This is a genomic window from Streptomyces sp. NPDC001093 (assembly GCF_040298985.1).
GTDB lineage: Bacteria > Actinomycetota > Actinomycetes > Streptomycetales > Streptomycetaceae > Streptomyces.
Genome location: NZ_JBEPBF010000025.1, coordinates 21232 through 77998, shown reverse-complemented (window position 1 = coordinate 77998; position 56767 = coordinate 21232). Strand labels below are relative to the sequence as shown.

Below are 56767 nucleotides of genomic sequence, written 5' to 3'. Positions count from 1 at the left end.
TTGACGGCAGGTCGGATTGGCCGTAGGCCGTTGCGAGGAGTCAACAAGCTCAACTGCCTTGCTTGGGGCTGAAGATGACTGCTTGTCGTCCGTGTCGGCCCGCGCCGGGGCCGTTGGAGAACTACGTGATCCGGTTCGACGACATCTAGTTCAGCCTGGCCCAGCGGCGAGGGTTTCGCGAGCACTTGACCGGGCTGCTGGCGCCGCGGGAGCGGAACAAGACGATCACCTGCCCGGCAGGTGCGGAACCGGGGGCGGGTGCGGGGATGCCTGGGGTGCAGCGGCTGCAGTTCTTCCTGTCCGAGTCACCCTGGGAGGCTGAGCTGGTCAACGACCGGCGGCTTGAACTGCTGCGCGAGAAGCCGGGGACGGCTCCGCACGACGGCGGGATCATCGTGATCGACGATTCCGGAGACCGCAAGGACGGCACGGCCACCGCGCACGTGGGCAGGCAGTGGCTGGGCCAGTAAGGCCACCTGGTACCTGGCCACCAACCTGCCCCGCCCCGACGCACCCCACGCCACCACCAGCTCGCACCCGCCCGCACCCGCCCGCACCCGCCGACCGACCTCGCCGAGATCGTCCGCCTCTACGGCCTGCGGCCGTGGATCGAGAAGAGCGACAAACAGATCAAGGACGAACTCGGCTGGGCCGACTTCCAAGTCCGTTCCGACCGCGCCATCCGCCGCCACCAGACCCTGGTCAACTGCGCCTTCTCCTTCTGCTGGGACCAATGGAGCCAGAGAGGGGCCCAGCCTTGCCCCACCGGCCCCAACCGCCTTGCTGGCCCAGGGCCTTACGCGCCATCCGTTCCTGGCTCACCCCAGCCGTCGCCCTCAACCGATGGTGGCGAGCCTGGACGGACACCGACCCACCTTCCCAACTCCAGGCCGTGATCGACCCGGTCACCAACGGACACGGCATTGACCTCTACCTCCGGATTTAACGAACTACCGGTAACAACCACCCACCAGCACCCAGCGCCCCCGCGCCTCAATGGCCACGCGGGGGCGCTGTGCGTTGAACACGAAGCAAGTTCGAATCCTGCCGCCCCATGCAGAGCCGTGCTCACCGGGGGATCGCCCGGTGGGCGCGGGCCGGTGTAGAGGGCGGGTCAGTTGCTGCAGGTGTCGAGCATCGAGGGCAGGGCTGTCTACACCTTGTCGGTGGTGGTCAGCTTCCAGATCGACTTGATGTGGGTGTAGTCCTCGGCGTACGTGTACCAGAAGGCGTGGTTGGTGGGCTTCCGGTCGGCCGACCCGCTGTCGGACTTCGAGGAGTTCGCGGACTTCGAGGAGATGAGCAGCTGGGGGCCTGTCAGGTCGTTGCCGAAGGCCTTGCGCTGATCGGCGTTCCAGGCGTCGGCGCCGGAGCGCCAGGCTTCGGCCAGGGAGGTTCATGTGGTCGATGGTGGCTTTTAGCGACGTCGGTGACGGTGGTGTCGTCGTAGACGGAGTGCCAGGTGCCGGAGGCGGGCTGGCAGTGGTCGGCGTTCTCCTGGACGCTCCTGCCGTCGCGGGCCAGGACGTCCTGGCGGGTGGTGCAGCCGTCGGGCTGGGTGGCCCTGGTTTAATTCGCGGGTTTCGGTTCTGGCCCAACTTCTGCGATCGGTAACGCTGCGTCATCCAGTTGAATGGCGCCACTGGCAGCGCAAGGCGTTGACACGGTCCCTGACGGGGGTTGGATCGGTGGCGGGACGGCGATCGCCGGCTTCGGCATCCACCTCGCCCTCGGCAGCTGAACACCACCGCCTCCAGCACTCCAGTTGCAGATCGTGACCTCGCCGGCGGAAGGTCCTGTGCGCTGGCGGGGCACGTGCAAGGCCCTCCTGGGGCGCCTGGCGGGACGGTTCAGCCGGGTAGTCGGCGCCGGCCGGACTACGCCCCACGTTGGCCGTTGTTACGATCCTCCGCATGCACAGCGCAAAGACCGCGGTCGGCGGAGAGGACGTACGCTGGGTCGTCACTCTGGCCATCGACACCCTGCGGGATGCAGATCCCCAGGCGTGGGAGGCCAAGGCGGGAACGCTTGAGTGGACGTGTTGGGAGACGCTCGAGCATTTGGCCGATGACCTGTTCACCTACGCCGCGAGGTTCGGGCTCACCAAGCCGCCAATCTCCACGGTGTTGCCGTTCCGGACGAGCAGTGACCGCAGCGGTGGGCCGGCAAATGTCATCTTCATTGACCGCGCCTCGGGCCCCGAAGGCCTCCTGACCATCCTGGAAGCGTGTGGCGGTCTGCTCGCCTCCGTCCTGAGCACTGCCCCCTCGACTGCTGTTGCATACCATGTCTTCGGGCCTTCGGACCCGGAGGGCTTTGCCGCAATGGGCGTTGTTGAGACCCTCGTGCACACCCACGACATCGCTCAGGGACTGAATCTGGAGTGGTCGCCACCAAGGGAGCTGTGCGAACGGGTCCTGAAGAAGCTCTTTCCCCATGTCGTCATTGATTGTGACGTCTGGGAGATCCTGCTGTGGGCGACTGGACGCACCGCCCTCCCCGATCGCCCACGACTCACTGAGTGGCGCTGGTACGGCACCCAGGCGTGTGAGCGCCTGCCGCACAGCTCGACGAGCACGGCGAGCGCCCTGACCGGCTAGGGGCGGGCCCCCGGCGGGCCCCTGCTGCCGATATCTAACGGCAGCCGTTGCCGTCAAACATACCGAACGCCCGAAGGGCGGGTGCGGCATGCGGTACGGGGTCGCATCCCCGGCGTGCTCATTGCGCGGCAGGATCCAACAGGAGCCCAGGCATGAACTCCTGCGCCCGCCGCCGCGGTTCCACTCGAGCAGCACTGGCTGATCTCCTGGTTGGTCCCGTGGATCGCCTTTGAGCCCCAACGCCTGCACGCCGACAAAACGTACGGCCGGGCCGACCCGCGGAAACAGTTGCGCGGCAAGCGGATCGGAGTGCGGATCGCCCGCAACGGCATCGAGTCCAGCGATCGCTTAGGGCGTCGCAGGTAGGTGATCGAACGCACCCTCTTCTGGCTGACCGACTACCGCCGGCTCACTGGGCCGCCGCCCACGCCTTCCACGAACCCGGCACCACCGAGGCCGAGGACTGGTCGGGCCCCGTCTGACCGCGATCCTCTCGGGCCACGCCGTTCGCACCGCCGCCGAGATGACCGCCCACGCCAAACGGGAACACCTGTCAGCCGTCCGGCGCGAGACCCTCGACGCCTGCCATCGCTACCAGACCGGCCACCTCGATGAGCTCCACTACGACACCGCGCTCGACCGGCGGGGCCGATCGCCACCGGCGCGGTGGAGGGCGCCGTCGCCACCTGATCGCCGACCGCCTCGATATCACCGGCGCCCGCTGAGGCCTGCCCGGAGCCGAAACCGTCCTCCGGTTGCGCGCCATCGTTTCCAACGGCGACCTCGATCCCTACTGGCGCTTCCACGCCGCACGCGAACACCAACGCCTCTACCCCGCCCCGGACCAGCAGCGGTTTGGCCTCGCCGCTTGATCACGGGACTCCTTGCGGACAGACTGCGACCCATGAGGTCCACAGGCGTGCCCACCGACACGCAGACCACCCGCGTCGACGCGGCTCTCTCCTTGCACAGGCAGGCTCATCAGTGAGCGCCAACCTGCCCTCCTTCCGCTACCACCCCGAACCCGTCGCAAGCGGATCCATCCGCGAGAGCGCCGAGACCTGCGCCTGCTGCGAGCGCAGCACCGGGTGGATCTACACCGCGACCTTCTACACAGCCCAGGACGTCAACGGGCCGTTCTGCCCCTGGTGCATCGCCGACGGCAGCGCCGCTGAACGATTCGAAGGCGCATTCACCGACTCATACGGGCTCGACGGCGTCAGCGAGGAGACCCTGGAGCACGTCACCCGACGCACCCCCGGCTTCCACGCCTGGCAGGATCCGCACTGGCTCGTCCACTGCAACGACGCGGCCGCCTTCATCGGCGAGGTCGGATACACCGAACTCGCCGCCCACCCCGACGCACTCGACCAGCTTCGAACCGACCTACGGATCGGCGGTTGGCACGACGCATCCCAGCTCGAGAACTTCCTGACCCACCTCGGGCAGGGCGCAAGCGCCATGCTCTTCCGCTGCACCGTCTGCGGCACCCACCTCGCCTACGCCGACGCTTCATAGCCACGCCCACCCCAGACGCGCCTTTCCCTTCAGCGGATCTGACTCGCGCGCCCGCCACGCCTCCTTGAGCATGACGTTGATCCGCAGGCCGTCTGCCTGGATGACCACCTGTGGGCAGGTCGATGCCCACTGCTCCCCGACGCACAAATCCGAAATGGCTGGGTGTCCGTGAAGCCGAGCAGGCCGTGCGGTTACGGAAACTCAGGAAAGTACTGGTGGTCAAGGGGCGACGAACCGACGGGGAGAGACCTGCGTTCTCTCTTCTCATCATGCCCACTACAAAACCGGCTGCTCCCCCGGCCTCCCAGATCGGCCAGCTACTCGACTTCGCCTGGAACCAGACCCGGGCCTGCGCCTTCGCCATCGCCCTGCTGTCCGGAGAGACGGCATCGAAACTGCTGCCACGGCTGCCGGTGGCCCGCTACGACCTGCTCGTCGCTTACGGCGTGCTGCTCACGCTGCTGTTCTGGCGGCGCGGCTGGGAGAGCGGACGGGACGTCGCCGTCTTCAGCGCCTGCCACGTCATCGGCCTCGCGTCCGAGCTGGTGAAGGTCTCGCAGGGCTCGTGGAGCTACCCGGAACCAGCCGTGCTGAAGTTCGCGGGCGTCCCCCTGTACGGGGGCTTCCTCTACGCGGCCGTCGGCAGCTACGTCTGCCGGGCCTGGCACCTGTTCGACCTGGAGCTGTGCCGCTACCGGCCACGGGCCGCTGGGCTCCTCGCGGCCGTCACGGCGGGCACTTCCGTACGCTTCACGGTGTGCGGGGTACAGCGGAGCATGCCGCTGGCGCTGTCATTCGTCCTGATCGGCTTCTTCCTATGGGTGGCGGAGAACCTCGCCACTTCTGTGGGCGCCTGGCGTTACCCCTACCAGCTGCACGGCTGGCAGCCGGTCGGCGTCGGCAAGTTCGGCGCCTGGCCTTACTCATCAGCGTCACGTTCGTGCTCGCGGCACTCGGCCGGTCGAGGACACCATCGCCTACCAGGTCCCTCTCCACGTCGCGGCGACCCTCATCCGGGCACGATGCCGTCCAAAGAGACAGAACCAGGTGACGCAGCTGGCTGGTGTTCGGTCCCCGATGCCGGTGTGGGGTCGGTGGCTCCGCCGCACCTGCACCTGTACCTGCACCGAAAGCCCATCTGACGCAGGATGCTCCAGCTCTGTGCCTGGCCGAAGCGCTCGTGGAAGCGCCGGGCGATCACGGTGGCGACCCGAGCCAGCGTCCAGCCCCAGTCCTCCGTCCAGCCGTGCACGGACGGCCCCTTCTCCAGCTCCACCGCCAGCCAGGCCCGCCACTCCGGCTTCATCCGTGACGGAAGCCCGGACGGCCCCTTGGACCGCAGGGCCTCCACACCGCCGTCCCGCCAGCGGGCATGCCGAGAGACCGCAACTCCCACATGACCTGCGGCGGCGACAGCGCTTGCGCACATAACTCGGCGGCCTCGAACCGCACTTGCTCCCGCCGGGCCCGCTGCTCCGCGGTCAGACCACTCCCATCGGGATACCGCATCCCCCAGGCATACACCCACCGCCGAGATCACCGTCACCCCGAACCAAAAACCCTCAGTAGTGCCGACGACGTGGTGGCCGAGACGGTGGAGCGGGCTCTGCGTGACCGCTCGGCAGAGGGCGAGGCGGCGGAAGTCTTGGTTGGGACCGCATTGAACGACGACGACGGCGGAGTTCGTCGAGCGCTGGTCTGTGCAGGTCGGAACATGGGTTGTGGCGGGAGGAAGACGGAGCAATTGTCAATAGTTGTGGATGGAGTGAAGCGTGATCAGGCCTCTGGTTGTACGGATCTCGTCGCGCGCAGGGGACTGCCGTGGACTGGTCGGGAGACATGCGCCTTCAGGCGCGCCGGGCGTCAGGGGACGACCTGCTGTCCTTGGTGATGGCTACTGCCGACGAGCCGCCCGCTTGAGGACACGGAGGTACTCGATCAGATTCTGTCCGTGCCGGCCACGGGCGGGGGAGACCACCGCCTGCCTGCTCGCCCGAACCCTGCACGCCGTGCACGAGCGCCCGGACGTGCAGAGCCGGCTGCGGGCTGGGGGGACGCGAGCTCGCCGGGCGCGCCCCGCCTTCGCCGACATCCGGTGGTCGCCCGCGCGGGACCGGGCCGGGCGCTGCAGCTTTGTCTCAGCGGAAAGCGGCGATGTTGCGGGCGACCCAGTCGGTGAAGGGGCGCGGGGCGCGGCCGAGGGCGCGCTCCACGTCCGGGCTGATCCGCAGCTCGGACGGGTTCGGGGCGCCGAGGATGTCCAGGGTGTCGTCGGCGAGTTCCGCCGGCACGAACCGGGTCATCGCCACCTTGGCCTCGTGGCGGGTGAGTTCGTGGAACCGCACCGGCGAGCCGAGCGCGGTGGCGATGGTCTCCGCCTGCTGACGCGGCGTGATCACCTCCGGCCCGGTCAGCTCGTACACCCCGCCGGTGTGCCGGTCGTCCAGCAGGCAGTCCACCGCGACCTCGGCGATATCCGCCGGGTCGACGACCGGCACCCCGACGTCGCCGAAGGGCGCGGCGACCGTCGCTTGCATGCGGACGGACTCCGCCCAGGCCAAAGCGTTGGACGCGAAGCCCCCCGGCCGCAGGATGGCCCAGTCCAGGCCGGACTCCCGCAACGCGTCCTCCACCGCGCGCATCGAGACCCGCGACGGGCCGAGCGGCCTGGTCGCCACGCCCTGCGAGGACAGCAGGACGACCCGCCGGACCCCACTGGCCGCGGCCAAGCCGATGATGTCGGTCGGCCTGGCTCCGGGGGCGTGCAGGTCGCCGGACAGCAGGAGGAACAGCGCCTGCGCCTCTGCCAGCACGGGAGTGAGGCTCGCTGGCTCGGCCAGGTCTGCCGCCATGTGCCGGACGCCGTCCGGCACCGCCGCCGCGTGCCGCGACACCGCCGTCACCTGCTCGCCCGCCTCGGTCAGGGCACGCGTCAACGGCCGGCCCACATTTCCGGTAGCCCCGGTCACCACGATCACGATCAGCTCCTTGTCCGTTGTGTACTGCGGCAATGACGCTAGGAGAATGGCTTACTTTTCGAAAGGACCTACCTGAAGGTAAGCTCCGGACATGAGGGAAGGCACGCAGCTGACGCAGGCCGAGTCGGGGAAGCGGTATGAGGTGTTTCACACCCACTGCCCCGCGCGCGATGTACTCAGCCACGTGACCAGCAGGTGGGGCGTCTGGGTGCTGATCTCCCTGCGCGGCGGCGACCTGCGGTTCTACGAGCTGCGCGAGAGCATCCAAGGCATCAGCGAGAAGATGCTCGCCCAGACCCTGCGCGCTCTGGTGCAGGACGGCTTGGTCTGGCGGGAGGTCGAGCCGACGACGCCGCCCCAGGTCACCTATGGCCTTACCCGGTTCGGCCAGGACATCGGCGCGCCGCTCGAGGAGTTGTTCAACCGGCTCGACCGAGGCCGTCGTTAGCTTCCGCTGGCGTGGGTGCTGGTAGCGGCGCGCTGCCATGCCGTGCCGCTCGGCCGGCGGTCGGTGGGCCTTGCACCTCGTGCAAGCGCTGTGCAGTAGGCACACGGACGGGAGGCGTGCGCCGATGTCCGCGGGTCAGGGAACCAACCGGAGCGTCGTACGGGCCGCGCGCGAGCGGTCGAGACAGCCGCAGCCGAACCGGCGCGAGCCTATCCGGCCCACCCTTCAGGGCCGTTCCAGCGCGGGGTCGCCGCCGAGCTTGCCCGCGATCACCTCGTGAAGGCGGTCCATGCCCGTGTCCAACACCTGGTCGACCTTTTGATCGGCCCCGGCGCCGGCGGTCTCCCGGTCGCGCCCCCTGCCTAGTTCGAGACGGCTCCGTAGCAAGCCGAGGCTGCTGGAGGGCCGCTGACTTCACTCCAACGCACAGAATCGACGCAGCGACTGCAGCATGGCACGGAACACATCAGTGCGTGTTTTGATCCTCTTCTGCCTGCTGGTGGCGGACTGAAACCGACTACCCGAGAGGACCAACACCTGATGTCCATATGGCCTTCGATCGTTGCCGTGCTCGGTACCCTCGCCGGTGCCCTGACCGCCGGACTCCTCCAGCACCGATCGGCACGCACCGCACGGGCCGAGGAGCGCGCCGACAGCCACCGCCAGGACCAGCTCGATGCCGTCACCGACTTCGCGGCCGCCCTGGACGCGCACCGCTCGGCGATGTTCCACCGGGAGCGCCTGGCCCTGACCGAGGCAGGCACCGAGCACCAGCTGGAGGCCCAGACGAGATCCCACGACACCCGGGCGGCAATCACCGCGCCCCACATCCGCCTTCAGATCCTGGTCCCCGAGCTGGCCGGCCCCGCCCAGCAGGCCGCAGATGCCACGTACGCGCTGCGCAAGGCCTCCGACCGGACCGAGCTGGACGCCCGGCGGCACGCGGCCAAGGAAGCATCCGTCGCCTTCATCGCCGCGGCCGCCACGCTGCTGAGCCCCACCAACCGCTGACCGAGGGCAACCACTGCCGGCGTCCTGGCCGTCCGGCTGTGCCGGTCCCCCACGCCCTGCAACACTCGTACGCTCCCGTGGCGGGTGTTCCTGTATCCCGCCGACATTCCGGACGCCGGTGATCGTGAAGCGCTCCTGAAGGCCGTAAGCAACCGTTCTTGGAGATGACCTACGCAGCCAGCCATTCATGGCACCGGTGTGCTGGCCTCAACGGCTCACGGTGGTCTCCTGCTTCACATGCGAGAGCTTCTCAGGGTTGCGCACGGCGTAGAGGCCGGTGATGAGTCCGTCGTCGATGCGCACCGCCATGACGGTGTGGATCTCGTCGTTGACCCGTACCAGCAGTCCCGGGCCGCCGTTGACCTGTACCAGCTCGATCGCCCTTTCGACGCCGTGCCTGTCCCACCGGGCTGCCAGGCAGCGAGCCACCTGGTAGGCACCCGCGACGGGCCGCAGCAGGGCGCGCTTGACTCCGCCCCCGTCGCTGAGGGCGACCACGTCCGGCGCGAGGATGTCGAGCAGACGCTGCAGCTCGCCGGTTTCAACCGCCTGCTGGAAGGCCTGGATCACGGCCCGGGTTTCGGCCGCGGAGACGGTGCCGCGGAGACGGTGCCGCGGAGACGGTGCCGCGGGGGCGGCGCGCGGCGACGTGCGCCCGGGCCCGGTAGGCGAGCTGGCACACCGCAGCCGGGCTCTTGCCGACGGCTTCGGCGATCTCGTCGTAGTCCAGGCCGAACACCTCGCGCAGGACGAACACCGCCCGCTCGACCGGCGCGAGTGTCTCCAGCACCAGCAGCATCGCCATCGAGACGCTGTCGGCCATCGACGTCCTCGGCCAGCGGCGAGTTCCTGCCGAGCCCCACGCCAAGCTCGCTGGTCCCACCTTCCGGGAATGGCTCGACATCCAACTCTGACACGGCCGCACACCGGCAACCGGTCGGCGTACGACCACCCATGTCCTGTGCTGGTGAGGCTTCACCGAGTGCCGTTGAAGTCTGACCACCGTGCAGTTCGTGTCATCAAAGGTTGAGTGACGCGGCTTGCAGGACGGCCGGGGCGCGGGCATAGGCTACTTTGATCACCAGGGGGGAGATGTTCGTGTCGGGTCTGCACGTAGTCGAGGTGGCGCAGTGGCAGGGATCGGGGGCGGCTACAGCCCCTCGGCTGCGCGAGGGGGCAGTTCGGCTTGCCGAGCTGATTCCTGCAGGTCGGCGGCGCACGGTCCCGCTCGCCAACGGCGTCGGCAAGGCGCGGGGCGGCGTACAGAACGCCGATGTGCTGGAACGGCATCTGCAAGCGGTGCGCGCGGCACTGGCCGAGGTCCCGGCCGGCGACCTCACGGTGATCGTCGGGGGCGACTGCGCGGTCGACCTCGCCCCGGTCGAGGCTGCGCTCTCGGTATTCGAGGACCGGCTTGCGCTGGTGTGGTTCGACGCGCACGCAGACCTCAACTCCCCGGAGTCGTCGCCGTCCGGAGCCTTCCATGGCATGGTGTTGCGTGCGCTCATCGGCGACGGGCCAGAGGGCCTGCGGCCCGCGCGGAGTCTGTCGGCCGACCGCGTGGTGCTGGCGGGCGCGCGGTCACTGGACCCAGGTGAGCAGGACCTGGTCGGGCGCCGCGGCATCCGGCACCTCTGCGTCGAGCAGCTGGCTGGTCCAGGGCCGCTCCTGGACGCGGTGCGTGCCACCGGCGCCGAGGCGGTGTACGTCCACATCGACCTCGACGTCCTCGACCCGCAGATCTTCCCGGCAGTCGGCACCCCTGAGCCCGGCGGGCTCGGCGTCGAAGAGCTGCTAGGGGCAGTGCGGGCACTCACTGACGAGTTCACGCTCGCCGGCGTCGCCCTCACCGAGTACGAGCGGACGGAAGGCGCCGATCAGGAGGAGGCCGTACTTCGGCGGATCATCGACGGACTGTTCCGGCCCGATCAACGCTGAGCAGCCCTTCTGCACTCGCGCTGCCCCTCCGGTTCGAACGCCTCGTCCGGGCCGGACGCCCCCGCTCACACTCCGATGGCACATGTTCAACCTTCAGTGTGACGGGACAGCCCAAGGGCACGACGATTCCCCGCTGACCCGCCTCGACATGCTGCGGTTTGGCTGTACGCGAGTCGCGTCGTCGTTTCGCCGTGACTCCGGGCGTCGCACGGTCGTGCGCGGAGGCGATGTTCGCGACTTCGGGAGACGCCTCTGGCCCAGGGCGTGGTGGTCGGCAACGGCGCGGACATGGCCGACCGCCTACACCCGTGGCCAGCGCTTTTGTCCTCAGCCGGTGACCGGCCTCAGACGCTTGGACCAGGGTCGCCGCCTCCCGAGCGTCCGCGGCCCCTCCCGAAGCCGTGAGCATCCGAGAGGGGCCGGTGTCCTCGGTGCCGCCCGAACTGCTGTCGGAACGCTGCTCCTTGCCGCATACGAAGCCATGCGGTTCGTCCGCCGCGTCGTCGAGCAGCAGACCACGCGGCAGCTGACCCTGATCGACCGGTTGATCACCGACGAGCAATGCCCATGTAGGGCGTGTGGTGGCGCGGGAGCGGGCGGGCGCAATCGGCTTGCATCGTCGTGCACGAATTCCCCCTCGGGGGACCATGTGCCTGTGTCAGGCCGCGGCCTCTTGGTGGGCTTGGTGGCTCCGGGCGGTGGCCAGGTCCGCCGCCCGCCGGACCGAATCGGCGGAGGCGGCCAGCAGCGGCAGCCGGACGGCCGGGCTGGGGATGCGGCCCTGGGCGTGCAACACCCCCTTGATAACGGTCGGGTTCGGTTCGGCGAAGAGCGCGGCGGACAGCCGGGCCAGCTCGGCTCCCAGCCTGCGGGCCGGTCCGGCGGCGTCGCGCTGCCACAGCGAGATCAGCTCGGCGAAGTCAGCGGTGCGGACGTTGGCCGACGCCAGGATGCCTCCGCGCGCGCCCGCCGCGAGCAGCGGCGAGATGACGGCGTCATCGCCGCCGAGCACCGCGAAGCCCGGTGCCGACGAGCCGAGCAGTTCCATCGCGGCCGCGTCGATCGCACCGGTCGCGTACTTGACCCCGACGACCTGCGGCAGGTGCCCGAGCGCGTTCAGGGTGCTGGTGCTGAGGGGCTGAGCGGTGCGGTACGGGATGTCGTAGACGACCAGCGGCAGGCCCCCGTGTTCGGCGAGCGCCGTGAAGTGTGCCAGCGTTCCCGCCTCGCCGGGCCGGGTGTAGGGCGGCGCGGGAACCAGCGCCGCGGTCACGTCACCGCTCTGAGCGAGCTCCCGCAGTGTCGTGATGGCGGAGGCGGTGTCGTTGGTGCCGACGCCGACGATCAGCGGAGCGCCGTGTGCCCGGCAGGCGGCCGAGCAGATGCGGACCACGGCCTGCTTCTCCTCGGTGGTCAGCGTGGCCGCCTCCGCGGTAGTGCCCAGGGCAACGAGTCCGCGCGCCCCGCCGACTGACAGTGCCTCATTGGCGAGCCGGGCGAGCGCGTCCGGGGCAAGGCGCAGGTCGTCGGTGAACGGGGTCACCAAGGGGACAAACAGGCCGGTGAGGTTCGCTTCGGGCTTCATGCGCCCAGCCTGACCGACACAAACCCAATAGATCCAGTTCATGTTTCTTCGCTAATACGTAAGCTCACCTTATGCTCGATGTCCGACGTCTTCACCTGCTGCGCGAACTGGACCGACGCGGCACCATCGCGGCCGTCGCCGAGGCGCTGACCTTCACCGCCTCGGCCGTCTCCCAGCAGCTGAGCGTGCTCGAGCGCGAGGCGGGCGTACCCCTGCTGGAACGAAGTGGCAGACGGGTGGTGCTCACCCCCGCGGGCCGCGCCCTCGTCACCCACGCCGACGCCGTCCTCGAACGCCTCGAACTGGCGGTCTCCGAGCTGGCCGGGGCACGCGAGGGCATCGGCGGGCCGCTGCGGATCGGGACGTTTCCCTCTGGCGGCCCCGCGATCGTGCCCGCCACGCTGGCCGAACTGGCCCGGCGGCATCCCGCGCTGGAACCGATGGTGCAGGAGATCGACTCGGCGCGGGTCTCCGACGGCCTACGTGCCGGCGAACTCGACGTGGCCCTCGTCCACGACTACGACTTCGTGCCCGCGTCCCCGGACACCACGGTCGACCAGGTGCCCCTGTTGGAGGAGCCGATGTACCTGGCAACGGGCGACTCCACCGACACCGATCCCGCAAGAGGTCCCGCCGCCCGCGGCGACACGCTGGCGGAACTGCTCGGACCGTGGGCCGCGTCCCCATGGATCACGGCCCGGGACGGTACGACCGGTCACGCGATGGCCGTACGCGCCTGCCAGGCGGCCGGTTTCCAGCCGCGCATCCGCCACCAGGTCAACGATTTCCGTACGGTCCTGGCACTGGCCGCCATCGGGCAAGGCGCCGGGTTCGTACCGGAGATGGCCGCCGCACACGCCCCCGAGGGCGTGGTCCTGACCCGGCTGCCCCTCTTCCGCCGTTCGAAGGTCGCCTTCCGCGCGGGCGGCGGCACGCACCCGGCGATCGCAGCATTCGTGGCGGCGGCGCGAACAGCGGTGGGCGCCACGGGGCCTACCTCCTTACCGATCGCTTCAGTGAGTTGAGTCGCGGGTCCTGTGCTCGGCGATCTTGGTCGAGAGGGTGTGTCCGGAGTGCGTACTGGTCTTGTTCCTGACGACCTGTGGGAGCGGGTGGCCTCGCTGCTGCCGCCCGCTCCCGCACGGCGCCGCCGCTATCCCGGTCGGCTGCCTGTTCCCGGCAGGACAGCACTCGCCGGCGTCATGTACGTGCTGTTCGAACGACGCGCCGATCTCCACCAGGGCCTGCTCGAACTGGCCTGCAGCCTCATACGCCTCCGCCGCCTGCGAACCTCATTCTGAAACGATCAGTTACCCACCCGTCGCCTGGTCTCGGATGATTTCGCCGAGCCTATCCGGCAGATCCCGTCCGACTCGATGTGCCAGACCGGTTGGGACGCTTCCAACACACTCGCGCGGTGGTGCGCATCCAACCGGTGCGCATCGTGCATCTGGTGCGCAGCACGAAGCGCACCCCAGTCCGCCGGTTTGCGCATCCACTCGGTGGCCTATGCGCACGGGTGCTGCCAGCGGTGCGGGAGTGGCGCATCGGGTGGGCTCGATGGGGTGGAGCGGGCCAGTTGAGCGCGCAGCATTACCCCTTGCGGACCAGGTCGAGGTCACAGCAATCGGTCGACCAGCCCATCGACGTAGTCCGGGGTGAGCGGGCCCCTGCCGAGCAAGACGCGGATATACATCGGGGCCAGGATGTGGTCCAGCACGCCGAACGCGTCGGGTGCGTGCTCGCCGCGTTCGCGGGCGCGATCGAGCATGGACTGCAGTTGCCGGGTGCGTTCGGCGAGGAGGTCGTCAAGCGCCTGCAGGCCCTGCTGACCGTTGCTGGACAGGGCGACGGCCAGGCGCAGCAACGCCAGGCCGTCGGGTCCGGTGATCTCGCGGGCCACGTTGGCCGCGTAAGTGCGCAGGTCGCCGGCCAGGCTCCCGGTGTCGGGCATCGGCGACTGCGCGTTGAGGCGGGTGAGTGCCACGTCGGTGAGCAGGGTTTCCAGGCTGCCCCACCGGCGGTAGATGCTGCTGTCGGCCACGCCCGCGCGGGCTGCGACCTCGCCGACGGTGAAGTTGCCGTAGCCGCGCTCGCTGATCAGGTCGGTGACGGCCTGGTGCACCTTCATGCCGACGCGGGCGCTGCGCCCGCCGGGCCGCCGGGCTCGCTGTCGCTCGTTCATGCCCCCACCTTAACGCAGTCGTGACTTGCGTTTGCGAGGCAACCCTCCTTACAGTCGCCTAACGCAGCCACTGGCTGCTTTAGAGCGCCCGGAGGCTGACCGCGTCGGCCGTGGAGAGGCGCAACCAACGATGGAGAGGACTCCCCATGGCTGCATCGTCTGCGGCCGCAGGCAGTCGCCCAAACCGGGCCGTGCTGCTCACGGTGACCTGCTTAGGCCAATTCATGGTCCTGCTCGACAACACGATTGTGGGAGCAGCGCTGCCCGATATGCAGCACCGGCTGCACACTCAGCTGACCGGTCTGCAGTGGATCGTCGACGCGTACGTACTGCTGGTCGCCATGCTCCTGCTGTCCGGCGGTGTCTTCGCCGACCGGTTCGGCCGCAAGCGCGTGTACCTGACCGGCGTGGCGGTGTTCACCACCGCGTCGGTGCTGTGCAGCCTCGCGCCCTCGGTCGGCTGGCTGGTCGCCGGGCGGGCGCTGCAGGGGATCGGAGCCGCGGCGCTGAGCCCTGCCTCGCTGGCCCTGATCGCCGCCGCCCATCCCGTGCCGCAAGAACGAATCAAGGCGATCGGGCTGTGGGCCGGATTCAGCGGAATCGGCCTGGCCGCAGGCCCCGTGGCCGGCGGCATGCTGACAGATGCCTTCGGCTGGCCCGCCATCTTCCTGGTCAATCTGCCCATCGGCGTGGTCCTTGTGCTGGTCGGTCTGCGCAGCCTTGAAGAGGCCCGCAATCCGAGCGCCCCCGCGATCGATGGTCCGGGGACGGTGCTGTCCGTTCCGGGGGTGGGGGCGTTGACCTACGGGCTGATCGAGGGTGGTGCCCGCGGCTGGACGTCGCCGGTGATCCTGGGCAGCTTCACCGTCGCGGTGATCCTCCTCGCCGCCTTCGCCGCCGTCGAAGCGCGTCGTTCCGCTCCGATGCTGCCGCTGCGGCTGTTCCGGCAGCGGCTGTTCACCGTGTCCAACACCGCCATGGTCGTGGTGGGGTTCGCGCTCATGGGTTCGTCGTTCTTCTTCTCCCAGTTCTTCGTGTACGTCCAGGGCAGCTCGATCCTGCGTGCCGGACTGCAGACCCTGCCGGCATCCCTCGCCATGGTGATCGTCAGCCCGTACGCGGGCCGGCTCGCCGCCCGGTACGGCTTCCGAATCGTGGTGACCACCGGCCTGGCCCTGGCCGGCCTGGGACTGCTGGCGCTCGGCATGGTGCACGCCAACACCGGCTACGGGAACGTGTGGTGGCGGCTGGGAGTCGTCGGCATCGGCTTCGCCCTGACCATGTCCCCACTGACGGGAGCCGCCATCCAAGCAGTCGGCCCGCAGGAAGGCGGCCTCGCATCAGGCATCAGCAGCACCACCCGGCAGATCGGCGCGGTGCTCGGCGTGGCGGTGCTCGGAGCCATCGTCCGCACCCGGCAATCCGGCGGCGCCTCCTTCGAGACCGGCCTCAACAGCGCCTTCCTCGCTGCCGGCACGGTCACTTTGGCCACCGCCGTGTTCACCGGCCTGTGGCTGGCGAGGTCCGGGCCCGCGGAAGGCTCCGCGGCGCCGCGACGTTCCACCGGCCCAGGTACGGTCACCACCTCGAACGAGGCATCCGCGAACAGCCGTTGACGGCGACACCGACCATGGCCGGGAGACGTTCCGCCGCAGGCCGTCGCGGCCCTGTGGCAACGCGCCGTCGACCGCGATGACGCCTCGCCCGACACCGACGCGGACGACGTCATCGGCATCCTCTTCGGGCCACTCATCTCCCGCAGGCTCACCGGCCACTACGACCTCACGGACAAGCGCCGAGAAGCTCACGCGCACTGCCCTCGACGGGTTTATGCGCTCCACCGTCTGACACTTCCGATTCCCACGGAGAGACACATGTCCCGCACCTTTCTCATCACCGGCGTGAGCAGCGGCCTCGGCCGCGCCTTCGCCACCGCCGCCCTCGAGGCCGGCCACACCGTCATCGGCACCGTCCGGAACCCGGACCAGATCGCCGCCTTCGAGCACTTCGCTCCGGGCCGCGCTCACGCCCGCGTGCTGGACGTCACCGACACCGATGCCATCGCGCCGACCGTCGCAGCGATCGAGGACAAGGTGGGCCCCATCGACGTACTCGTCAACAACGCCGGCTACGGCGTCGAGGGCACCTTCGAGGAAACCCCGCCCGACACCTTCCGCCACCAGTTCGACGTCAACGTCTTCGGCGTCATCGCGGTCACCCAAGCCGTTCTGCCCCGCATGCGCGAGCGCCGTGCCGGGCACATCCTGTTCGTGACCTCTATGGGCGGTCTGCGCGCGTTCCCTGGCCTGGCCGCCTATCACGGCTCCAAGTTCGCCGTAGAGGGCATTGCGGCCACGCTCGCCCTGGAGGTCGCACCATTCGGCATCCACGTCACGGCGATCGAGCCCGGCTCCTTCCGCACCGACTGGGCCGGCCGCTCCATGCACCGCGTAGAGAGCACTGTCGCCGACTACGACCCGATCTTCGCCCCGATCCGCGAACGCCGCCTCGACATGCGCGGTCAGCAGCTCGGCGATCCCGCCCAAGCCGGCCGTGCCCTGCTCGCCATCGTGGAGGCCGAAAAGCCGCCGACCCACCTCATCCTCGGCAGCGACGCCCTCCGCCTCGTCGCCGAGGCCCGCTCCGCCTTCGATGCGGAGACAGCCGCCTGGAACGAGCTGTCGAAGTCCACCGACCACCCCGACGGGGAGCAGATCGCGTGAGAGCCGCCGAGCGTCTCTGACGCGTAAACAACTGCAGGTAGAGGCGGTTCCGAGCGAGACTGTTGGCCCGGTCGGGACCATGCCCGCCGAGCTTCGTTCGACCCGTTCATGCGGAAACGGCGTCCATAGGGTCGAGAGTGCCGCAGAAGCCGAGTTCGTTGAGCCGGGAGACTGCGGCTCGGCTCGGCGTGCGGCCCGTTCGGGATCCCGCCGGGTGAAGTAGTCGCCGCCCAGGCCGTGGTAGGGCACCGGTACCGTCCGTCCCAGGCCCGCCCCCCTGGGTACTACGCCCTCCCCCGGCCACTCCACTCCAGACGGGCCGCTGGCCGAGGCCATGCTCAAGTGGCTGGCCCTACCGCGTACCGGCAGCCGGCGGGAGATCGCCGCCCTGGTCTCGTACCTCACGGGGCCAGTGGCGGCCTTTGTCACCGGAGCCAGCCTCACGATCGACGGCGGCTTCACCGCGTAGCGGCCGGGCTGGTCTGGATGCTTGTGCCGCGACCGTGCAGTGATCGGGGGCAGACCGCGATACCCGGCGCCGAACCGAATCCACGCCGGTCACGGTCAAGTGCCCGCCGGGGCCGAGCGTTGGCCGCTCCTGTACCTGCGGTCCGCGGCATCACGAACTCGTGCCAGATACACCACTTTGCGAGGCACGACCGCTCGTACCGCCGTGGTGCCATGCTCGCGGCGAGGGCAGTGCTACGGTTCCGGTAGGCGAAGCGCGGCGTCGGAACGCTTCGCCAGTCACTGCGGTGGCCCTGAGGCGCGAGTACCGGAACGCATCCGGTCGAGGTTGAGCGCCCTGTAGCACCGCGTTGCACGTCAGCCGGGCTGTAACCGGCTCCTGGTCGTTTCGCGGGTCGCCTGACGTGCCTGTGCTCGCCCTCGCCGGAGCTGATTCTGCGAGAGGAGCACATCATGACCACTCTGGTCATCGGAGCCCGAGGTGGCGTCGGTCGCCATGTCGTGGACCAACTGCTCGCTGTCGGCGAACCCGTTCGTGCCTCTGTGCGCGACCCTCGGGCTGGAGCCGACCTGCCGGACGCGGCCGAAGTCGTGACCGCCGGCCTCACCCGGCTCGACACCCTGCGCTCCGCACTCGACGGCGTGCGCCGGGTGTTTCTCTACGCCCCGCCGGCCAGCGCCGAAGGCTTTGCCACACCACAGTGGCCGCCGAGGCAGGCCTTGAACGCGTCGTACTGCTCTCCTCCGGCAGTGTTCTGCTGCCGGGCATGGAGCACAACGCGATCGCCCAGGAGCACCGTGCGGTCGAGGACGCACTGTCAGCCGCCGGCCTGCCCTGGACGCCGGTGCGGCCCCTGGTCCTGGCAAGCAACAGCCTGCGCTGGGCGGGGTCGATCAGGTCGAGCGGCACGGTGCGGCTGGTCCACCCCGACGCCGTCACGGCGCCGGTCCACGAACGCGACGTCGCAGCCGTCGCGGTCACGGCGCTGCGTGTCGGTGCCGAGGATGCGGTGGCGACCGATCCATCGAGCGCGGCCGTGCTGACAGGACCCGAACTGATCTCGCAGCGCCGCCAGGTGGAACAGATCGGGCAGGCGATCGGCAGGACTCTGCGCATCGAGGAACTCTCCCCGGACCAGGCCCGCGAGCGCTACGGTCGCTCTTCCGACCCGGCAACTGTCGAAGCGATCTTGCAGTTCCTTTCCCTGGCCGCGACCGGCGGTAGCCGTGTACACCGACCGTGCGGCGTGTGCTGGGTCGGCCCGGCCACAGCTTCGCGCACTGGGCCCGCGACCACGCAAAGGACTTCGGCTGAGGGCCCACGGCCGCTGAACCCCCCGGGGCGCGGGCATGCCACAGCGATCAGCACCTGTCCTGGGCGGTGCCACGGCCCCGGGGTTTCGACTGATGGCGATCAGCGGGCGGTCATGCGGACCGCCATCAGTTCGCCAAGACTCATCGCGCGATGAGGACAGTTTCTGACCTCATTGACGTCTACTGTCGCGGCATCGGCCGGGATGCGGTATCCACGGCAGGAGGGAAGGGGACACCCATGCTGCGAGGGCTTACCACCGTCAGTTTCTGGGCCGCTGATCTGGCGGCGGCGAAGAGCTGGTACACGGAACTACTGGGGGTGGAGCCGTACTTCGAGCGGCCGGGGTACGCCGAGTTCCGGCTCGGCGACTACCAGCACGAGCTGGGGCTGATCGACAGTCGCTACGCGCCCGCAGAGGCGGGGACGCGGCCGGGCGGTGCTGTCGTGTACTGGCATGTCGACGATGTGAGCGCGGCTCTCGGAAGGCTGCTGTCCCTGGGGGCGAAGGAGTACGAGCCACTCACGGAGCGCGGTGCGGGGTTCGTCACCGCCTCCGTGACCGATCCCTTCGGGAACATCCTGGGCGTGATGTACAACCGGCACTACCTCGATGTGCTGGGCACACGCGGGTAACGACAGGGGTGCAGCGAGGGGAACGGCCGGGCCGTGTGCTCCGCCCCATTGGGACGTGGATGACGGGCACATGGGGTCCTCCCCGCCGACGCGGGCGCGCTCCGTCAGTCACGAGACCGATGTCCCACGAACCAGTTCAGACGCTGTGCCTGCCAACCGGCGAACCAGGCACATGGGCGTGGCTGGGTCCCGTCGGCGGGTCATGCCTGGGACGCGGTGGTCTGTCACGCCCATCTGCGGCGTCGTCGGCAGGTTCGGCAGGTGAGGGGAAGAATGAGCGGCATGGCCATGGTGAAAGACATCGACGTCCGCGGCATGCAGCACTGCGAGACGACGGCGCTGGGCGTGCTACTGCGGCATGTGGGACTCGACTTGTCCGAGCCCATGCTGTTCGGGCTAGGCTCCGGGTTGTCCTTCATCTACTGGGACAGCAGAGCCATGGGTTTTCCCTTCCTGGGAGGCCGGGTCAAGCCGTTCGAACTCACCAGGAACCTGGCCGCCGCCCTCGGGCTTGAGCTGCTGGTCGAAGAGACCACCTCCCCGCGCAAGGCATGGCACAACGTGGCGGCACCCATCGACGCCGGTCGGCCGGTCGGGCTGCAACTCGACAGCTACCACCTGGACTACTTCAGCACCAAGGTGCACTTCGGTGGTCACGTCGTGGCCATGTACGGCTACGACGAACAGGACGCCTACCTGGTGGACACCGACCCGCAGGGCGGAGCCGTCTCCACCAGTCTCGCCAGCCTGGCCAGAGCCAGGGCCGAACGCGGCCCCATGACCGCCAAGCACCGCTCCTTCACCATCACAGCGCCCAGCAGCCCGAAGCCACTGCAGGACCGGATCATCCCCGCGATCAAGATCTGCGCCGACGCCTTCCTGAACCCGCCCATCGCGAATCTGGGCCACCGGGGCATCGAGAAGACCGCCAAGCAAGTGCCGAAGTGGCTGGAACGCAGTGACAGTCCGCAGGAAGACCTGCCGCGGACCGCCGTCCTCATGGAGAGGGCCGGCACCGGCGGCGCCCTGTTCCGGAATCTCTACCGGGACTTCCTCGCCGAGTGCGCCCCGCTGATCAACAGCAGCCACCTGCGCACCGGCCACAGCCTGTATGCCGAGGCCGCCACCCTCTGGACACAAGTGGCCGTACTCATCGCGGCAACAGGCGAATCCGGCGACGCGAAGAACCTCATACAAGCCGGCTCCATCCTCCACGAGCTCTCGCGCATCGAACGCGATGCGATGCAGGCCCTCAGCCTGCTCTAGGGCCTGTCCGGCGGGTAATGCGCGGAGCCAGAGTCCCCGCAGCTCGTCCAGGTCGGGGAGGTGGGCTACGGGGAGGGAGTTGAGCAGATCGGGCTGGGCAGCGCGGAGGCTGGGTGGGGCCTGGGGCCGGCACCAAGAGTGCGGCGGGCTGACACAGGACCGTCGTACGGGCAGTGTTACAGCCGCAGAGGGCGTGCGAAAGCCGCTGCGGGCTGCCAGGAGAGGGGCGGCAGACCGGGCGCCTCAGCTTGAGCGGTTCGACCGCCCGCTGCCCACCTGCCGGCCGACGCGGAAGACGACGCCGTATTCGCGGCCGAAGCGGTTGTCCTCCGCAGCGGACGCGCCCACCGAGCGCAGGTGGAAGGCGTAGGCCACCGACTCGATCTGTTCCTCGTTCAGGTACAACCCAGAGGCTGCCGAACTGGCGCGCGGTGCGCACCTTCTCCTCCAGGCCGTCGGCCGGCGGCACCCGCAGCCGGGCACCGAGGCGGCACACGTACAGGCGCAGTGCGTCCAGCTCCGAGCGGCGCAGCTCGACCAGCCGCTCACCGTGAGGCGGCCCGACGGGCCGGCGGTCGGGGGCGGGGCCGGCCTCGGCGTGGACCACCACATCCCGGCCCTGCCCCATCAGCCGGGCCGCCCACACAACAAGCCCGCCCTCACACGCGGACAGCGGCGGTGAAGGTCGCCCCCTGGACGAATGGCAGCCGCGCTCCGATCCGTCAGAAACCCCAGGCTTGGATGATCGTGGCGATGCCCGCGGTGAACAGGTCCGCGTTGATCGGGTAGACGAGTTCCTCGGCCGAGAGATCGAGCGCGTTGCCCAGCACGATCGGTACCACCACCGCGCCGTCGTAACACGCCAGGACGTGCTGGAAGCCGTACAGCGAGAGTTTCGCGATCGGGAGTAGTTCGTCCACAGGGTGAAGTGGGCTCTGCGTTCTTCGGTGTGAAGCGAAGGTTGCCAGCTCTGCCTTGCCTTCAAGGTGGGTGAACGAGAGGTGCGTGGAGGAGGGGTGCGTGAGCGGTCACGGATGTCGGATGGGCCTGTCGGACGCAGTCAGAAGGGCCACACACTCCCGGGGCGGCTCGACAGAGCGCGGGCACGGTCGACCCGTCCTCGGTCCGGCGCAGGTGACAGACCGCCATTTCCTGCAGGAAGACCGGCCCGTGGCCCACGGTTCCATGGACCCCCCGGGGTGATCGGTTTGAGACTTCGCCGGTGGCAGGTCTCGCCGCATTCCGGTCATGCCACGGCGTGCAGATAGCGGGCCCGCCCGCCCCAACGGCCGGGGCAGCTCGGCGACAGTCGGCTGGGCGCGCTCGGCCTGGCTCCCGGAGAACTTCTGCCCGGGTGGCCGGCCGACGCCGGCGAAGGCCGGCCTGATCGAGCTGTTACGGCTGCTCGACCAGACCCGCGCCTCCGGTGTCGTGATGAGCCCGCGCGAGGAATCGGCCTGCTGACCGGGATCAGCTCACGTTCTTCACCTGCTCCGGGACCGCGATCTGCTCCGGGACCGCGATCTGCTCCTCCGGCCCGTGTGCGGGCGGGACCTCGTGACTTCGGCCCAGGTGATGGAAGAGCAGGTTCAGCGTGACGGCCATCAGGCAGCCTGCCGAGATGCCCGAGCTCAGCACGGTCGCGACCTGCTCGGGGAAGGCATGGTAGAAGTCAGGGAAGGCGATCGGGAAGATCCCGAAGGCCAGGCTGACCGCCACGATGACCGCGTTCGATCCGGCACTCAGGTCCGCCTTGCCGAGCGTGCGGATGCCCGCCACCGCCACCGAGCCGAAGAGCACCACGCCCGCCCCGCCGAGCACCGGCTGCGGCACCAGCGAGACCAGCGCGCCGACCGGTGGCAGCAGACCCATCACGATCAAAAAGACCCCGGCCAGCGCGACCACGTATCTGCTGCGGATCTTGGTCAGCGCCACCAGCCCGATGTTCTGTGCGAAGGCCGAGCAGATGAAGCCGTTGAACACCCCACCGAACGCCGTCGCCAGCCCGTCCGCGCGCAGGCCGCCCGCGATCGTGCGGTCGTCCGCGGGCCGCTCCACGACCTCACCGAGCGCGATCATGTCGGCGGTGGACTCGGTCATCGAGACCACCATCACCACCAGCATGGAGATGATCGAGGCCGCCTCGAAGCGAGGTGCACCGAAGGCGAACGGGTGCGGCAGTTCGAAGACCGGCAGGCTGCTGAGCGCGTGCATGTCGACCTTGCCGAGCGGGATCGCCGCGAGGGTGCCGACCAGCAGGCCGAGCAGGATCGAGATCCGTTGCAGGAAGCCGTGCAGGAAGCGGTTGAAGAGCAGCACGGCGACCAGCGTGAGCCCCGCGAGGCCCAGATTGACCAGCGAACCGTAGTCCGCCGCATGGGAGTTGCCGCCCTGCGCCCAGTTTCCGGCCACCGGGAGCAGTGAGATCCCGATCAGCGTGATCACCGTGCCGCTGACCACCGGCGGGAAGAACCTGACGAGCCGGCAGAAGACCGGGGCCAGCAGGAAGCAGCAGAGCCCCGCGATCAGGGTGGAGCCGAAGATCAGCGGCAGCGCGGCGCCCTTCTTCGCCCCGACCACGGCAAGGATCGGTGAGACGACGGCGAAGGAAACGCCGTTGACGAAGGGCAGCCGCGAGCCGATCCGCCAGACGCCCAGCGTCTGCAGGAGGGTGGCGACGCCTGCGATGACCAGGCTGGCGGCGAGCAGGGTGGTGAGCTGCGCGGCGGTCAGTCCGGCCGCTGCGCCGATGATCAGCGGTGGCGCGGCCACCCCGGCGTACATGCTGGCTACGTGCTGGAGCGCGACGGTCGCCATCCGGCCGGGTGGCAGTACCTCGTCGACGGGATGCCGTGACGCCTCAGTCTCAAGCGATGTCTGGCCTTCCACCTGCTGTTCCTCCACATCTGGCAGTGGCTTCGGGCCCGGGAACGACTACCGAGCTGCGGGACGAGCGCGGTGACGCTGGGACGACCCCGGCGGACGGCAGTGTCGTCATCCACCCGCCGGAGCTGCCAGAACAGATCCGACCCATAAGGAAATCCACAATGCGGAATCGCGATTCCGCGTTCAACGAAATGTAGAAAGCGTCCCCCGGGTCGTCAATGCCTCCTACTCGACCGACACACACTGGGCGCAAGTCTGGAGTTTCCTCCAACGGCCACTCGGCGCTGCTTCCAAGGGGGAGCCGGGACCTCCACCGACGGGGCGTTCGACACCTCCGGGCGGCGGGCTGGGGTCGCAGCAGAATGTCCTCCCCGCCGACGCGAGAGTGCTCCGATTCACGGTGAACGTCATCCCGGACCCCGACCATGCGGAGCCCGCCGACACCCTGAAGTGACGCGCAACGAGCACCTGGTGCTGGCCCACGCGGTGCACTCCGCCCTCTGAGCGCACCGGTAGCCGCACCGTCGTGCGGTCGGGGTGCGCACCTGATGCGGTGGCCGGGCCGGTTGAGGGCGACGCAGTTCTCTTTGACACGGACCGTGGTCAAGGAGAAGTGCGGCGGGTGCGCATCGGGGGGTGCGCGGCATAGCCCCCGGCGATGCTGTGCACTCCTGGCTGGTGGACTCCACTCGGTGGAGTGGATGCCGGGCATCGTCGGTGCGCACGACGACATCGGGTTCGCCCGGTGGCCGGCCGCCCGGCCTCGGTGCGGTCCGGGCTGCTGCAGGTGGTGCGCCTGCTGGTCGTCCTCACGCACCGGGGCGTGGGCGACGAGCTGCGTCGGCATCGCCCTGGTCGGCTTAGCGGTCCGCGCGGGCGCAGGAGTCGTCAGCCGCCTCGGCAAACGCGTCCTGGAGGTGACACAGCCGCTCGGCCGTGAGATCCAATGCTTCCACGTCCGTGCGGGACTCCCCCAAAGCCCGCAGCGCCGTCAGGTCGATCGCCTCCCCAGGCTCAGCCTCCGGCTCCTGGCCGCCGTGCTCGGGGCCGGCGACCAGGGGCCCGAGCAACTCCTCGGGCATCGCCGCCTGCTGATGCGCGACGACGTCGTACGCCTGGGAGTCTTGCACGCGGCCTTGCACGACCGTACGCGCCACAGTCACTCGTTCCCGAAGGTGTCCCAGACCGCCTTGGCGAGCGCGGAGACCGCACCACCGACTGCGGCCACGGCGGCCTTCCTCAGGAGTTGGCGGCGCAGATCCGCCTCTGGTTTTGGTCACGAGGCGTGGCAGCACTCGGGCACGACTCTGGGAGGCACCTTGCGGGTGGAGCGGCGCTGCGCGGTTGTGTCCGAGGTCCGCGTTGACCACTGACGATTCGGTCGTGGTGGCGCAAGGGCGGCTCCGGCCACAGGATCTCTCGAAGGGCCCACTCCCCTCAGCTGAGGCTGTGCCATGAAATCTAGGCTCTACAGGTGCCGTGACGAGATTTCAGCCTGCCTCTATTTCTCCTGGTAATGGTGGCGCAGGGCATAGCGGACGGCGTCGGCGCGGGAGTGCAGGTCCGCCTTGGCGAACAGGTTGTTGATGTGCGTCTTCACCGTGGCCTCGCTGATCACCAGTCGCGCCGCGATCTCCGGGTTGCGCAGGCCCTCGCCGATCAGCCCGAGTATCTCGCGTTCCCGCGCGGTCAGGTTGGCGGTCCGGTCGTCGGGCGGGGACGGGGCGGTGGCCGGTTGCGGAGTGGCCGGTGTGGGCGCGGGTCGGGAGGCGAGGGTCAGCAGGCGGCGCTGTACCTCGGGGGCGAGCACGGTCTGGCCCTGGGCCGCGGTGCGCACGGCGTTCAGGATCGTGTTGCGATCGGCCTCCTTGGTCAGGTAGCCGTTCGCACCGGCCTGCAGCGCGGCCAGGATGGACTCGTCGTCGTCGAAGGTGGTCAGCACGAGGATGTTGCTGTCCGGTCGGTCCCGGCGGATCCGCTGCGTCGCCTCCACGCCGTCCATGACCGGCATGTTGAGGTCCATCAGCAGCACGTCGGGATGGTGCCCCTCGGCGGCCGCGACCGCTTCCGCGCCGTTGGCCGCGGTGGCCACCACGGTCACGTCCTCGGCGAGGTCGAGCATGACCGCGAGGGCCTCGCGGATGGTCGCCTGGTCGTCGACGACCACCAGGGTGATGGCGGCGGTGCGGTTGCCGGTCATCGGGGCAGCTCCAGTTCCACGGTCCAGCCGCCCTCCCGGGTCGGCTCCGCCTGCAGGGTCCCGCCCAGCAGGGCGGCGCGTTCGCGCATGCCGACCAGGCCGACCCCGGTGCCGCCGGCCAGCTCGCCTCGGCGGGGCCCGGTTGCGGGCCCGTTGCGCACGGTCAGCGTGACGCGGTCGGCGGTGAGGGCCAGGCGCATGCTGCGCTCCGCGCCTGGAGCGTACTTGGCCGCATTGGTGAGCGCCTCCTGCGCGGCCCGGACGACCGTGTGCGTCGCCTCGGCACCGATGGCATCGCTTTTACCACCCGCACCGGTGATCGCGAAGTCGACCCCGTGCTGTTCGGCGAGTTGGCGCAGTGTGTCCGGCAGCGGCAGGGTGTCCTCGCGCAGGGCGTGCACCGCGCGGCGGGTCTCGCCGATACTGTCCACGGCGAGCGCGCGAGCCCGGCGCACGGCCGCTGTTGCCTCCTCCTCTCGGCCGCCCTCGTGCAGCGCGTCGGCCAGGTCCAGTTGCATCGCGATCCCGGACAGCGAGTGGCCGAGCACATCGTGGATCTCGCGGGCGATGCGTCCGCGTTCGATCAGCGCGGCCTCGCGTGCCTCGGACTCCCGGGCGCGCTGGGCCTCCTCAGCCGCGTGCTCGGCGCTGCGCAGCGCGTCGAGCCGGTACCGCGTGGACATTCCGATGTAGACGGGCAGACCGACGGACAATAAAGCCCACCACGGCCACTGCGGTGCGTCAGGCACCCGGAGTTGGACGAGCCAGGTTGCGCCGGTCGCGACGAGCGAACCGGTCACGGCGACACCGATGGCGGCCCGGGGGGAGTCGAGCTTCCGGCCCGCCGTTGACGCGGCGATGTACGGGAGGAGCGAGGCCGCGTCGGTCGCGTGTACGAGCGGCAGCAGCATCGAACCGGACAGCATCGAGGCGGTTGTCGCGGCGAGCTGCTGACGGTTGCTCAGTCGGGTCAACGGGAACAGCGATCCGACCGCGCCGATCGAGGCGAGGACGAACAGCGGCAGCGCGAGAGTGGGCAGCAGGATGCGGCGGGACGGCCACTGGGCGATGGTCAGGGTGATCGCGACGATGGTAAGGACCGGCCGGACCGCTTCGTCCCAGAAGGGCCCGGTCGGAGCCGTCGGCCGCTTTTCGGTGCTGGTCATCGTGGCGGGGTCCAGATCGTCAGTGGTGGTCGCGAGGCGCCTCGGATCGAGTGTTCCATCCGGACACCTGGTTCTGACCCCACATCACTTGATGGCCGCGGCGCATCGATCGGTAGAGGGCCGCCAGGCCCTCGGCCAGGATGCCCAGCCCGAGGGTGAGCAGCAGGCCGTCGCCGATCGTGCCCGCGTTCTTCGGGTCGAGCGAGTGGAGTGCGAACTTTCCGCCGAACCCGACCGCCAGGTTCAGTGCCCACAGCGCTGCCGTGATGCCCGTGTACTGGACGAAGGCGTAGCCGTCGTGCCGGGAGATGCGCATGCTGGCGCCGCGCAGTGCTCCGAAGGCGACGCTGATCGCCGTGGCGGCGGCCAGGTACAGCACGGACGACGGTGTGCGGACCACCCCGGACACTTCCGACAAGCCGATCAGGCCCAGCACGGCCGGCAGCACCAGCATCCGCTTGCCCTGTGCCGGCTCCCCCGCCATGCGGCGGACCAGCAGGTAGCCCACCGCCGCCACGACCAACACGATCTCCACCGGACCGCTCACCTCAATCGCCTCCGCTGATCCGCACGTTCGAAGTGCTCTGGCGGAGAAGCTAGAACCTCCCGGCACGGACGTCCTGCGGCGAGTGGTGTAGATCCGGGTGGAGACGACTCCACCCGGATCTACGGCGGACGCCGCATGTCCGGCACCGCGGACTGACATAGCGTCGGCATCGTTCGAAACGGGAAATTCCGCCGGCTGTCGCTGCCTTCATTTCCCGGCCCGGAAAAGAACGTCAACCCTCCTCCTGCCCATTCACGACTGGGAGTTCCCATGTCCTCGAACCCGTCCGGTCCGGCTGCCCGCACCGAAACCGGCACCAGCGCACGGCGGTCCGGCTCCGTGATGCGTGCGATGGTCTCCACGCTCTTCTACGATGTCGGCCTTTCGGTCATCGCCTACTTCGCCGCCGAACTGCTCGGTGCGAACACCTATCTCGCGCTGCTGGCAGGCACCGTCGTCGCCGGCTTACGCGTGCTCTGGGTGGCGATCCGGCAGCGCCGCATCGACCCGTTCGCGCTGTTCCTGGTCTTCCTGTTCGGCGCGAGTCTGCTGCTGAGTTTCACCACGGGTGACGCCCGGTTCGTCCTCGCCAAGGACTCGGCGCAGTCCGCCACAGCCGGCTTGGTGCTCGTCGGCAGCTGCCTCGTCAGGCGTCCTCTCGCCTACTACGCCGCCCTGCGATTCGCCCGCGAGGCCGGCTCGGAGCAGGCGGCACAGTTCCGGGCCACCGCGGATACGAGCGCCATGCGGGCCCGCTGGCGCCGCGTCACCCTGGTCTGGGGCACCACGCTGCTGATCGACGCCGCGCTGCGCATCGCAGCCGTCTACCTGCTGCCGATCCGAGTCGCATCCAACGTCTCGCAGCTGCTCATGGTCACCTTCATGGGCGGGCTGACGCTGTGGACCGTCTGGTCGATGAAGAGAGAGCAGGCCGAGCTCGGGAAGGCCGGGCCGCAGCGCGACACAGCCGGCTCCTGACGGATGCGACGGTCATCGCCACCGGGAAGGGAGCTTGTCATGCGGGTCGTTGTCGACCTGAACCGCTGCCAGAGCTACGGGCAGTGCGTGTACGCGGCGCCGAAGGTGTTCCGGTTCCGGGGCACGGAGTCGCTGGAGTACGACCACGTGCCGGACCCGGAGTCCGACCGGGCCGCGGAGCGGGCCGCTGTGGCCTGCCCGATGCGGGCGATCACCCTGGGTCGGGCGGCCGGCGTCGGGGCGGTGTGGGAATGACCGGCCCGAACCGAGGGAGCCTCCGGCGGATTGTCATCATCGGCGCGTCGCCGGCGGGCCTGCACACCGCGGAGTCGCTGCGGGCGAACGGGTTCACCGGCGAGCTCGTGCTGATCGGTGACGAGCCGCACGAACCCTACGACCGCCCGCCGCTGTCCAAGGCGGTGCTGTCCGGATGGATCGGCACCGACCGGGTGCAGCTGCCGCGGAGCCGGGACCTGAACGCCCGCTGGCTGCTCGGCGTGGCCGCGACCGGGCTCGAGCGGCCCGACCGCTCCGTGCACCTCGCCGACGACCACTCCGTCCGCTTCGACGCGCTCGTCATCGCCACCGGATGCCGGGTCCGGCCCTGGCCGGTCGCCGACGAGGCCGCGCTCGGCGGGGTGCATGTGCTGCGGGGCCGCGACGACGCCCACCGGTTGCGCGCCGACCTCGCCGCCGGGCCGTGCCGGGTGCTCGTCATCGGCGGCGGCTTCACCAGCTCGGAGGTGGCGTCGAGCTGCCGGGACCTCGGCATCCCAGTCACCGTTACCCACCGCGGCACCGCCCCGCCGGCGGGCGCGCTCGGCGGGACCGTCGGGGCGGTCATCGGGCGCGGCAGCGGGCGCACGGGGTGGACCTGCGCCTCGGCACCACCGTCAGCGCGCTGGAGAGCGGTACCAACGGCCGGCTGCGGCGGGCCCGGCTGTCCAACGGGGATGACGTCAAGGCCGATGTCGCCACGTCGAGACTGCGTTCCTCAAGCGGATCTACGTGCTGTTCTTCATCGAGCACGGCACCAGGCTCGTCCACATCGCAGGGGCCACGGCGAACCCGACGGTTTCGTGGGTCGCCCAGCAGGCCCGGAACCTGGTCATGGATCTGGGCGACAGAGCCGAACAGGTGCGGTTCCTCATCCGAGACGCGACGCGAAGTTCACCGGTGCCTTCCATGAGGTGTTCACCTCACTTGGTGCCCGGGTGATCCGGACACCGGTCCGTGCACCGTGGGCGAACGCAATCGCCGAACGCTGGGTCGGCACCGTCAGGCGCGAATGCACCGACCGGCACCTGATCTACAACGAGCAGCACCTGCGCGGGGTGCTCACCGCTTACGAGCACCACTACAACACCCATCGCCCGCACCGGGCACGAGACCGGCGACCGCCTCGACCGCTACCGGCGGCTCCGGCCGACCTGAATCACGTCTGGCTCACGCAGCCAAGCCGTTGACGGACCACCGGCCTCAACTGCAACGGCAACCCGCTCAACCCGTTCCCGGGCGTCGCGCCGAAGCACGCCGACGACCTGCGCCGCACCATCCGCCTCACCGGTCTGCTCGGGGTGAGACACGTCGTCACCATGTCCGGCACCCCGGGCTCCGACCCCGATGCCAAGTACCCCTCCTGGGTGCCGGCGAGTGCCCGACCCAGACGCCGTTTGGGGCCTGGTGAGTCATCGATTGCTGGGCACCAGAAGCGGCTGACGAGTTCCGTATATCGTGTCCCGTCCCGTCAGGCCAGCCGGGGGCCGCGGCCACCTTGCGTCCTGTGGGTAGGGGATCGGCAAACGCCCTCCGTGGCGTGTGTCCGGGTCGTGCTTCCGCACCATGACCTGTTCAACGTCAGCGTGCCCTCGCACGCTCCGTTCGGGGTGAGCGGCTTGGTGAAGATGAGGACATCCTCATGCTGGATCACCGCGAGCGGGATGCCCCGGCGGCGGGCGTCGCGCAAGCTCTTCATCTGGAACGACGGCCGGGTGATCATACGGCTGTCGCGGATACCCGCGCGGAGCGCCACGCAGCGTTCGGTGGGAGTCAGGCCGGCGGCTTTCCCGGCGGCCAGGACTGCCTACGGCAAGTCGATGAGTTCACGGCGTTCGCGCCACGGGCGGGTGGTGAACACGACAGTGCCGCCAGGCCTCAGCATCAAACGACACTGGGCGAGGATTTCGGTGAAGGCGTCCAGGAGCCGGTCGGTGGAGACGTGGGCGAGGTTGGAGCGGTCGTGACTGTAGCGGTAGTCCTTCTTGACAACGCCGCGTTCACCGGTCTCGCGGCTGGAGCGGACCTGCCCGTACACGGAGCTTCCGTACGGCGGTGAGGTCACCACGAGGTTTACCTCGCCGTGGAGGGCGGCGGGGATGAGCTGGGTGAGTTTTCGGGCGTCGCCGCAGTGCACGGCGCCGGCGCTGGTGCCGTCCAGAGCGGCCACAATCTCCGGCATCCATGTGATCCGCAGCCGTGGCGGCGATCACGTTCGGGGACCGCATTGGCCGCGGCGAACAGTCACATACCGCCTTCTTGCAGCGACCAACTTGGCGCCAAACGACCCGCTGAAGGGCCTCGCTGAGATATTCCACATAACGGACATTTAAGTGGATGGCATACCTCACACTTTCATAGTTCATTGTTCAACTAAATGAGGAGTAGTGTCACGAGTGCCTGATCCAAGGCGGCCACTGCCACTCGCTTCGGCGGGTTGCATGGTGTTCAAGGAGGAAAAAAATCATGGGTTACAGGATTGTGCGCCGCGTAGCTGTCGCAGCCGCCTCTGTGGCGGTCGCGGCAGCGGGACTCCTCGCCGCAGGGGGACCAGCCTCGGCAGCGACCGTCACGAGTAGCGAACCGGCGGCTGCCCTCGCGTCTCACTCGGCGCAGTACACCAACGCCCTTGAAAACCGGAACGGACACCGGAGCGAAGGCCGAGGTTGGCACGACGACCACGGCCGCGACTCCCGGGTCCGCCGGGTCGATGAGAATCGTAGCCCGGCCCGCCGCTATGACGGCGACGGCCAGCGCGCCGACCGCGAGATCCTCCGCTGGTACAACGACCAGATCTCATGGTTCCGTGACCACGACGGAAACCGCTACCAGGTGCGGCGGCATGAGGAGCATGCCTACCGTTGGGACCACCGCCGTTGGCTCCTGTGGACCACCGGGGACACCGGATTCCGTGACGTCCGCGAGCACCGCAACGAAGGCTACGCCCACCACGGGTAGGCAGCCGATGAACACAGGCCCGACGTCGGCACCGACGGCCGCCGCAGTCCGTCACTCCCGGGTTCCTGACGCCTCTCGGGATACCTGGCCCATGCGGGCAGCGGAAAGAAGGACCGTAACAAGAGCCGCCCTAACCAGTGCGGATCGATGACACCTGCGCCGGATCAGGGGAACCGGCACAGGAACCACCGGTTTTGGTGGAGCCGGTGACGCGCAGGGGACGTCGACGACGCCGTACCCTGCGGTGGGGGCGCCTCGCCAGTCGCCATGAGCGGCGGCGGCTGACATAGCGACAGCGCCCCCACACAGTCCAGCGGGTGCTGCGCAACAACGCACCGCACGCTGGTCACAAATCGGTAACCGACGGTTTGTCGCTGACGCAGTCCTGAGTAACTGGCCGATCTCCGCTGGGACCGGGCCGTCGGCATCGGCGGCCTCCTGGCGCCTGCCCAGCAGCTTCTATGAACGCCGTCGTCGGCTGGGTCGGCGTCGAGAAAACGGGACGCTCACACCCCATGAGCGGGTGGCACTCGCGCTCGCGGAAGCGGTCAACAGCCCAGCGGGCGCCTTCGCGCAAGTCAGCTCTCGCGCACTCGCCGCACGCGCTGAGCAAGGGCGAGATCTTGGCGTCGACCTCGCCCGTCGGCACCCTGTCGGTCTTCGACTTCCAGACGCCCATTCCGTACCGTTCGGGACGGAGCGCACCGGATGGCTGATGACGAACATGGACTCCGGGATCGAGCAACCTCGGGCCAGCGGAGCCAATGTCATCGTCTCGCCCTTCCCCGCCCCGGTGGGCCGAGACGCGGTCATCCCGTTTCCCGGTGGGGTCAACACTCAGTTGTACTGGCACACCACACCACCGGCCTACAAGCCGCTGCAGACCGTCCCGGAAAACCGCGTGTACCTGCCGCCGGATGCAGTCAGCGCCTTCTGCGCTCCTACCTGAAGTTCACCAGCGGCGTGGTCGAGTCCGATGCTCCAAAGGCGAATGCGAGCGAGATCGGTCAGCCCTCGCAGACGTTCCGCAGGATCCGCCTCACCTCTCCCTTCGGCAGGACCGTCATCTCGGTGACCAACGGACACCTGCCCTACCCGTAGAGGCATGAGACCACGGGGTACAAGGTCGCGAACCTCGCGACGACACTGAGCAAGGCCAAGGCCGCCGGCCGCCACGGTGCTGTCCGGTCCCCACCTCTCGGGCGGCCGCCACAGCGCCATCGCCGAGTTTCCCGGTCATTCAGCGGCACGGCCCTCATAAGATCAACCTGAAACCGTCAACCAGCCGACTGGCGTTCACCTCGGTCTGAACGCATGAACGGTGCCGAATGAGACGGAAACTGAGACGGTACGACGGATGGCTGCGCACTCCTCACCAGGTGGATGTCGCGAGCCTCGCGTCAGGGGGCAACGCTACTTACGACATGGCAGCGCTTGCGAAGGAGCGCAAGCTGGGAGGAGTGCAGGGAGATACCTGGCGATCCATCAGGCGAGGCGAGCTGTACCTATCACATCGAGGGCCGCCGGCGGTTGCGGCGACAGGAAGACCTCACCGGCTTCGCATCCGCGCCCACCGCGGGGGCGAGAGTCTCTTCCTCGAGCGCGGATACGAACAGGTCCGCATCCCGCGAGATCGAGCCAGCCGTGCCCTGAGGCCGGAGACAGCGAGCAGGGGGCGGGCGGCCGCTGATTCAGCGCTTCACAGTTCCAACCCTGAATGCGAGGCAGCCGTGATCAGGAGCCGCAGCGGCACTTTCTGCGGCAACCAGTTCGGCAACACTCATGGTGATGGGTGCCCTGCGATCACATTCGCAGGTCCGTGAGATCACGGGCTCCCGCTGACCGACCCTTTTCCCAGGCAGCGGAAGCGGGAGCCGGGCGCGCGGAACCATATCTGCCCTCGACGCAGCAATTAGTTTATAATTCAATTTCTGGCGAGACGCTGCAAGGAGGTCGTACCGTGGCAGAGCTCGGACTCGCCGACACGCTGGGTATCCTGCGGCAGCCCGGCGTAGAGCCGCAGCACAGCAGCGCAGGGCTCGGTTGGGATCACCTCTACCTCTCCTGCCAGAAGGAACAGCCCTACCGCGCTCGCTTCGAACCGGCCCCCACCCACCTGCTGATCCTGCATCTCAGCGGACCGGTGACCGTCCGCAGGGGCCAGGGGCCGAAGGCGCGGTCGCGGGCGGTCCCACGCGGTGGGCTGTTCGTGCAGTCAGCTGGCCAAACGCTGTCCGTGGAACTCGCCGGACGGCTCGACACCGTGCACGTCTATCTGAGCGACGAGGCGTTGCGCGAGGCCAACGACGGGCGGCCGGTCCAGCTGTCCGAGGACCTGGGTGCCGTCGATCCGTTGGCCGAACAGCTCGTCCTGGCCTTGGCGGGGGTTGCACGGGATTGGCAGCCGTCGGCGCGCACCTACGTCGACCACCTCGCCGGCATGCTCGCCGCGCAGCTCGTACGGCGGCACGCTGCCGGGCCCGCCGAGCCGCCTCCCGGCCCGTCCGGATTGAGCGACCGGCAGCTTGTGGCGGTCAGGGAGCTCATGGAGGATCGGCTCGCCGAGGCACTGCCGATCGCGGATCTGGCCGCCGCCGCCTCACTGAGCCGCAGCCAGTTCACCCGGCAGTTCAGGGCGAGCACCGGACAGTCGCCGCACCAGTACCTGCTCGCGCTGCGCCTGGAGCAGGCATGCCGAATGCTGCGCACGGGTTCCGCCCCCATCGGGCAGGTGGCGGTCGAATGTGGTTTCTCGCACCAGGAACACCTGACACGAGCGATGCGCGCCAGGCTGGGGACCACCCCGGCCGCCCTGCGCCGCGCGGGTTGAGAGGTGAAGGGGCACCCCCCGCGCCCGTCGCAGCGGCGTCAGCGTTCCAGGACCAGCGCCAGTGCCTGGCCCACCCCGATGCACAGGGCCGCCAGCCCAGTCCCGGATCCCGCCGCGGCCAGCTGATGCGCGACCGCGCCGGTGATGCGGGCGCCCGAGGCTCCCAGCGGATGGCCGATGGCGATGGCCCCACCGCGCGGGTTGACGACCTCCGGGTCGAGTTCGGGCAGCGCGACCAGGCAGGCCAGAGCCTGTGCGGCGTACGCCTCGTTGAGTTCGATCGTGTGCAGTTCGTCGGGAGCGACCGACGCCTTCCCGAGCACCTTGCGGATCGCGTCCACCGGGCCGAGTCCGAAGTACTGCGGCTCGATGCCCGTCACCGCCGCCGCCCGCACCCGCGCCAGTGGTTCGCGGCCGGTCGCCGCGAGCCCCTCCTCGTCGGCGAGCAGCAGCGCGGCCGCCCCGTCGTTGAGCGGCGAGGCGTTGCCGGCTGTGATCGTGCCGTCCTCGATGAAGGCCGGCCTGAGCCGGGCGAGGGCCTCCAGGGAGGTGTCGTCCCGGATGCCCTCGTCACGGGGCAGGTCCACCCCCTCGACGGGGACGACCTCTCCCGCATACCTGCCCTCACGCCAGGCACGGGCGGCGTTGCGGTGGCTGGCCAAGGCGAACGCGTCCTGTGCCTCTCGGGTGACGGCGTACTTGGCGCCGACGAGTTCCGCGCTCTCGCCGAGGGGGATGGTCCACTCCGCCGGCATCCGCGGGTTCACCATCCGCCAGCCGAGCGTCGTCGAGTACAGCTGCTGGTCCGTCGCCGGAAAAGCACGCTCCGGCTTCGGCAACACCCACGGCGCGCGGCTCATGGACTCGACGCCGCCGGCCACCGCAATGGACGCGTCACCGAGCGCGATCGCTCGGGCCGCCTGGACGACTGCCTCCATACCGGATCCGCACAGCCGGTTGACCGTGGCACCCGGCACGGTGACCGGGAGTCCTGCGAGCAGCGCGGCCATCCGGGCCACGTCGCGGTTCTCCTCGCCCGCTCCGTTGGCGTTTCCGAGAAGCACGTCGTCGATGCGCCCCGGGTCCAGGTCGGGACTGCGGTCCAGGAGGGCGCGCAGCACACCGGCGGCGAGATCATCGGGGCGTACGCCCGCCAGGGCGCCGCCGTAGCGGCCGAAGGGGGTGCGCACGGCGTCGACGACGTACACGTCACGCGGTCTCTCGATCATCAGTGGCTCCCTGCAGGACTGGGGTGGAAGTTCAGCGGTGTCAGGTCGGCGATCTCGTCGGCCGTCACACCTGGGGCGGTTTCGACGAGCCGGAGTCCGGTCGGCGTGATGTCGAGGACGCACAGGTCGGTGATGATCCGGTCCACGCAGGCCCGGCCCGTCAGCGGCAGGGTGCAGTTCTCGACGATCTTGGGGCTGCCGTCCCTGGCGGTGTGTTCCATCAGTACGACGACCCGGCGGGCGCCGTGGACGAGGTCCATCGCACCGCCCATGCCCTTGATCATCTTTCCGGGTACCGCCCAGTTGGCCAGGTCGCCGCGGACCGAGACCTGCAGCGCGCCCAGGACGGCGGTGTCGATGTGACCGCCGCGAATCATCCCGAAGGACAGCGAGGAGTCGAAGAAGGACGCCCCCGGCCGCACGGTCACCGTCTCCTTGCCCGCGTTGATGAGGTCGGCGTCGACCTCGTCGGGTGACGGATACGGTCCGACGCCGAGCAGGCCGTTCTCCGAGTGCAGGACGACGTCGATGTCTGTCGGCAGGTGGTCGGCCACGCGGGTGGGCAGGCCGATGCCGAGGTTGACGTAGTCGCCGTCCCGCAGCTCGCGCGCAGCGCGCGCTGCCATCTCGTCCCTGGTCCAGCTCATCGCTCGCGCACCGTCCTCTTCTCGATTCCCTTGTCGGCCGCCTGCTCGGGGGTCAGCGCCACGACACGCTGGACAAACACCCCGGGCAGATGGATCTCGTGGGGGTCGAGTGCTCCCGGCTCGACCAGTTCCTCCACCTCGGCCACGGTGATGCGCCCGGCCATCGCGGCCAGCGGGTTGAAGTTGCGTGCCGCACGGTGGAAGACGAGGTTGCCGTGCCGGTCTCCGCGCGCGGCTCTGACCAGCGCGAAGTCGGTGGTGATGGCGTGCTCCAAAATGTGGTCGACGCCATGAAAGGTCCGTACCTCCTTGGGTGGCGATGCCATGGCGACGGATCCGTCCGGCGCGTACCGCCACGGCAGCCCGCCCTCCGCGACCTGCGTGCCGACGCCGGCCGGGGTGTAGAAGGCCGGGATTCCGCAGCCACCCGCCCTGAGCCGCTCTGCGAGCGTGCCCTGCGGCGTCAGCTCGACCTCCAGCTCGCCCGCGAGGTACTGGCGGGCGAACTCCTTGTTCTCACCGATGTACGAGCCCGTGACCCGGGCAATGCGGCCCGCGGCCAGCAGGATGCCGAGGCCGCGGCCGTCCACGCCGCAGTTGTTCGACACCACGGTCAGACCGCTCGCCCCGCTCTCGTACAGGGCGCCGATGAGCACCTCGGGGACACCGCTCAGCCCGAAGCCGCCGACGGCGAACGACCGTCCGTCCGCCACGTCCGCCAGGGCCTCCGCGGCCGTGGCCATCACCTTGTCCATACCGCTCTCTCCTACCGGTCCAGCACCCGACGCAGCGCGCCGAGCAGTTCGTCCTGGGCCGACTGCGCGCTCTCGGGGGCGGTGGCGCGGCGCCAGGCGACGTAGCCATCGGGGCGCACCAGCAGCACGCCGTCCTCGGCGATCTCGTTGACTCGGCTCCATTCGCCATACGCGTCACGGCAGTTGTCGTGGCCGATGCGCACCACCCGCAGCGGAAGGCAGAGCTCTGTCCGGCAGGCGGTCGCGGCGGTGTCCCAGACGCCGCCCGACAGGCCGGTCAGCACGGTGAAGGTGCCGTCACCGATGACGTCCAACGTGGACAGACGCTCTCCGTGGGCGTCGACGAGCCACGCGTGCGGCAGCTTCGCGCCGGGCCGGGTGGTCGCCCGGGCCACCAACTCGGGGTCCTGCTCCCAGACTTCGGCCGGTCCGTCGTCGGAAAGCACCGCCGAGGAGGCGTAGCGCTGGTTCATCTCCACGCCGTGCGCGTTGAACTCGTAGTTCTTGAGCTGGATCGCTTCTTCAAGAAGGCGCCGCTTCTCGCCGGCCTCGGGCGTCTGCGCCCCGAGCGCCGCGAGCCCTTCGGCGATGGCCTGCTCGTCGCTGCCGCCTCCGACGCCCAGCACTTCGAAGATAGGGCCGAACTGGTCACGGCTGAGGTTGGCCCGCTCGACGATCTGCCGCCCGACGGGCGCGCGTTCGGCCGTGTAGCTGTCGAGCAGCGCTTCTCCGGCCTCCCCGCGGATCACCATGGCGAGCTTCCAGGCGAGGTTGTAGGAGTCCTGGACGGAGGTGTTGGAGCCGAGCCCGTTGGACGGCGGATGACGGTGCACGGCGTCGCCGGCGCAGAAGACACGCCCGGACGAATACACCGTGGCGTAGCTGTGGTTGACCGTCCACAGCGAGGTCGATGTGATCTCGACCGGCAGGTGGGGGTCACCGACGAGATCACGTACGATCTGCCGCGCCGCCTTCTCGTCCACCTCTGGCGGCGGTTGCTCGATGTCATAACCCCACACCAGCAGCCACTCGTTCCACGGACGGACCATACGGACCAGGCCCATGCCGATGCCGCCGGTCTCTGCCCCGGGCCGCAGCACCCAGTACAGAACACTGGGCCGGTGGGCGCAGTAGCGGGTGAGGTCTGCCTTGAAGACGATGTTCATGCTGCCGGCCTTGGCCATGCGCCCGTCGAAGGGCAGGCCGAGCTGCTCGGCGACCGTGCTGCGCCCTCCGTCCGCGCCGATCAGGTAGCGGGCCCGCACGGTGAACTCGTCGCCGCGGACCCGGTCACGCAGGACGGCGGTGACGCCATCGGCGTCCTGGGTGAAGCCGATGAACTCGGTGTCGAAGCGGACCTTGGCGCCGCGGGACGCCGCGTTGCTCACCAGGATCGGCTCCAGGTAGGTCTGCGGCAGGTCGATCATCTCGCAGGGGCTCTTCGAGGCGTATTCGGTGGCCGAGGCGGGCCCCGTGCCCCAGCTGCGGATGCGGCCGATCTCCTGCCCGGTCAGCGAGGTGCACAGCACCGTGTCACCCATGAGGTGGGACGGGCTGCCGAACGTCAGTGCCTCGGATTCGACGCCGAGGTCGCGCAGCACTTCCATGGTGCGCTGGTTGGTGATGTGGGCCCGCGGCGTGTTGGCAAGCCAGCCGTATTTCGTCACCAGCAGGGTGCGGACGCCGTAGGTGGCCAGCGCCAGGGCGGCCGAGCCGCCAGCGGGGCCGCTGCCGACGACGATGACGTCGGTGTCGTACGCGCGTCGCGCATCGGTGATGGTCATGAGTGGGCGCTCCTCGGTCATCCGGCCAGGGGGGCGATGCGGAAGGTGTAGTGGAGGCGACGCCACTCCCCCTCGACATGGCGGCCGTCGGGGGTGGGGCCGGTCTGCGGCGCGAAGTCGACGACGAGCTCGTCCTTGACGCCGAAGACGGTGTCGCTGTCCAGATAGGCGCCGCCTGACACGAACAGCTGTGTGACGAGCCGGCGGTGGCCGGGTGCGTCGATCATGAAGTGGAGATGTGGTGCCCGGTAGGGGTGACGCTCCACCGCGCCGAGCATGTGCCCGACCGGTCCGTCGTCGGGGATCGGGTACTCCGAGGGCAGGATGGACCAGAACGTGATCCGCCCGTCGGCGTGGGTGCGCAACCGGGCTCGCAGCACCGGTCCGTCCAGATCGGGGAGTTGGACGTCGTAGAAGCCCTCTTTGTTGGACTGCCACACGTCCACGACCGCGTCTTTGACTGGCTCGCCGTCGGTGCCGGTGATCCGCACGTCCGCCCAGAGCGGGACGCCGGGCAGCCCGGCGGAGATGTCGCTTCCGTGCGCGGCCTCGGGCGGCCCCTCCACGTAGAAGGGGCCAAGCACCGCGGACGGTGTGGTGGTGGGGGTACGGGAGTTGGTGAGCAGATCGACGGCGCTGGAGACACCGAGGGTGTCCGACAGCAGGACGAACTCCTGGCGGGTCGGGCTGCACAGCTGTCCGGTCCGGGTGAGGAAGTCGATGGCGTACTGCCATTCGGCATCGGTGACGTCGTTGGTGGCGACGAAGGTGTGCAGGTGCCGGACGAGGTCGCTGAGCAGGGTACGGACGCGGGGCTCGGGGGCCCTCGCGAAGCTGGCCACCACCTGTTCGGTGAGGCGGGCGAGCCCCGCTTCCGTGGACGGAGGGCCTTCGGGGCGGCGCCCGTACCAGGCGTCGGTCAGCAACTCCGCCATGTCCTCGGCGGTGAGCTCCCGCGGGTTCGGGTAGGGCGTCGAGACGGCCAGTTCGGCCGCGTGGGCGAGGCTCGACTCCGGCAGGCCGAGGTCGCGCAGCGAGGTGGGCCCGCCCAGGGAGGCGACCAGGTCGTACACGCCGCTCGGGGCGTCCGGCACACCTAGGGCGTCGGCGATGCGACGCATCACGCCGGGGACAGCGGGCGCGTTGTAGGCCATGGCGTGCGGCAGGACGACGGTGTGCGTCTCGGCGTGCGGCATATCGAAGCTGCCGCCGAGGGTATGGCACAGCTTGTGGTGCAGGCCCATACCGACGGTGGCGAGGCAGGTCCCGGCGAGCCAGGCCGCATGCAGGAGATCGGCGCGCGCTTCCGGGTCGGCGGGGTCGGCGGTCAGGAGGGGCAGCGCCCGCGCGATGCGGGAGATCGCGTCGAGGGCCTGCTGGTCGGTGACCGGGTTGGCGTCGGAGGAGTACAGGGCCTCGACGGCGTGCGCGAGTGCGTTGACACCGCTGGTGACCGTCATGGGCAGCGGCAGAGTGAGGGTGAAGTCCACGTCGTAGACGACGGTTTCGGGCAGGATCGACGGGGAGGACTGCGTGACCTTGCGCCCGTCCCGTGTCTCGCCGAGCACGGGGGTCACCTCGGAGCCCGCGTACGTGGTCGGCAGGACCACCTGCGGGAGGTCCGTGCGCAGGGCGAGCGCCTTTGACAGGCCTGTCGTCGAACCGCCCCCGATGGCCACGATGCCGTCGGCGGAGGCCTGCGTGAGCACGTCGAGCGCCTGCTCTGTCACCTCGACCGGGGTGTGCATGGCCGCGCCGTCGAATTCCGCCACCAGCATGTCACCGAGGGTCCGGCGGACTCGCGCAGAGGCCTCCGGCAGGGCTGGGCTGGACAGCAGCAGCACCCGGGAGCAGCCCAGCCGCTCGGCCTCGTCGCGGACCCGGCGCACCGTGCCGGCACCGAAGACGACCCGCGAGGGACGGGATGTGTACACGAATGTTCGCACTGAGCTCGGCCTCCGCGTCATCGGGGATTGTGTCGGTAGCTCGGGCACCGAGTATGCGAAGGGCATCCGGGTGAGTTCCTGCACGATCAGCGCGTTGCACTGCACAAAGCACGCGTGTGTCCCAGGGTCTCCGGCGGACCTGGGGCGTGCGTCGGAACGCTGATGAGTGCCGGGCGGAGATCGCCGGATCGACCGGGCAGCTGGAAGCTGCGCGGGAGGCGCTCTCCCGGCAGGTGATCACTCGTGAACGGTGGCCGAGGGCGTGGCCGAGCCCTCCCGCGAGACAGCCTGGATGAGATCGAGGATTGGCTCCTTCGTCCGATGGCCCGGAGTGCGGCTGCTGTTCGGCCACGGCCTCCTCACCGCATCCGCGGGCATTGCCAGGGCCGGGAACGGGTGCTGTCCTGCAGCGTGTGTGCCTCGCTGCTGCTGTCCGGCCGGGCGGCGCCTGGCCCGGCATGCCGGTGAAGCACCTCTGCGCAGCCTCACGTCACACAGGTAATCCGGACAGCGTCCGCTAAAGGCGTCTTGAGGGCCGTCCGGGCAGGAGCCCTCAAATCTGCGGCGCTGGTGCAGGTATCGCGGCGGGCGGCCGAGGCGGGTTCCCTCGTGTGGCGATCCCCCCACGCACCTGCTCGTTTGCGTGATCTTGCAACTAATGTGACGCCCCGATCGCTCGAAGTCACGTCAACCACATGCTGAGGTGGCCAGGTGGCCTTGCCGGCCCGGCAGAGGGTGTCCGCGTGGGTCAAGGCGCCGATGATGCCGTGGGATCGGGCGGCCTTGATGTCGTGAACTGCGCCGGGCTGGGCAGCTGAGGCCCGGGGCAACTCAGCAGGGGCTGCGTCGGCCTCATGCCTCTCAGGCAGGCACCCAGTGCGACAGTGAGAGCGGCAACGCCGTAGGCCCATGCCTGCAAAGGGAACCCGGGCAACAGCCGCCCGGCGAGGTAGAGAACTGTGCCGGCCACGGTGACGGCGAGCCACTCCCAGCGGCCGTCCAGGGCTGCGAGGGCGATGACGAGCAGGGAGTACCAGGGGTAGTTGGGTGAGAACAGCAGCAGCGCCGTGCCGGTCACCAGGAGGGCACCACTCCAGGGACGTGCCGGGTCTCCGCGCCACCATACGAACAGGGCCGTCAGCGCGAGCAGGACAACAGCGGCGATTCCGGCGGCCGAGTCCGGCAGGATCAGCCGAAGCAGGGCGAAGCGGCGTACGTCGCCGGGTTCGTAGCCCTCTTCGTTCAGGTAGCCGGGGAGATAGCCGAGGACGCTGGTGCCGGAGGCCAGGACGTAGGGCAGGTAGGCGAGCGCGACCGCGCCGAGGGCAGCCGCCGCCACGCTCCCGATGCGTCGCGCGCTGCGCTGTCCGGACAGGGCGCCGGGCAGCGCCAGCACGGGCAGCAGTTTGACCGCGACGGCCGCGCCGAGCAGGGCTCCACGACGCGCCCCGGAAGTGGCGGTGCCCAGTGCCAGCACGGTGAGCAGGACGCCGAGGGTGTCGACGTGGGCGTTGTTGACGGCTTCGAAGGGGACGGCCGGGCACCAGCCCCACAGTGCGGCCCGGGCAGGGGCTCGTTGCGGGTCGCCGCGTCGCCGCAGGACGGCGAGCAGGGCGATGGTGGTGCCGAACGCCAGTACCGCTCCGCCCACTTGGAGCGGCTTGTGACGAGTACCGGGTGGCGAGAGGGTATGGACGGCGAGGAACCAGCCCTCCGCGACGGGCGGGTAGATCGTCGGCACGCTGGGCCGGTTGATGCGGACGCACGCGCCGCTGTCGGTGCGCCTCAGTCCCCAGCCGTCGCAGGCTCCATGGGTGGGGAAGAGCCACTCGTCCCGGAGACGGGCGAGTTGGGGGGCGGCCGGCGGGTGTGCGTAGGGGGAGATACCGGCCGCCTGTACGCGGCCGTCCCAGGCGTAGCGGTACATGTCGTCGCTGGTGCGGGGCGGTGCCGCCAGGCCGGACAGTGCGACGGCGGCGGAGCCCGCGAGCACCAGGAAGGTCACGGCGCGCGCGGGGAGTTTGCGCACGGCCCAGACCCCGGCGGCGAACAGTGCCCAGGCAATGGCGTATCCCACGAGCAGGCGGCCCGGGTCGCTCTGGTTGTCGCCGGCGTGGAGGGTGCCGATGACAACGGCGCTGAGTGCGACGAGCACCGCCACGACCAGGGTGGTACGCGTACGGCCGACGCGGCGGTTCACCGGCTCGGCGGGGTGGTCGGGCAATGGCTCCGCGGGCCGGGGAGCCGACGTACGCGTGGGGACGCTGTCGGTCATGAGTGGTGCGGCCTTTCGGTGTTCGAGGGCTGCGCGTCGGGGTGATTCGCGCGCCTGCGGCGTAGTTCCGCGAACGGGCGTCCTTCGCAGGTCCACCTGCCGGTCGGGGTCCAGCCGGCGGAGTCTGCGGCGTTCAGGAGCGCGGTGGTGCCGAGCCTGGCCCAGGGGAAGGGCCGTCCGTGGTGGCCGTGGGCGTCCTCGACGCGCACGGTGAGGCGCTGGTCCACGTCCTGCGGGGCGGCTTCGGCCAGCAGGAGCCCGCCGGGGGCGACGAGTTCGCGCATGCGGCGCAGCAGGGCGACGGGATTGCCGCCGATGCCGATGTTGCCGTCCATCAGCAACACGGTGCCCCAGCGGCCTTCGCCCGGGAGGCGGTCGAAGGCCGAGCGCTGGATGGCGGCGCCACCACTGCGCCGGGTGCGCTTCACGGCGTCCCGGCTGAGGTCCACACCCAGCGCCGGTATGCCGCGGGCGGCCAGTGCGCCCACCATGCGTCCCGGTCCGCATCCCACGTCCAGGACGGAGCCCGTACATCGGCGCAGCACGCTCGTGTCCGCCGCGTCGGGACGTGCACACCAGCGCTCCACGTCCAGTGGCAGTACGTGGTCCTCGCCGAGGCTGTCGGGGTGATCGGGCTGTGACAGGCGCCGCAGGAACAGCGGGCCGCGTCCGCTGCGCAGAGCGTGGGCGTAGGGATCGTCGATCCACGGGGTGCCCGGTTCCACGGGCACGGCGGGGCGGACGGGTAGCGCCGGCATGCGCTTCCTGGCCCTGACCACCGTCAGGTTCTCCGCCCGGGGCTCCGCCTCCGCCACGGCCGGTTCCGGCCGCTCGGCCACGGCGGAGTCGATGCCGACCACCGTCCCGCTCATCGGACCACCTCTGCCATCGAGTTGAGGACGACCGCGGCAGCGTCGGCTGCTGTGTCCACGTCACGAAGCACCGGCAGGTCGGTCACGGCCAGTCCTGCCTCGGCCAGGCGGATGCGCTGGATCGCGCCCGTACGGTCCGTGGACATGGGCACCCCACGGACCAGGGCACCGACCCGGGCGGGATCGGCGAGGCCGAGCGCCCAGAAGCCGCCGTCCGCGGCCGGACCGAACCAGGCATCACGGCCGTCCCGGCCGACTCCGGCGATCATGTCGGCGGTCAGATGCGGGGTGTCCATGCCGACCAGGAGCGTCGGGCCGTCACAGTGGGCGAAGGCTGCGATGATCCGCTCGTCCAGGCCGCCGAGGCTCTGGGGTGCGACGTCGTAGCCGGGCGGCAGCCAGGGGCCAGGGGTGCCGTCGAGAGCGAGCACGCGACGGCGTGCGGGGGCTCGCAGCAGGGTGTGGAGCGTGTCGGTGAGGGCAGCCTCGGCCAGAGTGGCCGCTTCCTGGGGCGTGTAGGGCGGGGTGAGCCGGGTCTTGACGCGGCCGGGCACGGGTTCCTTGGCGATCACCAGCAGGGTCACCGGGGGCAGGGTGTTCATCGTCCGCCTCCCCGCACGCCGGCGACGGCGGTCGTAGTGACGGGCGTCTCGGCGAGCACGGCACGCATGTCGTGCACCGCCTGCCAGGTACCCCGCCAGGTACCGGTGACCTTGGAGCGGCCGGTGCGCGGGTGGTAGGGCACCTCCGTCTCGCGCACCCGCCAGCCGGCGTCGGCGCCGCGCACCACCATCTGCAGCGGGTAGCCGGAGCGCCGGTCGGTCAGGTCCAGGGCGAGCAGCGCCTCGCGGCGGACCGCGCGCATCGGGCCCAGGTCGTGCAGCCGCACCCCGGTGCGCCTGCGGATGAGCCGGGCCAGCTCCAGGTTGGCCAGGCGGGCGTGCAAGGGCCACGCGCCGGGGGACGTGGGGCGCCGCCGGCCCAGCACCAGATCGGCGGTGCCGCCGAGCACGGGTGCGGCGATGTCCGGCAGCAGGGCGGGGTCGAGGGAGGCGTCGCAGTCACAGAAGCACACGACGTCGGCGGTCGCGGCCATGACGCCGGCGTGGCATGCGGCGCCGAAGCCGCGCACCGGCTCTGTCACCACGTGGGCGCCGAGTGCGCGGGCGATGTCCGCCGAGCCGTCGGTGGAGCCGTTGTCGACCACGATGGCGCGCCAGCCGGGCGGGATCCGGTCGAGCACCCACGGCAGGGCCTCGGCCTCGTCCAGACAGGGCAGCACCACATCGACCCGGGCGGGAGAAGAGGGGGAAGTCTCGATCACCCCACTCACCCTACGAACACAAAAGGGGCGTAAGGGACTTGGTGTCCTTACGGATCTCTGACGTCGGCGACAGTCCTTACGGATCTCTGACATCCGCCACCGCTCCCCCTGACAGCCGCGGGGCGGTGTGAGACTCGATACCGTGAAACGCGTACTCGTCGTGGACGACGACCCGACCGTCTCCGAGGTCGTCGCCGGATATCTGACCCGGGCGGGCTTCGACGTCGATGTGGCCGCCGACGGCCCGTCCGCCGTGGCCAGGGCCATCGCACAGCCGCCGGAACTGGTGGTGCTGGACCTGATGCTGCCCGGCATGGACGGGCTGGAGGTCTGCCGCCGTATCCGCGAGACCGGTCCACTGCCCGTGATCATGCTGACCGCGCGGGGTGACGAGGAGGACCGCATCCTCGGCCTGGAGGTCGGGGCCGACGACTATGTCACCAAACCTTTCAGCCCGAGGGAGCTGGTCCTGCGGGTGGAGTCGGTACTGCGCCGTGCGGGGACGCTGGCGGCGGTGCGGAGCACACCGTCCGTACCACGCCTGACCGGACTGCGGGCCGGACCGCTCGCTGTGGACCCCACGGCTCGCCGGGCCACCCGCGATGGCCAGGAACTCGCCCTGACCATCAGGGAGTTCGACCTGCTGGAGTTCTTCCTGCGCCATCCCGGGCGGGCCACCAGCCGGGAGGAACTGATGCGTCGCGTGTGGGGCTGGGAGTTCGGCGACCTGTCCACCGTCACCGTCCATGTACGGCGGCTGCGCGAGAAGATCGAGGACGACCCGGCCCGCCCGCGGCTGATCAACACCGTGTGGGGCGTCGGCTACCGCTTCGATGTACCTGCGGCGACCGGGGCGGACGATGCTGCGTGACACCTTCCTGATCGCCCTGTACGCGGCGATCGGCGCGGGCGCCGCCGGACTGCTCGGTGTGGCCGCCCTGAGGCTGCTGCGCAACCGCTCGGTCGCGCTGTCGCTGACCGTGGTCGCCGCCGTCGCCGTGGCGGCGATGCTCGCCGGGACCATGCTCGTGTCGTGGGCGATGCTGCTGTCGGATCACGACCTGTGGGTCGTCACCATGGTGTGCTCCATAGCGGCGGTCGTCTCCCTCGCGGTGGCGCTCGTCCTGGGCCGCAGCGTCGTCAAGGGCAGCCAGGCACTCGCCGAGGCCACCCGCGCCCTCGGTGACGAGGGCCGCTTCACTCCGCCCAACACCGCCCCTACAGCCGAACTGGCCCAACTGGTCCGGGAGTTGGATGCAACCAGCGGGAAGCTGGCCGCCTCCAGGGAGCGCGAGCGGGCCTTGGAGGAGTCCCGACGGGAGCTTGTCGCCTGGATCTCCCACGACCTGCGTACCCCGCTCGCCGGGCTGCAGGCGATGACCGAGGCGCTGGAGGACGGCATGGTCGACGATCCGGGCGTCTACCACGCCCGGATCCGCACGGAGGTCGAGCGGCTCAGCGAGATGGTCGGCGACCTGTTCGAACTCTCCCGCATCCAGGCCGGCGTACTCGCCCTGAACACGGCCCGCATGTCGGTCTACGACCTCGTCGGCGACGCGATCGCGGGTGCCGACGCCCTCGCCAGGGAACACGGCGTACGGATCATCGGCGACGGAGTCGAACCGGTGCCGATCGAGGTCGATGGCCGCGAGATGTCCCGCGTCCTGGCCAACCTTCTCGTCAACGCCATCCACCGCACGCCCACCGACGGAACGGTCGCCGTCTCCGCCCGGGAGGAGGGCGGCAGCGTCGTCGTCTCGGTGACCGACGGCTGCGGCGGCATCCCGACCGAGGACCTGCCCCGCGTCTTCGACACCGGCTGGCGCGGCACCGACGCCCGCACCCCGCCCGCCGGTGCAGGCCTGGGACTGGCCATCGTGCGGGGCATCGTCGAGGCCCACAGCGGCCGGGCCGCCGTCCACAACGTGCCCGGCGGCTGCCGCTTCGAGGTCCGCCTGCCGACAGCCGCCTGAGTCCGCTTTCCGGTCCGGAGAAGGGCCGTCCCCGTGGAAGTACAGGGACGGCCCTTCCGAGTAGTCTCCGGGGAACGCTCAGCCGGCCCGCAGCGCAGCCCCCGCGAACTCCGCCATCCCCTCTGCGAAGCCCACCACCGGCTTCCAGCCCAGCTCCTCGCACAGCCTGCGCGAGGAGGCAGTGATGTGACGGACGTCGCCGAGCCGGTACTCCCCGGTGACGACGGGTGCGTCGCCGCCGTGCGCCACGGCCAGCGCGGAGGCCATCTCCCCCACCGTGTGCGGGTCGCCGCTGCCGACGTTGTACGCCCGCAGGCCACCCTCCGGCAGAGCGGGCAGCCCTTCCATGGCCGTGAGGTTGGCCCCCGCGACGTCCCGCACGTGCACGAAGTCCCGGCGCTGACCGCCGTCCTCGAACACACGTGGTGCTTCACCGCGTGCGAGCGCGGACCGGAACAAAGAGGCGACTCCCGCGTACGGGGTGTCCCGCGGCATGCCGGGTCCGTACACGTTGTGGTAGCGAAGCGCCGCCACCCTTCCGCCGGTCGCCCGTGCCCACGACGCGGCCAGGTGCTCCTGGGCGAGCTTGGTGGCCGCGTAGACGTTGCGCGGATCGGTCGGCGCCTCCTCCCCCACCAGCCCGGCGGACAGGGGCTCGCCACAGTGTGGGCACGGCGGTTCGAAGCGGCCCGCGTCCAGCTCGGCGATCCGTCGCGGCCCCGGCCGTACGACGCTGTGCCGGGCACACTCGTAGCGGCCCTCGCCGTAGACCACCATGGAACTCGCCAGCACGAGCCGGCGTACCCCGGCCGCAGCCATGCCCGCCAGCAGTACGGCCGTGCCGAGGTCATTGCAGCCGACGTAGTCGGGCGCGTCCGCGAAGTCCTTGCCGAGCCCGACCATCGCCGCCTGGTGGCAGACGGCGTCCACGCCCCGCAGAGCGTCCACCACCGCTCCCCTGTCGCGCACATCCGCGTGGCGCCAGTCGACACCATCGGGGACGGGCGGCGGCGTACGGTGGGCGGCGGGCAGGAGCGCGTCGAGCACGCGTACCTCGTGCCCGGCACTGGTGAAAGCGCTGACGATGTGCGAGCCGATGAAGCCCGCACCTCCGGTGACCAGGATCAACATGCTCCGACGCTAAGCCTGGCTACGCGTCTGCGGATGCCTGGACGCAGAACCGTCAGGGGTTCGTAAGCCTTCCGGACCGGCCGGACGCCGCCGCGCTCAGCAGATCGAAGCCCACGGCGAACGCGAGCATGGTGAACACACCGCGGGGCCAGAAGATGTGACTGTCGAGGAATGACCAACACGCCCCCAGCACCACCACGGCCCCGGGCAGCACCCGGACGCCGTGGCGCCGCAGCAGCACCGCGCCGGTGGCGAGAGCGGCGACTGTCAGCGCGTACACCCCTGCCCGGCCCAACTCGTCACCAGCCGAGAAGAGCCACCCCACCGCCTCCTGCGCCCCATGGCCCGCCACCGTCCCGGCAGAGACACCGGCCACCGCGTCCAGCCCCGAATAGTAGGCCGCGTAACCGAGACACCCTGCCCAGGCCACCACGGTGAGTGCACCGTCCAGGTCACCCGCTGGTCTGCCCCACAGCGGCACCAGCAGGCCGAGCGCCAGCAGGGGGAAGGCGGGAAGCAGAGCGACATGCAGCGCCGTCCACTGAGCGGCCGTCGACGCGGTGAGATGCCGCGGGTGGGCCAGGCCCGCCACAGCCAGGAACAGGGGCGGAGCCGTTGCGAGGACCACCGTACGAAGAGTGCGCATGGCGCCACCGTAGGAATGCCCTACGCCAGGCGGGGCCCGTGCCGGCCGTGCGTAAGACACCCGTAAGACGCCGCTGTTACGAAGGTGGACGCCGTCGGCTGCGACGGACCTCCTTCGCCACCACCAACAGGGCCGTGAACGTGGCCACGGCCACCAGGGTCAGCAGCCAGTTGCGCGGGTAGTCGAGCGGCAGCACCGTCGAGTTGGCCCGCGGCCCCGGCCGCAGCAGCACCGGAAGCGCCACCGCAGTCAGAGCGCCCGCCACGAGCAGCGCCCCGCGGACCGGCCCCCGTACCCCACCACGGACCAGCACCAGCCCGAGCAACAGCACCACTGGCGCGACCAGCGCGTCGTGCAACACGACCGCCCCGCCGAGCCACTCCAGTACACCCATCAGCTCCTGCTGTCTGTCCAGCAGCAAGGACGCGCCGACACCCATCAGCGCCAGCCCGGCGGCGCCCACCAGCAGTCGCAGCACCTTGACCCTCATGACAGCACCTCCAGTCGGCCGACCCACTTGGTCTGCAGTACACCCGGACGGTTCGGAGCGATGAGGCGCACCGGGTATCCGTGGTCGGGCGACAGTTCCTCACCGTTCAGCCGCAGTGCGAGCAAGGTCAGCGGGTCCCGGGCGTGCTCGTGACCCATCTCGGAGACCCGGTAGCCGCCCCGGGTCTGCAACGACACCACCCGTACCCGCGCGTGGACCGGGGCGCCCGCCCGCTCCAGCAGGTCCATGACGCGCACACCTGTCCAGTGCGCCGACTTGCTCCAGCCCTCCACGCAGGCGATCGGCAGCTCGACCTCGTGCTGGGGCAGTGCGCGCAGCTCGTCCAGCGTGAGTGTGTAGGACCTCGGTCCGGCGACGGTCAGGCGGTAGCGCTCGGCGTGGATCAGGCCGACCCCGGCCGCCGCGGCAGTCCGGTTGACCGGCAGCCCCTCGGGACCATGGTCGGGGTGGCGGGGTGCGAGAAGAGTCAGGTCCTTCAGCGGGGTGAAGGACTGCCCCACCGTGGTGATGGTGACCGCGCCGACCGCCGCCGCCACCGCGGCGAGCAGGGAACGCCGATCCGGGGCGTCCTCGGCCGGCAGGGACAGCGTGCCCGCCGAGCGACGGCTCCAGTGTGCCGCGATCTCAGGTGCCTTGACCGCGATGTGGAGCACCAGCGCTCCTGTCAGCAGCCAGGCCACGGCGTAGTGCACCTCCACGAAGGAGAAGGGCCACGGGTACCACTGGGCGGTGTTGAGCAGGCCGGTCGCCAGCTCGAAGAGGGCGGCCGCGACCAGGACAGCCACCGACACCCGTTCCAGGGCGTGCCGCACCGAGCGCACCGGGGGCCACTCGAACAGGCGGGGGTACACCGTCCACAACTTGGCGAGCAGCAACGGGATCGCCGCGATACCGGACGCGACATGGAGCCCCTGCGTGAACCGGTATCCCCACACCGGACGGCTGGGCAGCTCGTTAGCGAGCCATCCCGGCGGGTGCTGCGTGAAGTGGCTGATCAAGCCGGTGCAGAAGCACACCGTGAACGCCAGGCCGAGCCACCGCCCGATGGAGGTTGCCGTGCGGGCGTCGTGCAGTCTGCCCTTGAACACAGGCGGAAGGAAACGCGATGTCATGCCTTCCATCCCACCCGGAGGAAGGCCGCCATGGAACGTCCGACCGCCTTACGGAACAGGGACATCTCCCGGCCGCAGGGCACGCCGAACATCCGCGGGACTCCACCCGTCGCAGTCCTGACCACCCGTGTGACAGGCACTTGGCGGAGGCCGGGCACCTGTCCGGCGTCCGCGCTTCGCAATACGGCCGTCACGCCGTCCAGCGCCTCGAAGCCTGCACATGGGCCTTACAGGAACACCTCCTGCGAGGCGGCCGGGCCGGTGCACAGCCTTGCCCGAGCAGGACGGTCACAGCGTGAGGACGCACACGCGTCGCTGCCCGGCCAGCGCCGGCCACGCGGCCGCGAAGTCGACCTCCGACTGCTCACCCGCAGCTTTCGACCGAGGGAGCGTGCCTTCCGGGAACCGCCGCGCCGCCGTAGCCTCCGCTCCGACGGCCGCCCTTCCCGCAGCGGTCCTGGCCCCGGACCAGATCAGTGCGTACCCACGTTGCCGAACTGCCGACTCCAACGATGGGCACCCGATCCGGGCGGCCGAATTCCTTTCGAGAGCATGACGTTCCCCGATGCCGTGATCTCGAACCGTGCCTGCGCGGCTAGCGTGCTGGGCATGACGAACGCGGAGATCGGTGTCATCGGCGGGTCCGGCTTCTACTCCTTCCTCGACGAGGTGACCGAGGTCCAGGTCGACACCCCGTACGGAGCACCCAGCGACTCCCTCTTCCTCGGCGCGATCGCCGGCCGACAGGTCGCCTTCCTCCCCCGCCACGGCCGCGGCCACCATCTGCCCCCGCACCGCATCAACTACCGCGCCAACCTGTGGGCGCTGCGCTCCGTCGGCGTACGTCAGGTTCTCGGCCCGTGCGCGGTGGGCGGACTGCGCCCGGAGTACGGGCCGGGCACACTGCTGATTCCCGACCAGCTGGTGGACCGCACAAAGACCCGGGTGCAGACGTACTTCGACGGGCTGCCGCTCCCGGACGGCACCGTGCCGAACGTGGTGCACGTGTCCCTGGCCGACCCGTACTGCCCCGCCGGACGGGCGGTCGCGATCAAGGCCGCGCGCGGACGGGACTGGATGCCGGTGGACGGCGGCGCCCTGGTCGTCGTCGAAGGGCCGCGGTTCTCCACCCGCGCAGAATCGTTGTGGCACCGGGCGCAGGGCTGGTCCGTGGTGGGCATGACCGGTCATCCCGAAGCCGCGCTCGCCCGTGAACTGGAGTTGTGCTACACATCGTTGACCCTGGTCACGGACCTCGACGCGGGCGCGGAGACCGGGGAGGGCGTCTCGCACGACGAGGTGCTTAAGGTCTTCGCGGCGAACGTGGAGCGGTTGCGGGGCGTGCTGTTCGACGCGGTGGCCGCGCTGCCCACCGCCGAGGAACGGGATTGCCTGTGCGTGAACGCGCTCGGCGGAATGAACCCGGGCTTCGAACTACCGTAGCCGCGGAGGGTTCGAAGGTGTCCCGTTGGTGGGACGTCGTCCTACCCAGTCGGCCGGTATCGTACGTCCGGCTCGCCCCGCAGAGATGTCGCTGCCATCTGTTACCGCGCGATTTCCAGGGCTCCGCGGACTGCGGCGAATTATTAGCGGGTGAGGTTCAAGAACAGCTCACACCGGCCGACCGCGTGAAGCACGTCAGATGCAGCTCATCATGTGTGGTCACTGCGGTCGAATCACACATTTCCCATGGTGGATCGGACGACACCGGCGTGCGAACACGACTTCTCCTCGCGCCCGACCGGAGAAACTCCGTTAGAAATACGTAAGCGGCCGCTATGGAATCGCGGGTGGATAGAACACATAGGCTGGCCGTATGAGGCTTCGATTCCTTGCCTTGAGCGCTGCCTGCGTCACCACCCTTGGGGGGACCTCCGCGTGCTCTGCCGTGTCACGTCACGCCCGGACAACCACGAGTGCATCCCCGGCCGTCACCCGGACAACAACAATGCCCACCGGTCCGTTCACGCTCGGACGAGAACAAGGCTTCAACTTCTCGGGTTCCTTCGATTCCCTGATGTCCTGCGACAGCCCCCATGACTACTCGCCCGGGCTCACCATCGCGAATGCACCGGCGGGGACCGCCGAACTCGCCCTTTCCATGGTCGATGTCCAGGATCAGAAGATCCATTGGCTACAGGTGGGTATTCCGGCGGCGACCCGGGAACTGAAAGCGCACCATCTGACACCCGGCGCGAGGGAACTCCTCAACGACCTCGGCGAGGCAACGTACGACGGGCCGTGCCCGCCCCCCAACAGCACCCACCAGTACCTGCTGACGCTGTATGCGTTCCACGATGCGCTGCCGAAATCCCTTGGCGACAACTCGTCTCCGAGCCGGACACTGACAGAACTTCGAAGCAGGTCGGATGCGACTGCCGTGCTCATCGCGCCATACACGAGGCGCAGCTGACGTGAAGTAACAGGGACTCGTCGGCCGGTCTTTGCCATTGCCCCTTGCGTGCCCGATCTCCGCGGTGGTCGCTCCGCTCGGTCACGTCCGCTGCCGGTTTCGGTCGTTCGTCCTGGGCAGGGCACGAGGTCGTCTACGACCAGGAGGCAGGCCGTCCCGATGCCGACCGCGCCGGCGAGCAGCCGGGCGCTGTTGAGGCGAAGCAGCTTGGTGCTGAACTTGGCGGCACCACCAGCAGACGAAGAACATTCTTTGTTCTTACAGCCCTCAGAAGCTTGGCTTCTTCTAGAGCCTGAAGTCGGTTGCCTGGAGGCATCGTTGCACTCCAGGCAACCCGAAATAACGGCTACACTCTGTGATTAACTGGAGCCTTCGCGCTACTGTCTGACACCCCAGGAGGTCTCTCCCGGACCAGTCGTGGACCAAACGGCGCCGAACGACATCACCCCGCGAGCCGCCCGCTCATGAGCGCCGCTAGTCCATGAGAACGCCTCCTGGCACCGCATCAGATCGAATGCCGGGCGTGCGTCCCATCACTCGCGTACCGACCGTCGTATTGGCTCTCAGCGGGTGACGTGTTTCTTCTGTGTGATCACGGGCGGGGGCTTCGCGTATCGCTGCGGCTGCGTCGCAGTTCCACGCCACCCGGACGTCGTGCGGGGCTGCTCCTCGCAGTCACGGACGTCACCTTCGACTTCCCGGGACCGGCTCGAGACCACGGCCGAGCCGCCCCCCGCGCGACCTCGTCGTCGAGTTCGATGGGGCACCACATCGGGTTCCGGCATGGCGGGCGGGGGCGGCGAGCGCTTCGGGGACACTGCCATCTGTCTGCCTGGCGAAGGAAGCTGCCCCGGGGCCCTCTCGGCCCGCTTGCTCGTGAGCGCCGTGGGCACCCGCGTCTCGACCACTTCGAGTGGACCAACGCCGAGGCCCGCCGGGAGGTGACGAACGCCGGAAGACACGACAGGGTGCACGAGATCTTCTCCAGCACCGGGCGAACGGTTCGGCCACGGAAGGTGGTACCGCTTTCACCCCTGCCTGTCCCCGGTCGCCGGCGTGATCCGGTCGTGCCGAGGCACCCGCTGCGGGTATCCCGCTCCGTCGGGAGAAGGAGATCGCACGGGCAATGGATCACCCTGTCCCGCTGTCCGGGTACCGTCAGGGTATGAGTCATCCGCACCCCGAGCTGAAAGCCGCCCCGCCCCTTCCCGAAGGAGGGCTGCGGGTCATCGCCCTGGGCGGCCTGGGTGAGATCGGCCGCAACATGACCGTCTTCGAGCATGCGGGCAAGCTGCTGATCGTCGACTGCGGCGTGCTGTTCCCGGAGGAGACCCAGCCCGGCGTGGACGTGATCCTGCCGGACTTCACCTCGATCCGGGACCGGCTGGACGACATCGTGGCCGTGGTCCTCACCCACGGCCACGAGGACCACATCGGCGGTGTGCCGTACCTGCTGCGGGAGCGGTCCGACATTCCCGTCGTCGGATCCAAGCTGACGCTGGCGTTCCTGGAGGCCAAGCTCAAGGAACACGGCATCCGGCCGCGCACGGTGCGGGTGCGGGAGGGTGACCGGCGTGGCTTCGGGCCCTTCGACTGCGAGTTCGTGGCGGTCAACCACTCCATCCCCGACAGCCTCGCGGTCGCGATCCGCACCCGGGCCGGGATGGTGCTGCACACCGGCGACTTCAAGATGGACCAGTTCCCTCTCGACGACCGCATCACCGATCTGCGCGCCTTCGCCCGCCTCGGCGAGGAGGGCGTGGACCTGTTCCTCACCGACTCCACCAATGCCGAAGTACCCGGCTTCACCACCTCCGAGCGAGAGCTGAACCCGGCGATCGAGCAGGTGATGCGCACCGCGCCGCGCCGGGTCATCGTCTCCAGCTTCGCCAGCCACGTGCACCGCATCCAGCAGGTCCTGGACGCCGCCCACCAGCACGGCCGCAAGGTCGCCTTCGTCGGCCGGTCGATGGTCCGCAACATGGGCATCGCCCGTGACCTGGGCTATCTGAAGGTCCCCTCCGGTCTGGTCGTGAGCACGAAGGAGCTGGAGAAGCTCCCGGACCACAAGATCACGCTGGTGTGCACCGGCTCCCAGGGCGAACCGATGGCAGCGCTGTCACGGATGGCCAACCGCGACCACATGATCCGCATCGGCAAGGACGACACCGTCCTGCTCGCCAGCTCCCTCATCCCCGGCAACGAGAACGCCATCTACCGGGTGATCAACGGACTCACCCGGTGGGGCGCCCACGTCGTCCACAAGGGCAACGCCAAGGTGCACGTCTCCGGGCACGCCAGCGCCGGCGAACTCGTCTACTGCTACAACATCGTCAAACCCCGCAACGTCATGCCCGTGCACGGCGAATGGCGCCACCTGCGGGCCAACGCCGACCTCGCCATCCGTACCGGTGTCGACCCCGACCGGGTCGTCATCGCCGAGGACGGCGTCGTCGTCGACCTCGTCGACGGGCGCGCCTCCATCACCGGCAAGGTCCCCGCCGGCAACGTCTACGTGGACGGCATGGAAGTCGGCGGCGCCACCGAAGCGTCCCTCAAGGACCGCCTCACCCTCGCCGCCGAAGGCGTGGTCACGGTGGTGGCGATCGTCGACGCGGACACCGGCGCCCTCGCCGAGGCCCCCGACTTCCTGGCCCGCGGCTTCGTCCACGACGACGCCACCTTCGAGCCGGTCATCCCCGTCATCGAGAAGACCCTGGCCACCGCAGCCGAGGAAGGCGTCGGGGACGCACGCCAACTCGAACAACTCCTCGCCCGCGCCGTGGCGAACTGGGCGTTCCGCACCCACCGCCGCAAGCCCCTCATCATCCCCGTCATCATCGACGCCTGAACCACAGCCCAGCAGCACGGTCGGTTCCGGCCGCGGCCCCGCCCGCGACGGACTTCCCGGGCGGTGCCGCCTCAGCGGCGGCCAGAGGCTGCCCCAGGTTCCAGATCCCCGCCACCCATGGCGACCTCCTATCGGTTGCCGCTCCTTCTCCCCCGGGTTCGCCCCTCGTCACCCACTACATACGTCACGCTCGCTGGCGGTTCTCTTTTTGCGTGGAGTCCGGTTGACGCGTTGAGCCCGCCTGAGCTGCGAAACGGCGCTGCGGTCCCTCGACGGCCTCGTCCGTCGGCAGTGCATCGGTTGCCTCGGGTTCCAGCGTTCTGATCAGGCTGATGTCTTCGGCTGAGGCTTGCCGCCCTCGGCGCGCAGTTGCTCGTTGATGCGCTGCGCCCCTTCGAACTGGTCTTCGAGGATGACGATGCGGCAGGCGGCCTCTATGGCGGTGCCCCGGTCGACGAGTTCGCGGGCGCGGGCGGCGATGCGCAGCTGGTACCGGGAGTAGCGGCGATGGCCGCCATCGGAGCGCAGCGGGGTGATCAAGCGGTGTTCTCCGAGGGCACGGAGGAAGGCAGGGGTGGTGCCGAGCATCTCGGCGGCCCGGCCCATGGTGTAGGCGGGGTAGTCGTCATCGTCGAGAGGGCCGACGGGACGGGAACCGGCAGGCGGCATAGACCTCTTCTTTCGGGGACGCGTCGGGGGGGGGGGGGGGCGGGAAAAGCCAACCGGGCCCCCCCGGTGAAGACAAAGCACACCCCGGGCGGGCCCCGCGCGGCTAGGACGGCGGGGGCG

Annotated in this window: 49 protein-coding genes and 11 pseudogenes; 30 read left to right on the top strand and 30 right to left on the bottom strand. The window is 69.7% G+C overall.

The window, feature by feature from the left end:
- The first annotated feature begins 74 nt into the window (after positions 1-74).
- From ABT288_RS50225 to ABT288_RS15620, 6 genes and pseudogenes are all read left to right on the top strand, one after another.
- Positions 75-927, top strand: a pseudogene (locus ABT288_RS50225) (transposase).
- Between the two features lie 986 nt (positions 928-1913).
- Positions 1914-2600, top strand: a complete 687-nt coding sequence (locus ABT288_RS15640) for a hypothetical protein (RefSeq protein ID WP_351607255.1) — start codon at positions 1914-1916, stop codon at positions 2598-2600.
- Positions 2601-2828: 228 nt separating this feature from the next.
- A pseudogene (locus tag ABT288_RS50220) lies at positions 2829-3044 on the top strand (IS5/IS1182 family transposase); the annotation flags it as partial.
- Positions 3014-3472 (top strand): annotated as a pseudogene (locus ABT288_RS50215) (ISKra4 family transposase); the annotation flags it as partial. The pseudogenes ABT288_RS50220 and ABT288_RS50215, both read left to right, overlap by 31 nt.
- A gap of 112 nt (positions 3473-3584) precedes the next feature.
- A complete protein-coding gene (locus ABT288_RS15625) occupies positions 3585-4118 on the top strand; it encodes a CbrC family protein (RefSeq protein WP_351607252.1) in 534 nt (177 codons plus the stop codon).
- A 269-nt stretch (positions 4119-4387) separates the two neighbouring features.
- Positions 4388-5169 (top strand): annotated as a pseudogene (locus tag ABT288_RS15620) (DUF817 family protein).
- 39 nt (positions 5170-5208) lie between these two features.
- On the opposite strand, the pseudogene ABT288_RS50210 reads toward ABT288_RS15620, so the two are convergent.
- Together ABT288_RS50210 and ABT288_RS15610 are read right to left on the bottom strand one after the other, a co-directional pair.
- A pseudogene (locus ABT288_RS50210) lies at positions 5209-5627 on the bottom strand (winged helix-turn-helix domain-containing protein); the annotation flags it as partial.
- Between the two features lie 629 nt (positions 5628-6256).
- On the bottom strand, positions 6257-7096 hold the full coding sequence (locus ABT288_RS15610; RefSeq protein ID WP_351607315.1) for an SDR family oxidoreductase: 840 nt from the start codon (positions 7094-7096) through the stop codon (positions 6257-6259).
- 91 nt (positions 7097-7187) lie between these two features.
- On the opposite strand from ABT288_RS15610, the gene ABT288_RS15605 reads away from it, so the two are divergent.
- Complete coding sequence (locus ABT288_RS15605) at positions 7188-7544, top strand: winged helix-turn-helix transcriptional regulator (protein WP_351607250.1); 357 nt, start codon at positions 7188-7190, stop codon at positions 7542-7544.
- A 225-nt stretch (positions 7545-7769) separates the two neighbouring features.
- On the opposite strand, the gene ABT288_RS15600 is transcribed toward ABT288_RS15605, so the two are convergent.
- Complete coding sequence (locus tag ABT288_RS15600; protein WP_351607247.1) at positions 7770-7931, bottom strand: hypothetical protein; 162 nt, start codon at positions 7929-7931, stop codon at positions 7770-7772.
- 153 nt (positions 7932-8084) lie between these two features.
- Here ABT288_RS15600 and kilB point away from each other — a divergent pair, with 153 nt between their 5' ends.
- Positions 8085-8555, top strand: a complete 471-nt coding sequence (gene kilB, locus ABT288_RS15595) for a plasmid transfer protein KilB (RefSeq protein ID WP_351607244.1) — start codon at positions 8085-8087, stop codon at positions 8553-8555.
- 207 nt (positions 8556-8762) lie between these two features.
- Here the strand turns inward: kilB and ABT288_RS15590 are convergent.
- Positions 8763-9378 (bottom strand): annotated as a pseudogene (locus ABT288_RS15590) (sigma factor-like helix-turn-helix DNA-binding protein); the annotation flags it as partial.
- A gap of 275 nt (positions 9379-9653) precedes the next feature.
- On the opposite strand from ABT288_RS15590, the gene ABT288_RS15585 reads away from it, so the two are divergent.
- Entirely contained in the window at positions 9654-10493 is an 840-nt protein-coding gene (locus ABT288_RS15585) for an arginase family protein (RefSeq protein ID WP_351607242.1), read from the top strand.
- 658 nt (positions 10494-11151) lie between these two features.
- On the opposite strand, the gene ABT288_RS15580 is transcribed toward ABT288_RS15585, so the two are convergent.
- Positions 11152-12078, bottom strand: coding sequence for a dihydrodipicolinate synthase family protein (locus ABT288_RS15580; RefSeq protein ID WP_351607239.1), 927 nt, complete (start codon positions 12076-12078; stop codon positions 11152-11154).
- Positions 12079-12149: 71 nt separating this feature from the next.
- On the opposite strand from ABT288_RS15580, the gene ABT288_RS15575 reads away from it, so the two are divergent.
- Positions 12150-13103, top strand: a complete 954-nt coding sequence (locus ABT288_RS15575) for a LysR family transcriptional regulator (protein WP_351607236.1) — start codon at positions 12150-12152, stop codon at positions 13101-13103.
- A gap of 48 nt (positions 13104-13151) precedes the next feature.
- Positions 13152-13292 (top strand): annotated as a pseudogene (locus ABT288_RS15570) (IS5/IS1182 family transposase); the annotation flags it as partial.
- A gap of 404 nt (positions 13293-13696) precedes the next feature.
- Here ABT288_RS15570 and ABT288_RS15565 read toward each other — a convergent pair.
- Complete coding sequence (locus ABT288_RS15565) at positions 13697-14263, bottom strand: TetR/AcrR family transcriptional regulator (RefSeq protein WP_351607233.1); 567 nt, start codon at positions 14261-14263, stop codon at positions 13697-13699.
- A gap of 146 nt (positions 14264-14409) precedes the next feature.
- On the opposite strand from ABT288_RS15565, the gene ABT288_RS15560 reads away from it, so the two are divergent.
- The 7 genes and pseudogenes from ABT288_RS15560 to ABT288_RS15530 all read left to right on the top strand — a co-directional run bounded on the left by ABT288_RS15560 (position 14410) and on the right by ABT288_RS15530 (position 20668).
- Positions 14410-15879 (top strand): MFS transporter, encoded by a 1470-nt coding sequence (locus ABT288_RS15560; protein ID WP_351607231.1) that lies wholly within the window; start codon positions 14410-14412, stop codon positions 15877-15879.
- Positions 15880-16137: 258 nt separating this feature from the next.
- The gene (locus ABT288_RS15555; RefSeq protein ID WP_351607228.1) at positions 16138-16986 is read left to right on the top strand and encodes an oxidoreductase; all 849 of its coding nucleotides are present in this window, start codon (positions 16138-16140) and stop codon (positions 16984-16986) included.
- A gap of 277 nt (positions 16987-17263) precedes the next feature.
- Positions 17264-17455: an SDR family oxidoreductase gene (locus tag ABT288_RS15550; RefSeq protein WP_351607313.1), complete on the top strand. Its 192-nt coding sequence runs from the start codon at positions 17264-17266 to the stop codon at positions 17453-17455.
- A gap of 452 nt (positions 17456-17907) precedes the next feature.
- A pseudogene (locus tag ABT288_RS15545) lies at positions 17908-18111 on the top strand (NAD(P)H-binding protein); the annotation flags it as partial.
- Between the two features lie 44 nt (positions 18112-18155).
- Positions 18156-18923: a Rossmann-fold NAD(P)-binding domain-containing protein gene (locus ABT288_RS15540; protein WP_351607319.1), complete on the top strand. Its 768-nt coding sequence runs from the start codon at positions 18156-18158 to the stop codon at positions 18921-18923.
- 83 nt (positions 18924-19006) lie between these two features.
- Positions 19007-19402 (top strand): VOC family protein, encoded by a 396-nt coding sequence (locus ABT288_RS15535; RefSeq protein ID WP_351607225.1) that lies wholly within the window; start codon positions 19007-19009, stop codon positions 19400-19402.
- Positions 19403-19684: 282 nt separating this feature from the next.
- Positions 19685-20668 (top strand): BtrH N-terminal domain-containing protein, encoded by a 984-nt coding sequence (locus ABT288_RS15530; protein ID WP_351607222.1) that lies wholly within the window; start codon positions 19685-19687, stop codon positions 20666-20668.
- Positions 20669-20911: 243 nt separating this feature from the next.
- Here ABT288_RS15530 and ABT288_RS15525 read toward each other — a convergent pair whose 3' ends face one another.
- From ABT288_RS15525 to ABT288_RS15520, 3 genes and pseudogenes are all read right to left on the bottom strand, one after another.
- Positions 20912-21073, bottom strand: coding sequence for a DUF6417 family protein (locus ABT288_RS15525; RefSeq protein WP_351607220.1), 162 nt, complete (start codon positions 21071-21073; stop codon positions 20912-20914).
- A gap of 28 nt (positions 21074-21101) precedes the next feature.
- Positions 21102-21341: pseudogene (locus tag ABT288_RS50205) on the bottom strand (DUF6417 family protein); the annotation flags it as partial.
- A 49-nt stretch (positions 21342-21390) separates the two neighbouring features.
- Positions 21391-21588, bottom strand: a complete 198-nt coding sequence (locus ABT288_RS15520; RefSeq protein WP_351607217.1) for a solute carrier family 23 protein — start codon at positions 21586-21588, stop codon at positions 21391-21393.
- Between the two features lie 328 nt (positions 21589-21916).
- On the opposite strand from ABT288_RS15520, the gene ABT288_RS15515 reads away from it, so the two are divergent.
- Positions 21917-22132: a hypothetical protein gene (locus tag ABT288_RS15515; RefSeq protein WP_351607216.1), complete on the top strand. Its 216-nt coding sequence runs from the start codon at positions 21917-21919 to the stop codon at positions 22130-22132.
- A 6-nt stretch (positions 22133-22138) separates the two neighbouring features.
- On the opposite strand, the gene ABT288_RS15510 is transcribed toward ABT288_RS15515, so the two are convergent.
- The 5 genes from ABT288_RS15510 to ABT288_RS15490 form a co-directional block, all read right to left on the bottom strand.
- Positions 22139-23485 carry a nucleobase:cation symporter-2 family protein gene (locus tag ABT288_RS15510; protein WP_351607213.1) on the bottom strand — a complete coding sequence of 449 codons (1347 nt, stop codon included), beginning with the start codon at positions 23483-23485 and terminating at the stop codon, positions 22139-22141.
- Positions 23486-24414: 929 nt separating this feature from the next.
- A complete protein-coding gene (locus ABT288_RS15505) occupies positions 24415-24684 on the bottom strand; it encodes a hypothetical protein (RefSeq protein ID WP_351607211.1) in 270 nt (89 codons plus the stop codon).
- 371 nt (positions 24685-25055) lie between these two features.
- Complete coding sequence (locus tag ABT288_RS15500) at positions 25056-25754, bottom strand: response regulator (protein ID WP_351607209.1); 699 nt, start codon at positions 25752-25754, stop codon at positions 25056-25058.
- Positions 25751-26920 (bottom strand): sensor histidine kinase, encoded by a 1170-nt coding sequence (locus ABT288_RS15495; protein ID WP_351607207.1) that lies wholly within the window; start codon positions 26918-26920, stop codon positions 25751-25753. The genes ABT288_RS15500 and ABT288_RS15495 overlap by 4 nt, the downstream gene beginning before the upstream one ends.
- Before the next feature lie 19 nt (positions 26921-26939).
- Entirely contained in the window at positions 26940-27455 is a 516-nt protein-coding gene (locus ABT288_RS15490; protein WP_351607205.1) for a DUF1453 domain-containing protein, read from the bottom strand.
- Positions 27456-27737: 282 nt separating this feature from the next.
- Between ABT288_RS15490 and ABT288_RS15485 the strand changes: the two genes are divergently transcribed.
- The 3 genes from ABT288_RS15485 to ABT288_RS15475 are packed head-to-tail and all read left to right on the top strand — an operon-like array spanning position 27738 to position 29911.
- The gene (locus ABT288_RS15485) at positions 27738-28445 is read left to right on the top strand and encodes a VC0807 family protein (RefSeq protein ID WP_351607203.1); all 708 of its coding nucleotides are present in this window, start codon (positions 27738-27740) and stop codon (positions 28443-28445) included.
- Positions 28446-28484: 39 nt separating this feature from the next.
- The gene (locus tag ABT288_RS15480) at positions 28485-28700 is read left to right on the top strand and encodes a ferredoxin (protein ID WP_351607202.1); all 216 of its coding nucleotides are present in this window, start codon (positions 28485-28487) and stop codon (positions 28698-28700) included.
- Positions 28697-29911, top strand: a complete 1215-nt coding sequence (locus ABT288_RS15475; RefSeq protein WP_351607200.1) for an FAD-dependent oxidoreductase — start codon at positions 28697-28699, stop codon at positions 29909-29911. Before ABT288_RS15480 ends, ABT288_RS15475 begins: the two co-directional genes overlap by 4 nt.
- Before the next feature lie 617 nt (positions 29912-30528).
- On the opposite strand, the gene ABT288_RS50200 is transcribed toward ABT288_RS15475, so the two are convergent.
- Positions 30529-30903: a hypothetical protein gene (locus ABT288_RS50200; protein ID WP_502972755.1), complete on the bottom strand. Its 375-nt coding sequence runs from the start codon at positions 30901-30903 to the stop codon at positions 30529-30531.
- 284 nt (positions 30904-31187) lie between these two features.
- Here ABT288_RS50200 and ABT288_RS15465 point away from each other — a divergent pair, with 284 nt between their 5' ends.
- The 3 genes from ABT288_RS15465 to ABT288_RS15455 all read left to right on the top strand — a co-directional run bounded on the left by ABT288_RS15465 (position 31188) and on the right by ABT288_RS15455 (position 34509).
- Positions 31188-31679, top strand: a complete 492-nt coding sequence (locus ABT288_RS15465; RefSeq protein ID WP_351607199.1) for a hypothetical protein — start codon at positions 31188-31190, stop codon at positions 31677-31679.
- A gap of 715 nt (positions 31680-32394) precedes the next feature.
- A complete protein-coding gene (locus ABT288_RS15460; RefSeq protein ID WP_351607196.1) occupies positions 32395-32628 on the top strand; it encodes a hypothetical protein in 234 nt (77 codons plus the stop codon).
- A gap of 1011 nt (positions 32629-33639) precedes the next feature.
- The gene (locus ABT288_RS15455) at positions 33640-34509 is read left to right on the top strand and encodes a helix-turn-helix domain-containing protein (protein WP_351607194.1); all 870 of its coding nucleotides are present in this window, start codon (positions 33640-33642) and stop codon (positions 34507-34509) included.
- A 38-nt stretch (positions 34510-34547) separates the two neighbouring features.
- On the opposite strand, the gene ABT288_RS15450 is transcribed toward ABT288_RS15455, so the two are convergent.
- From ABT288_RS15450 to ABT288_RS15405, 10 genes and pseudogenes are all read right to left on the bottom strand, one after another.
- A complete protein-coding gene (locus ABT288_RS15450) occupies positions 34548-35738 on the bottom strand; it encodes a thiolase family protein (protein WP_351607191.1) in 1191 nt (396 codons plus the stop codon).
- A complete protein-coding gene (locus tag ABT288_RS15445; protein ID WP_351607189.1) occupies positions 35738-36385 on the bottom strand; it encodes a CoA transferase subunit B in 648 nt (215 codons plus the stop codon). Before ABT288_RS15445 ends, ABT288_RS15450 begins: the two co-directional genes overlap by 1 nt.
- Positions 36382-37140, bottom strand: a complete 759-nt coding sequence (locus ABT288_RS15440; RefSeq protein ID WP_351607187.1) for a CoA transferase subunit A — start codon at positions 37138-37140, stop codon at positions 36382-36384. The genes ABT288_RS15445 and ABT288_RS15440 overlap by 4 nt, the downstream gene beginning before the upstream one ends.
- An 11-nt stretch (positions 37141-37151) precedes the next feature.
- On the bottom strand, positions 37152-38924 hold the full coding sequence (locus ABT288_RS15435) for an FAD-dependent oxidoreductase (protein ID WP_351607184.1): 1773 nt from the start codon (positions 38922-38924) through the stop codon (positions 37152-37154).
- 17 nt (positions 38925-38941) lie between these two features.
- Positions 38942-40870: a maleylacetate reductase and hydroxyquinol 1,2-dioxygenase domain-containing protein gene (locus ABT288_RS15430; protein WP_351607182.1), complete on the bottom strand. Its 1929-nt coding sequence runs from the start codon at positions 40868-40870 to the stop codon at positions 38942-38944.
- A gap of 739 nt (positions 40871-41609) precedes the next feature.
- Positions 41610-41691, bottom strand: a pseudogene (locus tag ABT288_RS15425) (IS5/IS1182 family transposase); the annotation flags it as partial.
- 32 nt (positions 41692-41723) lie between these two features.
- Positions 41724-43145: pseudogene (locus ABT288_RS15420) on the bottom strand (glycosyltransferase 87 family protein); the annotation flags it as partial.
- Complete coding sequence (locus ABT288_RS15415) at positions 43142-44017, bottom strand: methyltransferase domain-containing protein (protein ID WP_502972754.1); 876 nt, start codon at positions 44015-44017, stop codon at positions 43142-43144. The gene ABT288_RS15415 and the pseudogene ABT288_RS15420, both read right to left, overlap by 4 nt.
- Positions 44014-44619, bottom strand: a complete 606-nt coding sequence (locus ABT288_RS15410; protein WP_351607179.1) for a TIGR04282 family arsenosugar biosynthesis glycosyltransferase — start codon at positions 44617-44619, stop codon at positions 44014-44016. Before ABT288_RS15410 ends, ABT288_RS15415 begins: the two co-directional genes overlap by 4 nt.
- Positions 44616-45341: a glycosyltransferase family 2 protein gene (locus ABT288_RS15405; RefSeq protein WP_351607177.1), complete on the bottom strand. Its 726-nt coding sequence runs from the start codon at positions 45339-45341 to the stop codon at positions 44616-44618. The genes ABT288_RS15410 and ABT288_RS15405 overlap by 4 nt, the downstream gene beginning before the upstream one ends.
- A gap of 142 nt (positions 45342-45483) precedes the next feature.
- Here ABT288_RS15405 and ABT288_RS15400 point away from each other — a divergent pair, with 142 nt between their 5' ends.
- A complete protein-coding gene (locus tag ABT288_RS15400) occupies positions 45484-46212 on the top strand; it encodes a response regulator transcription factor (protein ID WP_351607174.1) in 729 nt (242 codons plus the stop codon).
- Complete coding sequence (locus tag ABT288_RS15395; protein WP_351607171.1) at positions 46202-47314, top strand: sensor histidine kinase; 1113 nt, start codon at positions 46202-46204, stop codon at positions 47312-47314. Before ABT288_RS15400 ends, ABT288_RS15395 begins: the two co-directional genes overlap by 11 nt.
- 78 nt (positions 47315-47392) lie before the next feature.
- On the opposite strand, the gene ABT288_RS15390 is transcribed toward ABT288_RS15395, so the two are convergent.
- The 4 genes from ABT288_RS15390 to ABT288_RS15375 form a co-directional block, all read right to left on the bottom strand.
- Positions 47393-48445: an NAD-dependent epimerase/dehydratase family protein gene (locus tag ABT288_RS15390; protein WP_351607169.1), complete on the bottom strand. Its 1053-nt coding sequence runs from the start codon at positions 48443-48445 to the stop codon at positions 47393-47395.
- 52 nt (positions 48446-48497) lie between these two features.
- On the bottom strand, positions 48498-49091 hold the full coding sequence (locus ABT288_RS15385; protein ID WP_351607166.1) for a hypothetical protein: 594 nt from the start codon (positions 49089-49091) through the stop codon (positions 48498-48500).
- Between the two features lie 76 nt (positions 49092-49167).
- Positions 49168-49581 carry a hypothetical protein gene (locus ABT288_RS15380; RefSeq protein ID WP_071376289.1) on the bottom strand — a complete coding sequence of 138 codons (414 nt, stop codon included), beginning with the start codon at positions 49579-49581 and terminating at the stop codon, positions 49168-49170.
- Positions 49578-50714, bottom strand: a complete 1137-nt coding sequence (locus ABT288_RS15375) for a molybdopterin-dependent oxidoreductase (protein WP_351607164.1) — start codon at positions 50712-50714, stop codon at positions 49578-49580. The genes ABT288_RS15380 and ABT288_RS15375 overlap by 4 nt, the downstream gene beginning before the upstream one ends.
- A 609-nt stretch (positions 50715-51323) precedes the next feature.
- On the opposite strand from ABT288_RS15375, the gene ABT288_RS15370 reads away from it, so the two are divergent.
- From ABT288_RS15370 to ABT288_RS15360, 3 genes are all read left to right on the top strand, one after another.
- On the top strand, positions 51324-52157 hold the full coding sequence (locus tag ABT288_RS15370; RefSeq protein ID WP_351607161.1) for an S-methyl-5'-thioadenosine phosphorylase: 834 nt from the start codon (positions 51324-51326) through the stop codon (positions 52155-52157).
- Positions 52158-52662: 505 nt separating this feature from the next.
- A complete protein-coding gene (locus ABT288_RS15365; RefSeq protein ID WP_351607159.1) occupies positions 52663-53127 on the top strand; it encodes a YbhB/YbcL family Raf kinase inhibitor-like protein in 465 nt (154 codons plus the stop codon).
- A gap of 1165 nt (positions 53128-54292) precedes the next feature.
- Complete coding sequence (locus ABT288_RS15360) at positions 54293-55978, top strand: ribonuclease J (RefSeq protein WP_351607156.1); 1686 nt, start codon at positions 54293-54295, stop codon at positions 55976-55978.
- Between the two features lie 324 nt (positions 55979-56302).
- Here the strand turns inward: ABT288_RS15360 and ABT288_RS15355 are convergent, their stop codons facing one another.
- Positions 56303-56647 carry a helix-turn-helix domain-containing protein gene (locus tag ABT288_RS15355; RefSeq protein WP_351607154.1) on the bottom strand — a complete coding sequence of 115 codons (345 nt, stop codon included), beginning with the start codon at positions 56645-56647 and terminating at the stop codon, positions 56303-56305.
- Positions 56648-56767 lie beyond the last annotated feature (120 nt).

Coding starts and splice junctions, on each gene's coding strand:
- ABT288_RS15640 (WP_351607255.1), top strand. CDS start 1,914: ATGCACAGCGCAAAGACCGCGGTCGGCGGAGAGGACGTACGCTGGGTC.
- ABT288_RS15605 (WP_351607250.1), top strand. CDS start 7,188: ATGAGGGAAGGCACGCAGCTGACGCAGGCCGAGTCGGGGAAGCGGTAT.
- kilB (WP_351607244.1), top strand. CDS start 8,085: ATGTCCATATGGCCTTCGATCGTTGCCGTGCTCGGTACCCTCGCCGGT.
- ABT288_RS15580 (WP_351607239.1), bottom strand. CDS start 12,078: ATGAAGCCCGAAGCGAACCTCACCGGCCTGTTTGTCCCCTTGGTGACC.
- ABT288_RS15575 (WP_351607236.1), top strand. CDS start 12,150: ATGCTCGATGTCCGACGTCTTCACCTGCTGCGCGAACTGGACCGACGC.
- ABT288_RS15565 (WP_351607233.1), bottom strand. CDS start 14,263: ATGAACGAGCGACAGCGAGCCCGGCGGCCCGGCGGGCGCAGCGCCCGC.
- ABT288_RS15560 (WP_351607231.1), top strand. CDS start 14,410: ATGGCTGCATCGTCTGCGGCCGCAGGCAGTCGCCCAAACCGGGCCGTG.
- ABT288_RS15555 (WP_351607228.1), top strand. CDS start 16,138: ATGTCCCGCACCTTTCTCATCACCGGCGTGAGCAGCGGCCTCGGCCGC.
- ABT288_RS15535 (WP_351607225.1), top strand. CDS start 19,007: ATGCTGCGAGGGCTTACCACCGTCAGTTTCTGGGCCGCTGATCTGGCG.
- ABT288_RS15530 (WP_351607222.1), top strand. CDS start 19,685: ATGGCCATGGTGAAAGACATCGACGTCCGCGGCATGCAGCACTGCGAG.
- ABT288_RS15515 (WP_351607216.1), top strand. CDS start 21,917: ATGCCACGGCGTGCAGATAGCGGGCCCGCCCGCCCCAACGGCCGGGGC.
- ABT288_RS15510 (WP_351607213.1), bottom strand. CDS start 23,485: ATGGCGACCGTCGCGCTCCAGCACGTAGCCAGCATGTACGCCGGGGTG.
- ABT288_RS15500 (WP_351607209.1), bottom strand. CDS start 25,754: ATGACCGGCAACCGCACCGCCGCCATCACCCTGGTGGTCGTCGACGAC.
- ABT288_RS15495 (WP_351607207.1), bottom strand. CDS start 26,920: ATGACCAGCACCGAAAAGCGGCCGACGGCTCCGACCGGGCCCTTCTGG.
- ABT288_RS15485 (WP_351607203.1), top strand. CDS start 27,738: ATGTCCTCGAACCCGTCCGGTCCGGCTGCCCGCACCGAAACCGGCACC.
- ABT288_RS15480 (WP_351607202.1), top strand. CDS start 28,485: ATGCGGGTCGTTGTCGACCTGAACCGCTGCCAGAGCTACGGGCAGTGC.
- ABT288_RS15475 (WP_351607200.1), top strand. CDS start 28,697: ATGACCGGCCCGAACCGAGGGAGCCTCCGGCGGATTGTCATCATCGGC.
- ABT288_RS50200 (WP_502972755.1), bottom strand. CDS start 30,903: ATGCCGGAGATTGTGGCCGCTCTGGACGGCACCAGCGCCGGCGCCGTG.
- ABT288_RS15465 (WP_351607199.1), top strand. CDS start 31,188: ATGGGTTACAGGATTGTGCGCCGCGTAGCTGTCGCAGCCGCCTCTGTG.
- ABT288_RS15460 (WP_351607196.1), top strand. CDS start 32,395: ATGACGAACATGGACTCCGGGATCGAGCAACCTCGGGCCAGCGGAGCC.
- ABT288_RS15450 (WP_351607191.1), bottom strand. CDS start 35,738: ATGATCGAGAGACCGCGTGACGTGTACGTCGTCGACGCCGTGCGCACC.
- ABT288_RS15445 (WP_351607189.1), bottom strand. CDS start 36,385: ATGAGCTGGACCAGGGACGAGATGGCAGCGCGCGCTGCGCGCGAGCTG.
- ABT288_RS15440 (WP_351607187.1), bottom strand. CDS start 37,140: ATGGACAAGGTGATGGCCACGGCCGCGGAGGCCCTGGCGGACGTGGCG.
- ABT288_RS15435 (WP_351607184.1), bottom strand. CDS start 38,924: ATGACCATCACCGATGCGCGACGCGCGTACGACACCGACGTCATCGTC.
- ABT288_RS15415 (WP_502972754.1), bottom strand. CDS start 44,017: ATGAGCGGGACGGTGGTCGGCATCGACTCCGCCGTGGCCGAGCGGCCG.
- ABT288_RS15410 (WP_351607179.1), bottom strand. CDS start 44,619: ATGAACACCCTGCCCCCGGTGACCCTGCTGGTGATCGCCAAGGAACCC.
- ABT288_RS15395 (WP_351607171.1), top strand. CDS start 46,202: ATGCTGCGTGACACCTTCCTGATCGCCCTGTACGCGGCGATCGGCGCG.
- ABT288_RS15390 (WP_351607169.1), bottom strand. CDS start 48,445: ATGTTGATCCTGGTCACCGGAGGTGCGGGCTTCATCGGCTCGCACATC.
- ABT288_RS15385 (WP_351607166.1), bottom strand. CDS start 49,091: ATGCGCACTCTTCGTACGGTGGTCCTCGCAACGGCTCCGCCCCTGTTC.
- ABT288_RS15380 (WP_071376289.1), bottom strand. CDS start 49,581: ATGAGGGTCAAGGTGCTGCGACTGCTGGTGGGCGCCGCCGGGCTGGCG.
- ABT288_RS15375 (WP_351607164.1), bottom strand. CDS start 50,714: ATGACATCGCGTTTCCTTCCGCCTGTGTTCAAGGGCAGACTGCACGAC.
- ABT288_RS15370 (WP_351607161.1), top strand. CDS start 51,324: ATGACGAACGCGGAGATCGGTGTCATCGGCGGGTCCGGCTTCTACTCC.
- ABT288_RS15365 (WP_351607159.1), top strand. CDS start 52,663: ATGCCCACCGGTCCGTTCACGCTCGGACGAGAACAAGGCTTCAACTTC.
- ABT288_RS15360 (WP_351607156.1), top strand. CDS start 54,293: ATGAGTCATCCGCACCCCGAGCTGAAAGCCGCCCCGCCCCTTCCCGAA.
- ABT288_RS15355 (WP_351607154.1), bottom strand. CDS start 56,647: ATGCCGCCTGCCGGTTCCCGTCCCGTCGGCCCTCTCGACGATGACGAC.